This window comes from Streptomyces sp. NBC_00250 (assembly GCF_036192275.1).
Taxonomy (GTDB): Bacteria; Actinomycetota; Actinomycetes; order Streptomycetales; family Streptomycetaceae; genus Streptomyces.
This window is the reverse complement of record NZ_CP108088.1, coordinates 2,454,799-2,512,469: the sequence shown is the minus strand read 5'-3', so window position 1 is coordinate 2,512,469 and position 57,671 is coordinate 2,454,799. Positions and strand designations below refer to the sequence as shown.

The 57,671-nt window shown below is 72.6% G+C and carries 41 protein-coding genes (2 of these 41 only partly in view); 29 read left to right on the top strand and 12 right to left on the bottom strand.

Going from position 1 to position 57,671, the window contains the following annotated elements:
- A protein-coding gene (locus OG259_RS11210; protein WP_328942150.1) for an AfsR/SARP family transcriptional regulator crosses the window boundary here: on the bottom strand, positions 1–120 show its 5' end (the start). The gene continues 2,928 nt to the left of window position 1, outside the view; only the first 120 of its 3,048 coding nucleotides appear in the window; it begins with the start codon at positions 118–120; its stop codon lies off the left edge, out of view.
- 196 nt (positions 121–316) lie between these two features.
- Here OG259_RS11210 and OG259_RS11205 point away from each other — a divergent pair, with 196 nt between their 5' ends.
- Both OG259_RS11205 and OG259_RS11200 read left to right on the top strand, forming a co-directional pair.
- Positions 317–1,690, top strand: a complete 1,374-nt coding sequence (locus OG259_RS11205; protein WP_328942149.1) for a helix-turn-helix domain-containing protein — start codon at positions 317–319, stop codon at positions 1,688–1,690.
- A gap of 55 nt (positions 1,691–1,745) precedes the next feature.
- On the top strand, positions 1,746–2,669 hold the full coding sequence (locus OG259_RS11200; RefSeq protein ID WP_328942148.1) for an ornithine carbamoyltransferase: 924 nt from the start codon (positions 1,746–1,748) through the stop codon (positions 2,667–2,669).
- 90 nt (positions 2,670–2,759) lie between these two features.
- Here OG259_RS11200 and OG259_RS11195 read toward each other — a convergent pair whose 3' ends face one another.
- Both OG259_RS11195 and OG259_RS11190 read right to left on the bottom strand, forming a co-directional pair.
- Positions 2,760–2,972, bottom strand: a complete 213-nt coding sequence (locus tag OG259_RS11195) for an MbtH family protein (protein ID WP_328942147.1) — start codon at positions 2,970–2,972, stop codon at positions 2,760–2,762.
- Between the two features lie 216 nt (positions 2,973–3,188).
- A complete protein-coding gene (locus OG259_RS11190; RefSeq protein ID WP_266897591.1) occupies positions 3,189–3,458 on the bottom strand; it encodes a hypothetical protein in 270 nt (89 codons plus the stop codon).
- 255 nt (positions 3,459–3,713) lie between these two features.
- Here OG259_RS11190 and OG259_RS11185 point away from each other — a divergent pair, with 255 nt between their 5' ends.
- From OG259_RS11185 to OG259_RS11130, 12 genes are all read left to right on the top strand, one after another.
- On the top strand, positions 3,714–4,211 hold the full coding sequence (locus OG259_RS11185) for a cobalamin B12-binding domain-containing protein (protein ID WP_328942146.1): 498 nt from the start codon (positions 3,714–3,716) through the stop codon (positions 4,209–4,211).
- On the top strand, positions 4,208–5,542 hold the full coding sequence (locus OG259_RS11180; RefSeq protein ID WP_328942145.1) for a methylaspartate mutase: 1,335 nt from the start codon (positions 4,208–4,210) through the stop codon (positions 5,540–5,542). The genes OG259_RS11185 and OG259_RS11180 overlap by 4 nt, the downstream gene beginning before the upstream one ends.
- Positions 5,539–6,561 carry an asparagine synthetase A gene (locus OG259_RS11175; RefSeq protein ID WP_328942144.1) on the top strand — a complete coding sequence of 341 codons (1,023 nt, stop codon included), beginning with the start codon at positions 5,539–5,541 and terminating at the stop codon, positions 6,559–6,561. The genes OG259_RS11180 and OG259_RS11175 overlap by 4 nt, the downstream gene beginning before the upstream one ends.
- Positions 6,558–7,853 carry a glutamate synthase-related protein gene (locus OG259_RS11170; RefSeq protein ID WP_328942143.1) on the top strand — a complete coding sequence of 432 codons (1,296 nt, stop codon included), beginning with the start codon at positions 6,558–6,560 and terminating at the stop codon, positions 7,851–7,853. The genes OG259_RS11175 and OG259_RS11170 overlap by 4 nt, the downstream gene beginning before the upstream one ends.
- A 105-nt stretch (positions 7,854–7,958) precedes the next feature.
- Positions 7,959–16,166 (top strand): non-ribosomal peptide synthetase, encoded by an 8,208-nt coding sequence (locus tag OG259_RS11165; RefSeq protein ID WP_328942142.1) that lies wholly within the window; start codon positions 7,959–7,961, stop codon positions 16,164–16,166.
- Positions 16,163–26,467 carry a non-ribosomal peptide synthetase gene (locus OG259_RS11160; RefSeq protein WP_328942141.1) on the top strand — a complete coding sequence of 3,435 codons (10,305 nt, stop codon included), beginning with the start codon at positions 16,163–16,165 and terminating at the stop codon, positions 26,465–26,467. Before OG259_RS11165 ends, OG259_RS11160 begins: the two co-directional genes overlap by 4 nt.
- 280 nt (positions 26,468–26,747) lie before the next feature.
- Complete coding sequence (locus OG259_RS11155) at positions 26,748–27,665, top strand: GHMP family kinase ATP-binding protein (RefSeq protein WP_328942140.1); 918 nt, start codon at positions 26,748–26,750, stop codon at positions 27,663–27,665.
- A 1-nt stretch (position 27,666) separates the two neighbouring features.
- Complete coding sequence (locus OG259_RS11150) at positions 27,667–28,791, top strand: PLP-dependent cysteine synthase family protein (RefSeq protein ID WP_328942139.1); 1,125 nt, start codon at positions 27,667–27,669, stop codon at positions 28,789–28,791.
- Positions 28,788–30,059 carry an ATP-grasp domain-containing protein gene (locus OG259_RS11145; protein ID WP_328942138.1) on the top strand — a complete coding sequence of 424 codons (1,272 nt, stop codon included), beginning with the start codon at positions 28,788–28,790 and terminating at the stop codon, positions 30,057–30,059. The genes OG259_RS11150 and OG259_RS11145 overlap by 4 nt, the downstream gene beginning before the upstream one ends.
- Positions 30,056–31,639, top strand: a complete 1,584-nt coding sequence (gene argH, locus OG259_RS11140) for an argininosuccinate lyase (protein ID WP_328942137.1) — start codon at positions 30,056–30,058, stop codon at positions 31,637–31,639. The genes OG259_RS11145 and argH overlap by 4 nt, the downstream gene beginning before the upstream one ends.
- A complete protein-coding gene (locus OG259_RS11135; RefSeq protein ID WP_328942136.1) occupies positions 31,636–33,048 on the top strand; it encodes an MFS transporter in 1,413 nt (470 codons plus the stop codon). Before argH ends, OG259_RS11135 begins: the two co-directional genes overlap by 4 nt.
- Positions 33,049–33,103: 55 nt before the next feature.
- Positions 33,104–33,904, top strand: a complete 801-nt coding sequence (locus OG259_RS11130) for a 4'-phosphopantetheinyl transferase family protein (RefSeq protein ID WP_328942135.1) — start codon at positions 33,104–33,106, stop codon at positions 33,902–33,904.
- A 94-nt stretch (positions 33,905–33,998) separates the two neighbouring features.
- Here OG259_RS11130 and OG259_RS11125 read toward each other — a convergent pair whose 3' ends face one another.
- From OG259_RS11125 to OG259_RS11115, 3 genes are all read right to left on the bottom strand, one after another.
- Positions 33,999–34,472 carry a hypothetical protein gene (locus tag OG259_RS11125; protein WP_328942134.1) on the bottom strand — a complete coding sequence of 158 codons (474 nt, stop codon included), beginning with the start codon at positions 34,470–34,472 and terminating at the stop codon, positions 33,999–34,001.
- 7 nt (positions 34,473–34,479) lie between these two features.
- On the bottom strand, positions 34,480–34,734 hold the full coding sequence (locus OG259_RS11120; protein WP_328942133.1) for a hypothetical protein: 255 nt from the start codon (positions 34,732–34,734) through the stop codon (positions 34,480–34,482).
- Between the two features lie 152 nt (positions 34,735–34,886).
- A complete protein-coding gene (locus OG259_RS11115; RefSeq protein ID WP_328942132.1) occupies positions 34,887–35,576 on the bottom strand; it encodes a TetR/AcrR family transcriptional regulator in 690 nt (229 codons plus the stop codon).
- 134 nt (positions 35,577–35,710) lie between these two features.
- On the opposite strand from OG259_RS11115, the gene OG259_RS11110 reads away from it, so the two are divergent.
- From OG259_RS11110 to OG259_RS11090, 5 genes are all read left to right on the top strand, one after another.
- Positions 35,711–36,661, top strand: coding sequence for an MBL fold metallo-hydrolase (locus OG259_RS11110; protein ID WP_328942131.1), 951 nt, complete (start codon positions 35,711–35,713; stop codon positions 36,659–36,661).
- Positions 36,662–36,714: 53 nt separating this feature from the next.
- The gene (locus OG259_RS11105) at positions 36,715–37,317 is read left to right on the top strand and encodes an isochorismatase family protein (protein WP_328942130.1); all 603 of its coding nucleotides are present in this window, start codon (positions 36,715–36,717) and stop codon (positions 37,315–37,317) included.
- Positions 37,318–37,465: 148 nt separating this feature from the next.
- Complete coding sequence (locus OG259_RS11100) at positions 37,466–40,126, top strand: YfhO family protein (RefSeq protein ID WP_328942129.1); 2,661 nt, start codon at positions 37,466–37,468, stop codon at positions 40,124–40,126.
- Positions 40,127–40,268: 142 nt separating this feature from the next.
- Positions 40,269–41,234 (top strand): glycosyltransferase family 2 protein, encoded by a 966-nt coding sequence (locus tag OG259_RS11095; protein ID WP_328942128.1) that lies wholly within the window; start codon positions 40,269–40,271, stop codon positions 41,232–41,234.
- A 3-nt stretch (positions 41,235–41,237) separates the two neighbouring features.
- Positions 41,238–42,644 carry a polysialyltransferase family glycosyltransferase gene (locus OG259_RS11090; RefSeq protein ID WP_328942127.1) on the top strand — a complete coding sequence of 469 codons (1,407 nt, stop codon included), beginning with the start codon at positions 41,238–41,240 and terminating at the stop codon, positions 42,642–42,644.
- A 113-nt stretch (positions 42,645–42,757) separates the two neighbouring features.
- Here OG259_RS11090 and OG259_RS11085 read toward each other — a convergent pair whose 3' ends face one another.
- Positions 42,758–43,531 (bottom strand): VOC family protein, encoded by a 774-nt coding sequence (locus tag OG259_RS11085; RefSeq protein WP_328942126.1) that lies wholly within the window; start codon positions 43,529–43,531, stop codon positions 42,758–42,760.
- Positions 43,532–43,702: 171 nt separating this feature from the next.
- Between OG259_RS11085 and OG259_RS11080 the strand changes: the two genes are divergently transcribed.
- Positions 43,703–44,530 carry a sulfurtransferase gene (locus OG259_RS11080; RefSeq protein WP_328942125.1) on the top strand — a complete coding sequence of 276 codons (828 nt, stop codon included), beginning with the start codon at positions 43,703–43,705 and terminating at the stop codon, positions 44,528–44,530.
- 84 nt (positions 44,531–44,614) lie between these two features.
- Here the strand turns inward: OG259_RS11080 and sepH are convergent, their stop codons facing one another.
- Positions 44,615–45,688, bottom strand: a complete 1,074-nt coding sequence (gene sepH / locus OG259_RS11075) for a septation protein SepH (RefSeq protein ID WP_328942124.1) — start codon at positions 45,686–45,688, stop codon at positions 44,615–44,617.
- Positions 45,689–46,120: 432 nt separating this feature from the next.
- On the opposite strand from sepH, the gene OG259_RS11070 reads away from it, so the two are divergent.
- Positions 46,121–47,089 carry a hypothetical protein gene (locus OG259_RS11070; RefSeq protein WP_328942123.1) on the top strand — a complete coding sequence of 323 codons (969 nt, stop codon included), beginning with the start codon at positions 46,121–46,123 and terminating at the stop codon, positions 47,087–47,089.
- A 7-nt stretch (positions 47,090–47,096) separates the two neighbouring features.
- Here OG259_RS11070 and OG259_RS11065 read toward each other — a convergent pair whose 3' ends face one another.
- Both OG259_RS11065 and OG259_RS11060 read right to left on the bottom strand, forming a co-directional pair.
- Complete coding sequence (locus OG259_RS11065) at positions 47,097–48,437, bottom strand: D-arabinono-1,4-lactone oxidase (RefSeq protein ID WP_328942122.1); 1,341 nt, start codon at positions 48,435–48,437, stop codon at positions 47,097–47,099.
- On the bottom strand, positions 48,376–49,638 hold the full coding sequence (locus tag OG259_RS11060; RefSeq protein ID WP_328942121.1) for an MFS transporter: 1,263 nt from the start codon (positions 49,636–49,638) through the stop codon (positions 48,376–48,378). Before OG259_RS11060 ends, OG259_RS11065 begins: the two co-directional genes overlap by 62 nt.
- 213 nt (positions 49,639–49,851) lie before the next feature.
- On the opposite strand from OG259_RS11060, the gene OG259_RS11055 reads away from it, so the two are divergent.
- Positions 49,852–50,979, top strand: a complete 1,128-nt coding sequence (locus tag OG259_RS11055) for a ferrochelatase (protein ID WP_328942120.1) — start codon at positions 49,852–49,854, stop codon at positions 50,977–50,979.
- Between the two features lie 48 nt (positions 50,980–51,027).
- On the top strand, positions 51,028–51,828 hold the full coding sequence (locus OG259_RS11050; protein ID WP_328947050.1) for an inositol monophosphatase family protein: 801 nt from the start codon (positions 51,028–51,030) through the stop codon (positions 51,826–51,828).
- Positions 51,829–51,908: 80 nt separating this feature from the next.
- On the opposite strand, the gene OG259_RS11045 is transcribed toward OG259_RS11050, so the two are convergent.
- Entirely contained in the window at positions 51,909–52,082 is a 174-nt protein-coding gene (locus OG259_RS11045; protein ID WP_328942119.1) for a hypothetical protein, read from the bottom strand.
- A gap of 374 nt (positions 52,083–52,456) precedes the next feature.
- On the opposite strand from OG259_RS11045, the gene OG259_RS11040 reads away from it, so the two are divergent.
- The 4 genes from OG259_RS11040 to OG259_RS11025 all read left to right on the top strand — a co-directional run bounded on the left by OG259_RS11040 (position 52,457) and on the right by OG259_RS11025 (position 56,119).
- A complete protein-coding gene (locus OG259_RS11040; RefSeq protein ID WP_030146958.1) occupies positions 52,457–53,110 on the top strand; it encodes a response regulator transcription factor in 654 nt (217 codons plus the stop codon).
- 4 nt (positions 53,111–53,114) lie between these two features.
- Positions 53,115–54,353 (top strand): sensor histidine kinase, encoded by a 1,239-nt coding sequence (locus OG259_RS11035; protein WP_328942118.1) that lies wholly within the window; start codon positions 53,115–53,117, stop codon positions 54,351–54,353.
- Positions 54,354–54,749: 396 nt separating this feature from the next.
- On the top strand, positions 54,750–55,046 hold the full coding sequence (locus tag OG259_RS11030; protein WP_003955561.1) for a DUF4193 domain-containing protein: 297 nt from the start codon (positions 54,750–54,752) through the stop codon (positions 55,044–55,046).
- Between the two features lie 11 nt (positions 55,047–55,057).
- Positions 55,058–56,119, top strand: a complete 1,062-nt coding sequence (locus tag OG259_RS11025) for a hypothetical protein (protein ID WP_328942117.1) — start codon at positions 55,058–55,060, stop codon at positions 56,117–56,119.
- A gap of 30 nt (positions 56,120–56,149) precedes the next feature.
- Here OG259_RS11025 and OG259_RS11020 read toward each other — a convergent pair whose 3' ends face one another.
- The gene (locus OG259_RS11020) at positions 56,150–56,650 is read right to left on the bottom strand and encodes a DUF3093 domain-containing protein (protein WP_328942116.1); all 501 of its coding nucleotides are present in this window, start codon (positions 56,648–56,650) and stop codon (positions 56,150–56,152) included.
- A gap of 58 nt (positions 56,651–56,708) precedes the next feature.
- On the opposite strand from OG259_RS11020, the gene OG259_RS11015 reads away from it, so the two are divergent.
- Both OG259_RS11015 and dut read left to right on the top strand, forming a co-directional pair.
- Positions 56,709–57,293, top strand: a complete 585-nt coding sequence (locus OG259_RS11015) for a PaaI family thioesterase (protein WP_266897672.1) — start codon at positions 56,709–56,711, stop codon at positions 57,291–57,293.
- A protein-coding gene (dut, locus tag OG259_RS11010) for a dUTP diphosphatase (protein ID WP_266897674.1) crosses the window boundary here: on the top strand, positions 57,293–57,671 show its 5' portion. It continues 134 nt past the right edge of the window; the window shows 379 of its 513 coding nt (coding positions 1–379); it begins with the start codon at positions 57,293–57,295; its stop codon lies beyond the right edge, outside the window. Before OG259_RS11015 ends, dut begins: the two co-directional genes overlap by 1 nt.

The following is a 57,671-nucleotide window of genomic DNA, read 5'->3' as shown; positions in this document are numbered from 1 at the left end:
CAGAGTGCCGAGCACACGTTCCTGGATGAGGCCCCCCAGCCTCAGCCGCGAACCGTCCGCCCAGCCCTCCAGCGGGCCCAGCACGTTGAATCTCAGCGATGGCTCCCCGGCATTGGTCATGTGCCGCGAGCACCCCCCCAGGTCTCCCGCCGACGCCCACGGCGCCGGGTGATTGCGGATCCTAGCCCGTTCCCGTGACCCCCGGGAACGAGGCGGTACGGGATCGGTAAGCGGCCCCGCCACCGTATGACCCACGAGGCCGACTCCTTCACGGCCCTCGCGACTGAGGACCCCCCATGCAGCAAGGAGACTGGTCATGACCGAGCAGGCATCGCCGGACGGGCTCGCCGAACAGCTGCGGGCGGCACGGCAGTGGGCCGGCATCACCCAGGAGCAGCTGGCCGGGCTGTCGACCGTCAGCGTGCGGGCCATCCGCGATCTGGAGCAGGGACGGGTGCGGCACCCGCGCCGGGAGACGCTCCGGCTGCTCGCCGGGGCCATGCGGCTGAGCGATGCCCGCCGCGCCGCCCTCGAACTGGCCGTCGAGGGGGCGGAGGCCGGCACGGTGATGCGCGAGGCGTACGGCGCGGAACTGGCGCCGCCGCCCAAGCCGTTGCGCCGACTGGTCGGCCGCGCCGAGGAACTGCGCTCCCTGACCGGCTTGTTGGCTACCGAGAGCGAACGGCTGCTCAGCGTGGTGGGTCTGGCCGGTGTGGGCAAGACCCGACTGGCCCAGGAAGCGGCCCTGTTGCTCCACGGCCGCGACCGGACCCCCGTCGTCTGGGTGGACATGAACGAAGCCGCTCCGCCGGCGTCCGGGCCCGCCGGTACCCGCAGCCCGCGGTCCGCGCTGACGGGCTGGGCCCGCTCCCTGGCCCTCGGCGGAAGAGGCCTGGACGAACTCGCCTCCGTGATACGCGGCCGGGCCACCCTGCTGGTCCTCGACGGCCACGACACCGCCCCCCACATCACACCCCCGCTCCTCGAACTGCTGCACGTCTGCGAACACCTCAAGGTGCTGATCACCACCCGGGAGCCGCACCGCACCCCGGGCAACCGGATGCTGCCGCTCGGCCCGCTGCCCGTACCCGACCCGGAACCGTCGGACGACACCGGCACACCGCAGCCCGGAGCGTCCCTGACCGCCGGGCAGCCCGCCGTCGAACTCATGCTGTCGTACGTCGGCCACATGCGCCCCGACCTGATGCCCGGCGACTCCCTGGTGCGCACGGTCGCGCACCTCGGCCGGGCCCTCGACGGCGTCCCCCGGGCCATGGAAGCCGCCGCGTCCTGGCTGCTGCTGCGCTCGCCCGCCGAACTGCTGCGGATCGCCCTGACCACACCGCTCGACGTCGTGGACGACGTGACCGCCGGCGACACGGGCGGCGAGGGACTCGCCGCCCTCCTTTCGGCGGCCGTGCACCGGCTGGACGACGGTCCGGCGGCGCTGCTCGGCGACCTGAGCCTGCTCCCCGACGGGTGGAGCGCCGACCAGGCCGCCGCCGGCCTGTCGACGCCCCCGGCCGCCGTGGTGCGCGACGTGCACGCGCTGATGCTGCGCGGTCTCGTCCGGAGGCTGCCCGGCGAGGAGGACGGCGCCCCGCGGTTCGGGGTGCTCAACCTGGTGCGGCAGCTCGCCGCCGAACGCGCCGCCTCGCTCGTCCCGGCGGCGGCCCTCGTCTCCTCCTGAACACACCCCGCTCTCCCACCGGTTTCCCCCTTCCTCGAAGAAAGGCCCGCCCGCCATGCGCAACCTGATCTCGCTCGCCGACCTGAAGCCCGAGCAGCTCGCCCGAATCGTCGCCCGCGCGGTCGAGTTCGGCGCCGGCGGCGTCGACGACAAGCCGTTGACCGGACGTCAGGTCGGTGTCTACTTCCTCAAGTCGTCCACCCGGACCCGGACTTCGTTCTGGGCCGGGGCCACCCGGCTGGGCGCCGACGTCATCACCTTCGGGCCCGACGAACTCCAGCTGACCACCGGCGAGACGGTCGAGGACACCAGCCGGGTCCTCGGCCAGTACCTCGACGCGCTCGTCGTCCGCACCAACGGCGACGTGGCGGAGATGCGCCGCCTCGGAGGCAGCCCCGACCTCGCCGTCGTCAACGCCCTCAGCCTGGACGAGCACCCGACGCAGGCGATCGCCGACCTGACCACGCTCGCCGAGCACTTCGGTGACCTCGCCGGACGCCATGTGCTCGTCGTCGGTGAGGGCAACAGCTCCGGCGCGGCCCTCGCGCTGGCCGGCGCGCTCACCCCCGGGCTGCGGATCACCCTGCTGAGCCCCGAGGGCTACGAGGTGCCGAAGACCACCATGGACCTGGTCGACGAACTCAGCGGCGGCGACCACCTGGTGAGCCGGATCACCGATCCGGCCGCGGTCGAAGGACCCGTCGACGCCGTCTACACGAGCCGCTGGCAGACCATGGGCGTGCCGAAGGCCGACCCCGACTGGCTGACGTCGTTCGAGGGCTTCGCCGTCGACCGGGAGTTCTTCGAGCGGTACAGCGGACCGGACACCGTCTTCCTGCACGACCTGCCCGCCGTGCGCGGCCAGGAGGTCACCGACGAGGTCCTCGACGGGGAGCGCAGCCTCGCCTGGCGGCAGGCCCACCACAAGATGACGGCGGCGATGGCCGTACTGGAGTGGTGCGTCGTCGGCGAGAACTGAGCGGCACAGGTCCGAAACGGACGGGGGCGGCGTCGGTACGGGTTCGGGGAACCCGGTACCGACGCCGCCCCCGCGTGTGAGCGACGGTCGTCAGCCGCCCATCGCGGCGACCACCGAACGAGGCCGCAGATCCGTCCAGTTGGCCTCGACGTACTCGGCGCACTCCTGCTTGCTGCCCTCCTCGCGGACCAGCTGCCAGCCCTCCGGGCGGCGGATCCGGGCGGGCCACAGCGAGTGCTGGCCCTCGTCGTTGGCCAGGACGACGAAACGGCCGTCGGCGTCGTCGAACGGATTGGTTGCCATGGCTTCACCTCTGTGGGTTCCGTGGAACGGGGATCCGGTGCCGCACCGGTGCCTCGACGCTACGAGACCGGGAGCGCCGGTTCGGGCAGCCCGGGCGGCAGTTGGGCGGCAGCCGCCCGGACCTCGTGCCCGGCGGCCGGCCCCGCGCTCGGGGTCCTAGGGGGTGTCTTGCCGATCAGGCCGGGCTCGCGGCCGGGCTGATCGACAAGACACCCCCTAGACGAGGACGCGGGACACCTCGTTGGCGCGCGTCACGGCGATCCCGGTGGCGACCGCGGCGGCACGCACCGAGCCGAGCGCCTCGCGCAGCAGCTCGGTGCGCAGCCGGGGCTGGTCCGCCAGTTCCGGCCGGTCGGCGTCGATCAGCTGCATCGCCGCCTCCAGGACCGCGAACTTGGCCTCGCCCAGGGGCTCGTGACGATCGGCGTCGGACATGACGTCGCGCAGGGCCGCGGCCAGTTCCGCGGCGGGGGCGATCTGGGACATGGGTCCACTCCTCAGGGTTCTCGGACGCGCGTGCTCCCGCGTTCCGCTCCGGCCGACGGGGCTTCGGAGCGGCGGATCTCGACTGTAGGGCGGGCCGTGAAGACGGCGGCGGCCGCGACCGGCAACTGCCGCCCGGCTGCCGCCCGGGGCGCCGGTCGGCGGGGTCCCGCGTTCCTACGATCGATGCCGAAGGGAAGTTCCGAGCGATCCAGGACCTCCTTCTCCCACTTGTCATCCCACGATGTGGACGAAGTGATGATGCAGACTGCGGAATGGGCGTCCCGAGAGCGATCCGGGCCGCTGGACGTCGTTGTCACCGGACTGCCGTCCGATGCGCACACCTGGAATCTCGTATTCATCCAGCTGCTGATCGAAGACCTGGGACACCACGTCATCAACCTGGGCCCGTGCGTGCCCCAGGACGAGATCGTGGAGTCCTGCGGCAAGTACCAGCCCGACCTGCTGGTGGTCAGCAGCGTCAACGGCCACGGGTTCCAGGACGCCGAGCAGCTGATCCGGGCGATCCGCTCGCGCTGGGAGCTGGCCGGCCTGCCCGCCGTCATCGGCGGCAAGCTGGGCGTCCTCGGCGCGGAGGGCCGGGCCGGGCACGGCCGCCGCCTCCTGGAGGCGGGCTTCGACGCGGTCTTCCAGGAGGACCAGGGCCTCGACGCCTTCGCGGCGTTCGTCTCCCGACTGGCCTCCGAGCGCGTCCCGGCCGAGCCGGCCGCCCCGCTGGAAGGGGCGGCACGGTGACGTCCTTCGGACGGTTCGTGGCCGCCGCCCGGGCCCGGGGCGCCCTGGTGGTCCAGCCCCGCATGGGCTTCTCCGCCCCCGCCCGGATGCGGGCCGGTCTCGCCGCCACCAAGGGTGCCGCCGACGCCGTCGCCGGCACCCTCACCATCGACAGCTACACCCGGGTCGGCGACGAGCCGTCGGCCGTCCGTGCCCTGGGCGGCGGTGTCCCGCTCAACGGCTACCCCATCACCTCCTACAGCCCGGACACCTCGCGCTGGGTCCTGGACGGACTGGCCGACGCGAGCTTCCCCGTGCAGGTCCGGCACGGCTCCGCGCACCCGCAGCGGATCGTCGCCGCGCTCGCCCGGCTCGGCCTCACGGCGACCGAGGGCGGCCCGGTCTCGTACTGCCTGCCCTACGGCCGCACCCCGCTCGTCGACTCGGTCCGCAACTGGCAGGAGACCTGCGAGCGGCTGGCCGCCCTGCGCACCGACGGGGCCGAACCGCACCTGGAGAGCTTCGGCGGCTGCATGCTCGGCCAACTCTGCCCGCCGGGACTGCTCGTGGCGATCAGCGCCCTGGAAGGACTGTTCTTCCACCGCGCCGGGTTGCGGTCCGTCTCGCTCAGCTACGCCCAGCAGACCAGCCCCGCACAGGACCGGCAGGCGGTCCGCGCGCTGCGCCGCCTGGCGGCCGAACTCCTCCCGGACACCGACCGGCACATCGTCGTCTACACCTACATGGGCGTGTACCCGAGGACCACGCGCGGCGCCCACGCCCTCCTGGCGGACTCCGCCGAACTCGCCGTCCGCGCGGGCGCGCAGCGGCTCATCGTCAAGACCGCCGCCGAGGCCCACCGCATCCCGACCGTCGCCGAGAACGTCCGGGCCCTGCGCATCGCGGCGGACGCCGCCCGCCGCGCCGCGACCGCGACCTCGGTCCCGGAGGACGCCGACGACGTCGCGGACAACCCCGTCTACGCCGAGGCCCGCGCCCTCGTCGACGCGGTACTCGACCTGGACTCCGACCTCGGCAGCGCGCTGCTGAAGGCCTTCGAGCGCGGATACCTGGACGTCCCCTACTGCCTGCACCCCGACAACGCCGGCCGCTCCCGCAGCCACATCGACGCGACGGGCCGGCTGACCTGGTCGGACATCGGGGCCATGCCCATCGGGCGGGTCACCGGACGGCGCGGCGCCCGGCTCACCGCGACCGGACTCCACGACGCGCTGACGTTCGTACAGCGCCGTTACGACCAGCTCGACGAGCACTCCGTACACCACTCCGCAGCCCACCCCGAGGACGCCGGCCGCACCCCCGCCGACGCCCTTCTCCTTCAGGAGGCATGACCGTGACCGTCATCATCGCCGAGGCCGTGGACGAGGCACTCCTGCCGTTCCCGGCGTCGCCCGACGCGCATCTGACCGATCCGCTCACCCGGGCGACCCTGCGGGTGCAGAGCCACATGCTCACCGCCACCCGCGCCTTCCTGACCGCCCGCGGCTTCCAGGAGCTGCTGCCGCCCATCATCGGTCCGGTGACCGACCCCGGCATCCGGGGCTCCAAGCAGGTGGACGTCGACTTCTACGGCCACAAGTACAAGATGATGACGAGCGCGATCCTCTACAAGCAGGCCTCGCTGCTCGCCTTCGACAAGATCTTCTACATCGCGCCCAACGTCCGGCTCGAACCCCTAGAGACGGCCGTGACCCACCGCCACCTCGCCGAGTTCCACCAGATCGACGTGGAGATCCGCGATGCCCGCCGCGAGGACGCGATGGACCTCGCCGAGCAGCTCGTCAGCCATGTCGTCGGCGAGGTCCTCGCCACCATGCCGGCCGAACTCGACCTGCTCGGCCGCGACGCCGACGCCCTGCGCGAGGTGCTCGTCGGAGCCTTCGGCCGCGTCGGCCACCGGCAGGCCACCGCCGAGCTGATCGGCCTCGGCCACCCCCAGGACCCCGCCGCCGAGATCGACTGGCAGGCCGAGGAGATCGTCTCCGCCCGCGCGGACCGCCCCTTCTTCATCACCGACTACCCCAAGGGCTCCCGCGGCTTCTACGACAAGGAGAACGCCGAACAGCCGGGTGTCCTGCGGAACTTCGACCTCATCGCACCCGAGGGGTACGGCGAGCTGGCCAGCGGCAGCGAGCGGGAGCACGACTACGCCACCCTCGTCACCCGGATGCGGGAGACCGGCGAGAACCCCGCCAAGTACGGCTGGTACCTGGACCTGGCCCGCCGCGGCATCCCCGCCAGCTCCGGTTTCGGCATCGGCCTGGAGCGCTTCACCCGCTACGTCACCGGACGGCAGGCCGCCTGGCAGGCCAGCGCCTACCCGAAGCTCCCCGGGGTGGTGTCGGCGTGAGCACCGCACTCGTCGCGGACGGCTTCCCCGAGGAGCAGGTCCGGCTGCGCGCCCGGCACGGTGCCGGAGCGGTGTTCCCCGCCGAGGCGGGCTACGGCACCGGGCTCCTCGGCGCCGCGTCCCCCGCAGGGGCCGGGCACGACCCGGACGACGTGCTTGAGCGGATCCGGATCGTGCCGCCCGTGTTCATGCCCGAGCGGCTGAAGAAGCTCATCGACCTCGCCCGCGAACCCCTCTACAGCGACGTCGAACTCGACACCGTCATCGGCGGGTTCACCAGCCGACTGCCGCTGTACGTGTCGGCCTTCGGGTCCACCCGGGTCGCCAGCCACGACCTCGGCGAGGCCGCGGGACGCCAGGCCGGAGCGCTCGGCATCCCCCTGGTCATCGGCGAGAACGTCGTCCCTGTCAACGGCTACCGCAGCGCCGGCGAGGCCGGCGCCTCCCCGCTGCTCGGCCGGATCGCCGCCTACGCCGAGGCCGCCGACGACGAGCACGGCGGCGTCGTCGTCCAGCAGTCCACCGAGGACGCCGACGCCGAGGTGTGGAACCTCGTCTACAGCGACCCGGTCACCGAGCCCCTGCTCGCCACCGGCCGTCTCGCCTTCGAGCTCAAGGTCGGCCAGGGCGCCAAGCCCGGTCTCGGCGGGCTCACCCTGCTCGGCCGCGAGGCGGCGGGCCAGGTCGCCGAGCAGTACTCGCTCGACGAGGTGTTCGGCGCCGGCAGCGACCAGGTGCTCCGGGTCGCCAGCCCCGGCACCTTCACCGAGGAGATCCTGCGCCAGCAGATCCGCCTCATGCGCAACAACTTCCCCCGCGCCCGGGTGTGGGTGAAGCTCCACCCCGGCCGGGACGTCGCCCACGCCGCGGCCACCGCCTGGGCGGCCGGCGCGGACTCCGTCACCGTCGACGGTGCGGAGGGCGGCACCGCCTGGGCCCCCACCGGCTTCCTCACCCATGTCGGCCTGCCGCTGGCCGACTGCCTGCGCCGCGTCGGCCGCACCGACCACTGCCTCCTCGCCAGCGGACGCATGTGGGAGGGCACCCGCGCCGTCAAGGCCCTCGCGCTCGGCGCCCGCGCCGTCGGCCTCGGCCGCGCCGCGCTGCTCGCCGTCGACGAGGACCGTGAGGCGGGCCTGACCCGTCTCGTCGAGGCCCTCGCCCTCGAACTGCGGATGCTGACCAGCGCGGTCGGCAAGTACCACGTGAGCGGCCTGCACCCGGAGGACCTGCTCCTGCCGGACCGGTGGGAGCAGGCCCCGGCGCCGCTCGGCGCCGCTCGGCCGGCCTAGCCCGCCTCAGCACCACACACGCGATTCCCAGTCGTGGCCGTACGGGACGTCCGGCACGCCGCGAGACCCGTATCCGCCCGAACCTTCGAGAATGGTGTCGAGAAGATGTCTCACCAGCACTCCGTCCAGGCTCCCGCCGTCGACATCGACGCGTACAACAGCACCGCCGTGCGGCTCCCCGAGGGCGCCCTGCACGAGTTGTTCGCCGCCCAGGCCGCACGGACGCCGGACGCCGTGGCGCTGGTGTGCGGGGATCGCGAACTCAGCTACCGCGCGCTGGACTCGGCCGCCACGGCCCTGGCCCACCGGCTGCGGGACCGGGGCGTACGGCCCGGCGACGGCGTCGGCCTCTTCCAGGACCGCTCCCTCGCCTACGTCGTCGCTGTCCTCGCCGTCCTCAAGGCGGGCGGCGCGTACGTGCCGCTCGACCCGCGCCAGCCGGAGGAGCGCCGGGCGTTCATCCTCGCCGACACCGGAGCCGTACTCCTGCTCACCGACCGCGACGAGCGGGAGGTGGCCTTCGCCGGCGACCTGCCCGTGCTGCGGCTGACGGACGACGTGACGGTTCCGGAGCGGGACGAGGTGGCCGCGCTCGATGTGGCCGTCCATCCGGACCAGTTGGCGTACGTGATGTACACCTCGGGTTCGAGCGGTACGCCGAAGGGTGTGGCGAACACCCACCGGAACGTGGTCGAGCTGGCGCTCGATCCGTGGTGGGGGTCGGGGTCGGGGGAGCGGCACCGCCGGGTGCTCGCGTACTCGCCGCCGGCCTTCGACTCCTCCACCTACGAGCTGTTCGTGCCGCTGCTGAGCGGCGGGACCGCGGTCGTCCTGACCACCCCCAAGATCGACATCGCCGAGCTGGGCGAGGCCCTCGTCGAGCAGGAGATCACCGCGGTGTACTTCACGACGGCCCTCTTCGACGCGATGGCGTCGGAGGCGGTCGAGTCGCTCGCCGGACTCTCGGAGATCTGGACGGGCGGTGACGTCCTGTCACCGGTGGCGCTGCGGCGGGTCCTCGACGCCTGCCCGGGTACGTCGGTGGTGCATGCGTACGGGCCGACGGAGTCGACGGTGTTCTGCAGTTTCCAGGCGTTCGGGCCGGGTGAGCGGACGGTGGAGCGGCTGCATCTGGGTGTGCCGATGGCCAACACCCGGATGTACGTGCTCGACGGGGGTCTGAGGCCGGTGGTTCCCGGGGTGGTGGGGGAGTTGTACGTCGCCGGCAGTCATCTGGCCCGGGGGTATGTGGGCCGGTCCGCGCTCAGTGCCGAGCGGTTCGTCGCGGATCCCTTCGGTCCCGCAGGGGAGCGGATGTACCGGACCGGGGACCTGGCCCGGTGGAACGAGTTCGACGAGATCGTCTTCGAGGGGCGCGCCGACCAGCAGGTGAAGCTCCGCGGTTTCCGCATCGAACTCGGCGAGATCGAGACGGTACTGGTGGAGCACGCCTCCGTGGCGCAGGCCGCCGTGATCGTCCGCGAGGACCGGCCCGGCGACAAGCGACTCGTCGCCTACGTCGTCCCCGCCTCGGACCGACGCGTCGACACCCACGCCCTCCACGGCCACACCGTCGCCCGCCTCGCCGAATACCTGGTCCCCTCCGCCTTCGTCGAACTCGCCGAACTCCCGCTGACCGCCAACGGCAAGCTCGACCGGCGCGCCCTGCCCGCACCGGCCCTCGGCGGCTCCGGCGGAAGGGCACCCCGTACGCCCGCCGAAGAAGTGCTGTGCGGACTGTTCGCCGACGCCCTCGGGGTGCCCGCCGTCTCCATCGACGACGACTTCTTCCTCCTCGGCGGACACTCCCTGCTCGCCACCCGCCTCGTCGGCCGCATCCGCACCGCCCTGGCCACCGGCCTCTCCCTGCCCGACTTCTTCCAGAGCCCGACCGTCGCCGGGCTCGCCCGGCGGATCGCCTCCGGCACCGATCAGGCCCCGCGCCCCGTGCTCACCGTCACCGGCCGGCCCGACGACGACCTCCCGCTCTCGGCCGCCCAGCGCCGACTCTGGTTCCTCGACCAGATGGAGGGCCCGTCCGCCACCTACAACATCCCCCTCGCCGTACACCTCACCGGCACCGTCGACCAGGAGGCCCTGCGGCAGGCACTCGGGGACGTGATCGCCCGCCACGAGGTCCTCCGCACCAGCTACCCGGTGCACGAGGGCGAACCGCACCAGCACATCGCCGACCCCGACGAGGTGACCGTGCCGCTCACCGTCGCCGCCGTCACCGAGGACGAGCTGCCCGCCCGGCTCGCGGAGGAGACCGCCCACCTCTTCGACCTGGCCGCCGAACTCCCCCTGCACGTCGTGCTCCTGGAACTCACGCCGACCCGGAGCGTGCTCGTACTCGTCGTCCACCACATCGCCTCCGACGGCTGGTCGAACACGCCCCTCATGCGGGACCTCGGCGCCGCCTACACGGCCCGCACCCAGGGCGCGGCGCCCGACTGGGAGCCGCTGCCGGCCCAGTACGCCGACTACGCCCTGTGGCAGCGGGACCTGCTCGCCGACCAGGAGGAGAGCCAGCTCGCCCACTGGCGCGAGGCGCTCGCCCAGCTGCCCACCGAGGTCACGCTGCCCACCGTCCGGCCCCGCCCCGTCGTGGCCTCCTACCGCGGCGCCACCCACACCGTGCACTGCCCGGCCGAGACCCACCAGGCGCTCAGCACCCTGGCCAGGGAACACGGCGTGACCCTGTTCATGGTCGCGCAGGCGGCCACCACGGCCCTGCTGTCCCGCTCCGGGGCGGGCACCGACATCCCCCTCGGCTCACTCGTCGCCGGGCGCACCGACGAGGCGGTGGAGGACCTCGTCGGGTTCTTCGTCAACACCCTCGTGCTGCGCACCGACGCCTCGGGCGACCCGACGTTCCGGGAACTCCTCGACCGGGTCCGGGAGACCGACCTGGCCGCCTGGGCCCATCAGGACCTGCCCTTCGACCGGCTCGTCGAGACCCTCAACCCCGAGCGCTCCGCCGCCCGTCACCCCCTCTTCCAGGTCATGCTCACCCTGGCCGAGGCCGCCGAGGCCGCGCCGCGGCTGCCGGGCGTGCGCACCGAGACCCGGCAACTGAGCGCGGGCATCGCCAAGTTCGACCTCACCGTCAACTTCTACGAGCACCGCGACCGGGTCGGCCACCCCAACGGCCTGGACATCGTCCTGGAGTACGCCACCGACCTGTACGACCCCGACACCGTCGAGGCGGCCGGCGAACGGCTCGCGCGGGTCCTGGACGCCGTGATCGCCGACCCGGACGTCAAGATCGCCGACATCGAACTGCTCTCCACGGCGCAGCGCCACGCCCTGCTCGCCGACTACAACGACACCGCCGTACGGCTCCCCGAGGGTGCGCTGCACGAGCTGTTCACCGCCCAGGCCGCACGGACCCCGGACGCCGTGGCGCTGGTGTGCGGGCAGCGGGAGGTGACGTACCGCGAACTCGACCGCGCCTCGGACGCGTTCGCCGTCCGCCTGGCCGAGCGCGGTGTCCGGCCGGGTGCGGCCGTCGGTCTCTTCCTCGACCGGTCGCCGGAGTTCGTGGTCGCGGTCCTCGCCGTCCTCAAGGCGGGCGGCGCGTACGTGCCGCTCGACCCGCGCCAGCCGGAGGAGCGCCTCGCGTTCATCCTCGCCGACACGGGCGCGCCTCTTCTCGTCACCGATCGTCCGTCCCGGGACGTGGGGTTCGCGCGGGAGGTGGACACGCTGCCGGCCCCTGACGTGCGGGCGCTCCTCGACGAGGACGTCGCAGCGACGCCCGAACGGGTGACCCACCCCGATCAGTTGGCGTACGTGATGTACACCTCGGGTTCGAGCGGTGTGCCTAAGGGTGTGGCGAACACCCACCGGAACGTCGTGGAGTTGGCGCTGGATCCCTGGTGGGGGTCGGGGGAGCGGCACCGCCGGGTCCTTGCGTACTCGCCTCTCGCGTTCGACTCGTCGACGTACGAGCTGTGGGTGCCGCTGCTGAGCGGCGGCACGGCGGTGGTGCTGCGGGCGCCGAAGGTCGACATCGGCGAGCTGGCGCGGGCGATCGTCGAGCAGGAGATCACCGCGGTGTACTTCACGACGGCCCTCTTCGACGCGATGGCGTCGGAGGCCGTGGAGTCGCTGTCGGATCTGGAGGAGATCTGGACGGGCGGTGACGTGCTGTCGGCGCCGGCGCTGCGGCGGGTGCTTGAGTCCTGCCCGGGTACGTCGGTGGTGCATGCGTACGGGCCGACGGAGTCGACGGTGTTCTGCAGTTTCCAGGCGTTCGGGCCGGGTGAGCGGACGGTGGAGCGGCTGCATCTGGGTGTGCCGATGGCCAACACCCGGATGTACGTGCTCGACGGGGGTCTGAGGCCGGTGGTTCCCGGGGTGGTGGGGGAGTTGTACGTCGCCGGCAGTCATCTGGCCCGGGGGTACGTGGGCCGGTCCGCGCTCAGTGCCGAGCGGTTCGTCGCGGATCCCTTCGGTCCCGCCGGGGAGCGGATGTACCGGACCGGGGACCTGGCCCGGTGGAACGAGTTCGGCGAGATCGTCTTCGAGGGGCGTGCCGACCAGCAGGTGAAGCTCCGCGGTTTCCGCATCGAACTCGGCGAGATCGAGACCGCGCTTCTCGCCCATGACTCCGTGGCGCGGGCCGCCGTGATCGTCCGCGAGGACCGGCCCGGCGACAAGCGACTCGTCGCCTACGTCGTCCCCGCGCCCGGGACCCGCATCGACACCGACGGTCTCCGTCGGCACTGCGCGCAGCGGCTCGCCGAATACATGGTCCCCTCCGCGTTCGTCGAACTCGACGTCCTCCCGCTGACCGCCAACGGCAAGCTCGACCGCCGCGCCCTGCCCGCACCCCGGCTCGGCACCGGACCCGGCGGCCGGCAGGGTCGTACCCCCGTCGAGGAGGTGCTGTGCGGGCTGTTCGCCGACGCCCTCGGACTGCCCGCGGTCTCCATCGACGACGACTTCTTCCGCCTCGGCGGACACTCCCTGCTCGGTACGCGGCTGGTCAGCCGCATCCGGCACACACTCGGTGCACAGGTGTCCGTACGGGACCTCTTCCGCTGCCCCACCGTCGCCGGACTCGCGGAGTTCCTCGCCGACGTCGATGCCGGTGCCGACGGTCAGGGCCGACGCCCGGCCCTGGCGGCGGGCGTACGGCCCGAGCGGGTGCCGCTGTCCGCCGCCCAGCGGAGGCTCTGGTTCCTCGACCAGCTGGAGGGTGCCTCGGCGACGTACAACATCCCCCTCGCCGTACGCCTCACCGGCACCCTCGACGCCGACGCGCTGCGGCTGGCCCTGACCGACGTCGTCGGGCGGCACGAGGCGCTGCGCACCGTCTTCCCCGCCGAGCAGGGCACACCCCACCAGGTCGTCGTGCCGGCCGCCGAGGTACGGCTAGACCTGCCGGTCATCCCGGCGACGGGCGAGGCGCTGCCCGCGGTGCTGCGCGACCTGTCCGCCACGACCTTCGACCTGGCCCGCGAACTGCCCGTCCGCGCCGACCTGGTGCGGCTCGCGGACGACGAGCACGTCCTGCTCCTCGTGACCCACCACATCGCCTCCGACGGCTGGTCCAACACGCCGCTCATGCGGGACCTCGGCGCCGCCTACACGGCCCGCGTCGAGGGCGCGGCACCCGACTGGGCGCCGCTGCCCGTCCAGTACGCCGACTACGCCCTCTGGCAGCAGGCGCTGCTCGCCGCCGACGAGGAGCGGCAGCTCGACCACTGGCGCGAGGCGCTCGACCGGCTCCCGGAGGAGGCGACGCTGCCCGCCGACCGGGCGCGCCCGGCCACCGCCTCGTACCGCGGCGCCTCCCTCACCGTCCAGTGCCCCGCGGACCTGCACACCGCGCTCACCCGACTGGCCCGCGAGAACGGCACGACCCTCTTCATGGTGGCGCAGGCGGCCACCGCGGTCCTCCTGTCGCGCTCCGGCGCCGGAGCCGACATCCCGCTCGGCTCACCGGTCGCCGGACGGACCGACGAGGCCGTCGAAGACCTGGTCGGCTTCTTCGTGAACACGCTGGTGCTGCGCACCGACGTCAGCGGCAACCCGACCTTCCGGGAACTCCTGGAGCGGGTGCGGGCCACCGACCTGGCTGCCTGGGCGCACCAGGACGTTCCCTTCGACCGGCTCGTGGAGACCCTCAACCCCGAGCGCTCCGCCGCCCGTCACCCCCTCTTCCAGGTCATGCTGTCGGTCACCGACGCGGCCGGTCCCGTGCCGCGACTCCCGGGCCTGCGAGCCGAGTCGGAGTTCACCGCCCTCGACATCGCCAAGTTCGACCTCACGTTCACCTTCCACGAGCACCGGGCGGCCGACGGCGGCCCGGCCGGCCTCGGCGTCACCGTCGAGTACGCCACCGACCTCTACGAGGCGGCCAGTGTCTCGGCCGTCACCGCCCGTCTGGTCCGGCTCCTCGAAGCGGCGGCAGGCGCCCCCGACGTACCGATCGGAGACCTCGACGTCCTGGCCGCCGACGAGCGGACGCGGCTCCTCGACACCTGGCACGGCACCCCGCACTCCCGCCCGGCCGCCTCGCTGCCGCAGCTGTTCGCCGTGCAGGTCGCCCGCACCCCCGAGGCCGTCGCCGTCACTCTGGGCGGGGAGCGGCTGACGTACGCGGAACTCGACCGGCGCGCCAACCGGTTGGCCCACCGGCTGATCGCCGAGGGGGTGCGACCCGGCTCGCGGGTCGTCCTCTTCCTCGAACGTTCCCTGGAAGCCGTCGTGGCGATCCTCGCCGTGGTGAAGGCGGGCGCGGTGTACATACCGCTGGACACCCGCTATCCGGCGGACCGCATCGAGCTCATCGTGCGGATGTCCGGCGGGTCCCTGTTCGTCACCGACCGCGACTCATCGGACATCGAACTCCCGCCGGGCGCACGGGCGATGACGATCCACCAGTCCTCGGCGGACATGCCCGACACCGATCCCGAGGTCGACGTCCACCCCGAGCAGCTCGCCTACGCGATGTTCACCTCCGGATCGACCGGTGTGCCCAAGGGCGTCGCCGTCACCCATCGCAACATCGCCGAACTGGCCGCCGAGACCCGGTTCACCGGCGACGCCCACCGCCGCGTCCTGCTGCACTCGCCGCTCGCCTTCGACGCGACGACGTACGAGCTGTGGACACCCCTGCTGTCCGGCGGCACGGTCGTCGTCGCCCCGCCGGGCCTGCTCGACACGGCGGCGCTCGCCGCGGTCCTCGCGAAGGAATCGGTCACCGGAATGTTCCTGACGGTGGGCCTGTTCCAGCTGGTCGCGGAAGAGGATCCGGGGGCGTTCGCGGGGCTCGGGGAGGTGTGGACGGGCGGGGACGTGGTGCCGCCGAACGCGGTACGCCGAGTGATGGAGGCCTGCCCGGACCTGACCGTGTTCAACGTCTACGGTCCGACGGAGACGACGACGTTCGCGACGTCCCACCCCCTCCACCGGCCCTTCGACTACACGGGAGCGCTGCCCATCGGCCGCCCCCTCGACAACACCCGCCTGTACGTCCTCGACGAACACCTCGGCCTGCTGCCCGCCGGCGTCCAGGGCGAGCTGTACATCGCCGGTACCGGACTCGCCCAGGGCTACCTCGACCGGCCGGCGCTCACCGCCGAGCGGTTCGTCGCCGACCCGTACGGGCCGCCGGGTTCACGGATGTACCGGACCGGGGACCTCGTCCGCTGGTCGCCGGAGGGCGAGATCGAGTACCTGGGGCGGGCGGACCAGCAGGTGAAGCTGCGCGGGTTCCGCATCGAACCCGGGGAGATCGAGTCCGCCCTGGCCGCCCACGACTCCGTGGCGCAGGCCGCCGTGATCGTCCGCGAGGACCGGCCCGGCGACAAGCGCCTCGTCGCCTACCTCGTCGGACACGCCGGTACCGCCCCCGCACCGGACCCCGACCTGCTCCGCACCCACGCCGACGGGCTCCTGCCCGACTACATGGTCCCGTCCGCCTTCCTGGTCCTGGACGCCCTGCCGCTGACCTCCAACGGCAAACTCGACCGCCGCGCCCTGCCCGCACCGCCCGCCGCGACCGTCAGCACCGGCCGGCAGCCGCGCAACCCGCGCGAGGAAGTCCTGTGCGGGCTGTTCGCCGACGTTCTCGGCGTCCCCGCCGTCACCATCGACGACGACTTCTTCCGCCTCGGCGGGCACTCGCTGCTCGCCACCCGGTTGATCAGCCGGATCCGCACCGCCCTCGGGGCGGAACTCCCCGTCCCCGCCCTCTTCGAGAACCCGAACGTGGCCGCCCTGGCCGAGCGACTCGACCGCGCCGAGACCGCGCGACCCAAGCTGCGGCCGATGCGCCGGATGGGAGCCTCCCAGTGATTCCCCTGTCATACGCCCAGCAGCGCCTGTGGTTCCTCGCCCAGCTGGAGGGCCCGTCGGCGACCTACAACATCCCGCTGGCCCTCCGCCTCACCGGCACCCTCGACACCGAGGCACTGACCCTGGCCCTCGGTGACGTCGTCACCCGGCACGAGAGCCTGCGCACCGTCTACCCGGAGCGCGACGGCACCCCCTACCAGGAGATACGCGAGGCCGCGGACGTACGGCCCGACCTGCCCGTCCTCACGGCCACCGAGGAGACCCTCCCGGGGGTCCTCGCGGCCGAGTCGGCCCATGTCTTCGACCTGGCCGCCGACCTGCCGGTGGAGGCGCGCCTGATCCGCCTCGCGAAGGAGGACGGGCAGGCGGACGCCGCCGACGACGAGCACGTCCTGCTCGTCGTCATGCACCACATCGCCTCCGACGGCTGGTCCATCGCCCCGCTGCTGCGCGACCTCGCCCACGCCTACCGTGCCCGCACCGCCGGCCGCGCCCCCGAGCAGGACCCCCTGGAGATCCAGTACGCCGACTACACCCTCTGGCAGCACGAACTGCTGGGCGAGGCGGACGCCGAGGACAGCGTCATGGCCCGGCAGATCGGCTACTGGCGCGAGCGGCTGGCCGGACTTCCCGCCGAGGCCACCCTGCCGACCGACCGGCCGCGCCCCGCCGTCGCCTCCTACCGCGGCGACACCCGCACCCTCCACTGCCCGCCCGCGACCCACGCGGCGCTCGTCGAGCTGGCCCGGGGGAGCGGCGCCACCCTCTTCATGGCGGCGCAGGCGGCGCTCGCGACCGTGCTGGCCGCCTCCGGCGCCGGGAGCGACGTCCCCGTCGGCTCCCCGGTCGCGGGCCGCACCGACGAGGCACTCGACGACCTCGTGGGCTTCTTCGTGAACACCCTCGTACTGCGCACCGACGTGAGCGGCGACCCGACCTTCCGGGAGCTCCTGGAGCGCGTACGGGCCACCGACCTGGCCGCCTGGGCGCACCAGGACCTGCCCTTCGACCGGCTCGTCGAGGCCCTCAACCCCGAGCGCACCGGCGACCGGCACCCCCTCTTCCAGGTGATGCTGACCCTGGTGCAGGCGGGAGCGGAATCGGGTACCTCGTCCGCCGGCGCCGACTTCCCCGGCCTCGTGACGCGCGCCGAGTACTCGCCCACCAGCACCGCCAAGTTCGACCTCACCGTCGGATTCGACGAGCACCTCACCGACGAAGGCCGCCCCGGTGGTCTCGACATCACCGCCGAGTACGCCACCGACCTGTACGACCCCGAGACCGTCGAAGCCCTGCTCGCCCGGCTCGGCCGGCTGCTCACCGAGGCCGTCGCCCACCCCGACACACCGCTGTCCGGACTCGACCTGCTCGACGAGGCCGAGCGCACCCTGCTCCTGGACACCCGGACCGGCCGCGCCACCCCCGTACCGGACGCCTCGCTCGCCGCCCTCTTCGCCGAGCAGACCGCACGCACCCCGGACGCGGTGGCCCTCACCCAGGCCGGCCGCGGCTACACGTACGCCGAGGTCGACGCACTCTCCAACCGGTTCGCGCACCACCTCGCCTCGCTCGGGGTCGGGCCCGAGACCGTCGTCGCCGTCCTGATGGAACGCTCGGTCGACCTGGTCCTGTCCCTCCTCGCCATCACCAAGGCCGGTGGTGTGTACGCCCCGCTCAACTCCGTCGACCCGGCCTCCCGGCTCGCCCGCATCCTCGCCGACACGGCCGCGCCCCTGCTGCTCGTCGACCCGACGCTCGCCGACCACGAGATCCTCACCGAGACGACCGGCGTGCGGACGGTGCTGGTCGACGGCCTCGACCGGGACCCGGCGCTCGCCGCCCACCCGGAGACCGCCCCCGAGGTCACCACTCACCCCGACCAGTGGCTCTACGTGATGTTCACCTCGGGCTCGACGGGGGTGCCGAAGGGCGTCGCCATCACCCACCGCAACGTCGCCGAACTCGCCCTGGACCGGCGCTGGACCCGGCCCGCCCACGCGCGCGTGCTCTTCCACTCCCCGCACACCTTCGACGCCACGACCTACGAACTGTGGGTGCCGTGGCTGACGGGCGGCACCGTGGCGGTCGCCCCGCCCGGCGTCCTCGACACGGCGGCGATGGCGACCGTCCTCGCCGAGGAGTCGATCACCGGCCTGTGGCTGACCGCGGGTCTGTTCCGGCTGGTGGCGGAGGAGGACCCGGCCGCCTTCGCGGGCCTCGGAGAGGTGTGGACGGGCGGTGACGTGGTGCCGCCGGAGGCCGTACGCCGGGTGATGGAGGCCTGCCCGGACCTGACCGTGGTCAACGGCTACGGTCCGACGGAGACCACGACGTTCGCGACCTCGCACCCGGTCCGCCGGCCGTTCGCCCACGACGGCGCGCTGCCCATCGGCCGCCCCCTCGACAACACCCGGCTGTACGTCCTCGACGACCACCTCGGCCTGGTCGCGCCCGGAGTCCCCGGCGAGCTGTACATCGCGGGCGCCGGCCTCGCCCGCGGCTATCTGGGCCGCCCGGCGCAGACCGCCGAACGGTTCGTCGCCGACCCGTACGGCTCCGCCGCCGGATCCCGGATGTACCGGACCGGTGACCTCGTGCGCTGGTCGCGGGAGGGCGAGATCGAGTACCTGGGGCGGGCGGACCAGCAGGTGAAGCTGCGCGGGTTCCGCATCGAGCCGGGCGAGATCGAGTCGGCGCTCGTGGCCCACGCCACGGTGGCGCAGGCCGCGGTGATCGTCCGCGAGGACCGGCCGGGGGACAAGCGACTCGTCGCCTACGTCGTCGGCGACGGAGGCGAAGCGGTCGACACCGGCGCCCTGCGCGGTCACGCCGTCGACGCCCTGCCCGAGTACATGGTGCCGTCCGCGTTCGTCGTCCTCGACGCCCTGCCGCTGACCGGCAACGGCAAGCTCGACCGTCGCGCCCTGCCGCAGCCCGTGCTGAGCGGCGAGAGCGACGGCCGCGCCCCGCGCACTCCCGTCGAGGAGGTGCTGTGCGGCCTGTTCGCCGACGTCCTCGGCCGCGCCTCCGTCACCGTCGACGACCACTTCCTGCGGCTCGGCGGCCACTCCCTGCTCGCCACGCGGCTGGTCAGCCGCATCCGTGCCGCTCTCGGTACGCGGATCACCGTGCGCGACATCTTCCAGCACCCGACCGTGGCCCAGCTCGCCGAACTCGTCGCGGCGGGCAGCGGCGAGCCCGCCCGCCCCGCGCTGACCGTCCAGGAGCGGCCCGAGCGGGTGCCGCTGTCGTCCGCGCAGCAGCGCCTGTGGTTCCTCGACCAGATGGAAGGCCCCTCGGCGACCTACAACATCCCGCTGGCCGTACGGCTCACCGGCACCCTCGACACGGAGGCGCTGCGCCTCGCCCTCGCCGACGTCGTCGTACGCCACGAATCCCTGCGGACGGTCTTCCGGACCGCCGACGGCGAGGCCCACCAGCACATCCTCGCCGCCGACGGGATCGAGGTACCTCTGACGACGGCGCAGGCCACCGAGGAAGACCTCCCCGGACTGCTCGCCGAGGAGAGCGCCCAGGTCTTCGACCTCACCACCGAACTGCCGATCCGCGCGGCCCTGTTCGAGCTGGCGACCGAGGAACACGTCCTCATGGTCGTCACCCACCACATCGCCTCCGACGGCTGGTCGAACGCCCCCTTCTTCGCCGACCTCGGCCGCGCCTACGAGGCCCGCGGTGCGGGCGCCGCGCCGGACTGGGCGCCGCTCCCGGTCCAGTACGCCGACTACACGCTGTGGCAGCGAGACCTCCTCGGCGCGGAACAGCTTCCCCAACTCGACCACTGGCGTCATGCGTTGGCGGACCTCCCCGAGGAGGCCACACTGCCGGCGGACCGGCCCCGGCCCGCCGTCGCCTCCTACCAGGGCGCCACCCTCACCGTGTCCTGCCCCGCCCCGGTCCACCGGGCACTCACCGGGCTCGCACGCGAAACCTGCACCACCGCCTTCATGGTGGCCCAGGCCGCCGTGGCCACCGTGCTCTCACGGTGTGGTGCCGGTACAGATGTCCCGATCGGTTCGCCGGTCGCGGGGCGGACGGATCAGGCTCTCGATGATCTCGTGGGCTTTTTCGTCAATACGTTGGTTCTGCGTACGGATGTGGGTGGTGATCCCACCTTCCGTGAGGTGTTGGGCCGGGTGCGGGAATCGGATCTCGCCGCATGGGCTCATCAGGACCTTCCGTTCGACCGGCTCGTCGAGGTGCTCAATCCGGAGCGGTCGGCGTCTCGGCATCCGTTGTTCCAGGTGATGCTCACCGTGGGTGACACGGCGGTGGGCGCACCTGGGCTCGGGGATCTGCGGGCGGAGTTCGTGGCTCCGGAGTTGCGGATCGCGAAGTTCGACCTGACGTTCGCCTTCGGTGAGCGGCGTGCGGCCGACGGGAGTCCGGACGGGCTCGACATCACCGTCGAGTACGCCACCGACCTCTACGAGCACTCCACGGCCGAGGCCGTCGCGCACCGCCTCACCCGCCTCCTGACGGACGCGGTGTCCGACCCCGACCGGCCGATCTCCCGGCTGGCGCTGCTCAGCGAGGAGGAGGACCGGCACCTGACCGAGTGGTCGGGGCCGGCCACCGACGCGCCCCGTCTGGGCCTCGACGGTCTGTTCGCGGGGCAGGCGGCGCGGTCGCCCGAGGCGACGGCCCTCGTCTTCGAGGATCAGGTGGTGTCGTACGGGGAGTTGGATGTCTGGTCGAACCGGCTGGCGCGTCATCTGACGGGTAGGGGTGTGCGGCCGGGGGATCTGGTGGGTGTGCATGTGGAGCGTTCGCCGCAGATGGTGGCGGCGTTGCTTGCCGTACTGAAGGCGGGTGCGGGGTACACGATGCTGGACCCGCTGTTCCCGGTGGAGCGGCTGAACGGTGTGCTTGGGCAGGTGGCCCCGGCCGCGTTGATCACGCAGACGCATCTGCCGGCGCTGTCCACGGGTGCGGTGGTCGTCGATCTGACGGCGGAGATCGTCGAGGTGAGCGGGCTGTCGGGCGCGGCGGTGGAGACGGGCGGGTCGCCGGAATCGGTGGCGTGCGTGATGTTCACGTCGGGTTCGACGGGTCTGCCGAAGGGGGTCATGGCCTCGCACCGGGCGTTGGCGGCGACGTTCGTCGGTCCGGACTATCTGGCCTTCGGTCCGGAGCAGACCTTCCTGCAGTGCTCGCCGGTGTCGTGGGACGCGTTCGCCCTTGAGGTGTTCGGTCCGCTGCTGCACGGCGGTGTGTGTGTCCTCCAGCCCGGTCAGCACACGGACCCGCTGCTGATCGCCGAGCTGGTGGAACAGCACCAGGTCACCACGCTCCAGATGTCCGCGAGCCTCTTCAACCACATGCTCGACGAGCACCCGGCGGTCTTCAGGGGAATCCGCGAGGCCATGACGGCGGGCGAGGCCGCCTCACCGGCACACGTCACCCGAGCCCTCACCGACCATCCGCAGCTGCATCTCCTGAACGGTTACGGGCCGGCGGAGAGCATGGGGTTCACGACGGCGTTCGTGATCGACCCGGGGGTGGCCGCCGGTGCGGCGAGCATTCCGGTGGGTGGTCCGCTGGCGGGCAAGCACGCGTACGTTCTGGACGCGAATCTGGAGCCGGTGGCTCCGGGTGTGCCGGGGGAGTTGTACGTCGCGGGGCACGGTCTCGCCCACGGGTACATCGGTCAGCCGGCGCTGACGGCGGACCGTTTCGTCGCGAATCCGTACGGTCCTTCCGGCGCGCGGATGTACCGGACCGGTGACCTGGCCCGCTGGAACAAGCAGGGTGCCCTGGAGTATCTGGGCCGTGGCGATGAGCAGATCAAGCTGCGCGGTTTCCGCATCGAACCCGGGGAGATCGAAGCGGCGTTGATGGCGCACGGCTCGGTGGTCCAGACTGCCGCGGTCGTACGGGAGGACCGGCCGGGCGACAAGCGTCTGGTCGCGTACGTGGTCGGGGAAGCGGCACCGGAGGAGCTGCGTCGGCACGTCGCCGCCCGGCTGCCCGAACACCTCGTGCCCTCGGCCTTCGTCGTCCTCGACGCCCTGCCCCGTACGGTCAACGGCAAGCTCGACCGCCGTGCCCTGCCCGCCCCCGACGACGCCTCCGCCTCCGAGGGCGGACGGGCTCCGCGCAATCCGGCCGAGGAGATCCTCTGCGGTCTGTTCGCAGACAACCTCGGCCTCGACTCCGTCGGCATCGACGACAACTTCTTCCACCGCGGCGGACACTCCCTCCGCGCCACCAAACTCACCTCCAGGATCCGCGAAGCCTTCGGCGTGAGGCTCGGAGTGCGGGAGATCTTCCAGCACCCCACCGTGGCGCGGCTCGCCGAGCTGATCGCGGTGAGCGACGGCGGCGAGGAAGAGCGCCCCGCGCTGGTGGCAGGGGAGCGGCCCGAGCGGCTCCCGCTCTCCTCCGCCCAGCAACGCCTGTGGTTCCTCGACCAGATGGAGGGTCCCTCTCCCACGTACAACATTCCCCTGGCCGTACGGCTCACCGGCCGCATCGACGTGGAGGCCCTGCGTCTCGCGCTCGTCGACGTCGTCGTGCGCCACGAATCCCTTCGGACCTCCTTCCCCTCGGAGGGTGGCTCGCCGCACCAGGCGATCCGCTCCCTCGCGGCGACCGACCTCGCGCTCCCGGTGACCCCGGTGACGGAGGAGTCGCTGCCCCAGGTGCTGGCCGGACTGTCCGGCACCACGTTCGACCTCTCCACGGACCTGCCCATCCGCGCGGACCTGCTGGAGCTGTCCCCCGGGAAGCACGTGCTTCTGGTGGTGATGCACCACATCGCCTCCGACGGCTGGTCGAACGGCCCGCTCCTGCGGGACCTCGCCACGGCGTACACGGCCCGCGGCGCGGGCGCCGCCCCCGACTGGGCGCCGCTCCCGGTCCAGTACGCCGACTACACCCTGTGGCAGCGGAGTCTCCTCGCCATCGATGAGGAGCGCCAAGTCGCCTTCTGGCGACAGCAGTTGGCCGATCTGCCCGAGGAGGCGACCCTCCCTGCGGACCGGCCCCGGCCGGCCGTCGCCTCCTATCGCGGGGCCACCCACGAGGTGACCGCCCCCGCACACACGCACGCTGCCCTGACCGGGCTGGCGCGGGAGACCGGAACCACCCTGTTCATGGTGGCCCAGGCCGCCGTGGCCACCGTGCTCTCACGGTGTGGTGCCGGTACAGATGTCCCGATCGGTTCGCCGGTCGCGGGGCGGACGGATCAGGCTCTCGATGATCTCGTGGGCTTTTTCGTCAATACGTTGGTTCTGCGTACGGATGTGGGTGGTGATCCCACCTTCCGTGAGGTGTTGGGCCGGGTGCGGGAATCGGATCTCGCCGCATGGGCTCATCAGGACCTTCCGTTCGACCGGCTCGTCGAGGTGCTCAATCCGGAGCGGTCGGCGTCTCGGCATCCGTTGTTCCAGGTGATGCTCACCGTGGGTGACACGGCGGTGGGCGCACCTGGGCTCGGGGATCTGCGGGCGGAGTTCGTGGCTCCGGAGTTGCGGATCGCGAAGTTCGACCTGACGTTCGCCTTCGGTGAGCGGCGTGCGGCCGACGGGAGTCCGGACGGGCTCGACATCACCGTCGAGTACGCCACCGACCTCTACGGCCCCGAAACGATCGAGCGTCTGCTGGACCGCATGCTGCTCCTCCTGGAGTCCGCCGCGACCGAACCCGACGCCCGGGTCGGCACGATGGCGCTCCTCCAGGAGGACGAGCGGGATCAGCTCACGGCGTGGGCCGGCGCACGGACCGACAGCCCGGAACTCGGTCTCGACGGTCTGTTCGCGGGGCAGGCGGCGCGGTCGCCCGAGGCGACGGCCCTCGTCTTCGAGGATCAGGTCGTCTCCTACGGGGAGTTGGATGTCTGGTCGAACCGGCTGGCACGTCATCTGACGGGTCGGGGTGTGCGGCCCGGGGATCTGGTGGGTGTGCATGTGGAGCGTTCGCCGCAGATGGTGGCGGCGTTGCTTGCCGTACTGAAGGCGGGTGCGGGGTACACGATGCTGGACCCGCTGTTCCCGGTGGAGCGGCTGAACGGTGTGCTTGGGCAGGTGTCCCCGACTGCTCTGATCACGCAGACGCTTCTGCCGGCGCTGTCCACGGGTGCGGTGGTCGTCGATCTGACGGCGGAGATCGTCGAGGTGAGCGGGCTCTCAGGGGCTGCCGTGGAGACCGGCGGATCACCCGAATCCGTCGCGTGCGTGATGTTCACGTCGGGTTCGACGGGTCTGCCGAAGGGGGTCATGGCCTCGCACCGGGCGTTGGCGGCGACGTTCGTCGGTCCGGACTATCTGGCCTTCGGTCCGGAGCAGACCTTCCTGCAGTGCTCGCCGGTGTCGTGGGACGCGTTCGCCCTTGAGGTGTTCGGTCCGCTGCTGCACGGCGGTGTGTGTGTCCTCCAGCCCGGTCAGCACACGGACCCGCTGCTGATCGCCGAGCTGGTGGAACAGCACCAGGTCACCACGCTCCAGATGTCCGCGAGCCTCTTCAACCACATGCTCGACGAGCACCCGGAGACCTTCGCCCACGTCAAGGAGGCCATGACCGCCGGTGAAGCGGCGTCCCCGACGCACACGGCCAGGGCCCTGGCCGACCATCCTCGGCTGCATCTCCTGAACGGTTACGGGCCGGCGGAGAGCATGGGGTTCACGACGGCGTTCGTGATCGAGCCGGGTCTCGCGGGCGCGGCAAGCATCCCGGTCGGCAGTCCCCTCGCCGGTAAGCACGCCTACGTCCTGGACGAGAACCTGGAGCTGGTGGCCCCGGGTGTTCCCGGTGAGTTGTACGTGGCGGGGCACGGTCTCGCGCACGGGTACATCGGTCAGCCGGCGCTGACGGCGGACCGTTTCGTCGGGAACCCCTACGGGCCCGCCGGTGCGCGGATGTATCGCACGGGTGACCTGGCCCGCTGGAACAAGGAGGGCGCCCTGGAGTATCTGGGCCGTGGCGACGAGCAGATCAAGTTGCGCGGCTTCCGGATCGAGCCGGGCGAGATCGAGTCCGCGCTGATGGCACACGCCTCGGTGGTGCAGGCCGCCGCCGTCGTGCGGGAGGACCGGCCGGGCGACAAGCGTCTGGTCGCGTACGTGGTCGGTGAGGCGGCACCGGAGGAGCTGCGTCGGCACGTCGCCGCCCGGCTGCCCGAACACCTCGTGCCCTCGGCCTTCGTCGTCCTCGACGCCCTGCCCCGTACGGTCAACGGCAAGCTCGACCGCCGTGCCCTGCCCGCCCCCGACGACACCACCGGCTCGGAGGGCGGACGAGCCCCCCGTAACCCCGCCGAAGAGATCCTCTGCGGGCTGTTCGCCGACAACCTCGGCCTCGACTCCGTCGGCATCGACGACAACTTCTTCCACCGCGGCGGACACTCCCTCCGCGCCACCCGGCTCATCAGCCGCATCCGTGCCGTCTGGGACACCCGCATCACCATCAGCGATCTGTTCCGGAGTCCCACCCCGGCCCTGCTCGCCGAGCAGATCGCGGCGGGCAGCGGCGAAGACCCCCTCGATACCGTGCTGCCCATCCGGGCCGTCACGGAGACGAACTCCGGTGAGCCGCCGCTGTTCTGCGTCCACGCCGTGTCCGGGATGAGCTGGGGGTACGCCGGTCTGCTGCCCCACCTCGACCAGGACCGACCGGTCATCGCGCTGCAGGCGCGCAGGCTCGGCGGCCCGCACGACGCGCCGACCGCCATCGAGGAGATGGCCGACGACTACCTCGCCGAGATCCGCAGGATCCAGCCGCAGGGCCCGTACCACCTGCTCGGCTGGTCCTTCGGCGGTCTGGTCGCGCACGCCGTCGCGGCCCGTCTCGAAGCGGCGGGGGAGGAGGTCGCCCTGCTTGCGCTCCTCGACTCCTATCCGCTGCCCGACGGATTCCGTGCGCCGGAGATCGACGGCCGGCACGTGCTGACCGCCCTGCTCGGCTCAGCCGGTGAGACGATCGCGGTGCGCTGTGCGGACACGGCGCCGGACATCGGTGAACTCGCCGAGGCGCTGCGCCGGTCGGACCCGGTGCTCGGCGCCCTCGAACACGCGCAGGCGGCGGCCGTCGTGGCGGCCACCCTCGACAACCTGCGGATGCGCTACCGGTACGTGCCGGACGTCCGCTTCGGCGGGGACGCGGTGTTCTTCGACGCCACCGGCACTCCGGCTCCCTCCTCGGGCGCCGAGGCCTGGGCGCCGTATGTGAGCGGCCGTGTCGAGGAGTTCGCCGTCGACTGCGAGCACGCCCGGATGACCGAGGCGGAGCCGCTGCGGGCGATCGGCCGGGTCCTGGCCCGCAGGCTGCGACCTGCCCGTATCTGAACACCTGGACGGTCAGGGGCCCGTACGGCAGCACCACCGCCGTACGGGCCCCGGCGCGTCCGGCTTCGTACGGGCCACAGCCTGCCCGACGCCGGCCCTCCGCGCCCCTGCGCGACGCCCCCGGCGCGTCCCCCGTCGGTCGGCCGCGCACCGAACTGCCCGCATACTGCCGCCCGAGCAGCCGGATCCGGGCCTGCGCGCTGCCTAGCGTGTGGGATGTCCGCACGATCGGCCAGGCCTTGTGAGTGGTGCGGTCCGGCCCCCAGAGGAAGTCAAGGACATGGTGGATCATTCCGGTTGGCGGGTCGGCGTCGCCTCGGCCCCGATACATCACGGCGAAATTCTCCAGGGCGTCTTTCCGCACCAGGGCCAGCTCACCCGGGGGCTGGTCACCTTGCCCTGCACCGTCCACACCACCCGGGCCTCCTTCATCCCCGCGCGGGGCGAGGAGCTGACCGTTCACCCGGCCTGGAAGTCCAAGGCGGCGCGGGCCGCGCAGCTCACCGCCGAGGCCTGCGTCCCGCCCGGGGAGGGGCCGGTGGGCGGGCATCTCGAACTCACCGGCGACGTTCCGCTCTGCCGTGGCTTCGGCTCGTCCACCAGCGACGTCCTCGCCGCGGTCTGGGCCGTGCAGGACGCCCTGGTGTCCCCGCTGCCCCCCGAGGAGATCGCCCGGATCGCGGTGCGGGCCGAGACGGCGTCCGACTCCCTGATGTTCAACGAGAGTTCGGTGCTGTTCGCGCAGCGGGAGGGCAAGGTCATCGAGGACTTCGGGTACCGCATGCCGGTGCTGCGGGTCCTCGGCTTCGGCTCGCGGCCCGAGAACGAGGGCAAGGGCATCGACACGCTGGCCTTCCCGCCCGCCGAGTACGGCAGCGCGGAACTCGAACTCTTCGCCGAACTCCAGGTGATGCTGCGCGAGGCCATCCACACCAAGGACGTCGCCCTCGTCGGGGCGGTCGCCACCGCCAGTACCGACATCAACCAGCGGCACCTGCCCATCCCCCGCCTCGACGGCCTGCGCGCCATCGTCCGGGAGACCGGTGCCCTCGGCATCCAGGCCGCGCACAGCGGGGACATCGCCGGGCTCCTCTTCGACCGCGACGACCCCGAGGTCGAGGCCCGCACCGAGCACGCCCAGCGACTGCTGCACAACATCGGCATCCACGAGCAGTGGATCTTCACGACGGGTGACTGACATGACTACGACCACGATCGCGGGCGCCGGCAGGCTGCACGACTCGGTGGTGGACGCCACCGAGCTGCCCCGCATCATCCAGGTGACCGACAACCTCTACGCGGCGGCGTTCAGCCTGATGAAGCTGCTGCCGGCGCGCTACATCATCGACCGCGCCGAGGCCGCCGGACTGCTGCGCCCCGGCAGCCGGGTCATCGAGACCTCCTCCGGCACCTTCGCGCTCGGCCTGGCGATGGTGTGCCGACTGCGCGGATACGACCTGACCATCGTGGGCGACTCCGCCATCGACCGCGACCTGCGCAACCGCCTCGAAATGCTGGGCGCCACCGTCGAGATCGTCGAGTACGCCGGGCAGAGCGGCGGCATCCAGGGCGCCCGCCTCGCCCGCGTCGAGGAACTGCGCCGGCTCCACCCCGACAGCTTCGTGCCCGGCCAGTACGACAACCCCGACAACCCCGGCGCCTACGCCGCGGTCGCCGACCTCATCGGCGAGACCGTCGGCTCCGTGGACTGCCTGGTCGGACCGGTCGGGTCCGGCGGCTCCACCGGCGGCCTCGCCGCCGCCCTGCGCCCGGCGGACCCGGCGCTGCACCTCGTCGGTGTGGACACCCACGGCTCGATCATCTTCGGCTCGCCCGACGGGCCGCGCACGCTGCGCGGCCTCGGCAGCAGCATCCACCCGGGCAACGTGCGCCACAGCGCCTACGACGAGGTGCACTGGGTCACCGCCCCCGAGGCCTTCCACGCCACCCACGAACTCTTCCGCACCCACGGCCTGTTCATGGGCCCCACCAGCGGTGCCTCCTTCCAGGTCGCCTCCTGGTGGGCCGCGCGCAACCCGGGCAGCAAGGTCGTCATGGTGCTGCCCGACGAGGGCTACCGCTACCAGTCCACCGTCTACCACGCCGAGTGGCTGCGCGAGCAGGGCATCGAGCCGGCGCCGACGGCCGGCGGCCCGGTCACCGTCGACCATCCGCTGGACGCCCCGTCCTCGTGGACCCGTCTGGTGTGGGCACGCCGCGGCTTCGACGACGTCATGACGCCGGAGGCTGCCGACCTCGGTGACGTCATGACGCCGGAGGTCCACGACCTCGGTGCCGTGATGACGCCGGAGGCGCGGTCGTGACCACCCCGCTGCTGCTCCTCGTCGAGTCCAATACCACCGGCACGGGACGCCAGTTCGCCCAGCGGGCCCGCGATCTCGGAGCCGTACCCGTCCTGCTGAGCGCGGATCCCGCCCGCTATCCGTACGCCGCCGAGGACGGTCTGCGCACCGTCGTCGTGGACACCTCCGACGATGACGCCCTGTGGGCCGCCGTGACCGGCCTCGCCGCCGCCGCGCCGGTCGCCGGGGTGCTCTCCAGCTCCGAGTACTACGTCGCCACGGCCGCCGGCCTCGCCCGGCGCCTCGGGCTGCCGGGGCCGTCCGCCGACGCCGTCCGGGCCTGCCGCGACAAGTCCGCGCAGCGCCGCACCCTGGACACGGCCGGAGTGCCCGTACCCCGCTTCTCGGTGGCCGGCGACGTCGCCGAGGCGCTCGCCGCCGCCCAGTGGCTGGGCGGTCCCGTCGTCGTCAAGCCGGTGCAGGGCTCGGGGAGTCTGGGCGTACGCCTGTGCCGTGACCGGGACGAGGTCGCCGAGCACGCGAAGGGCCTGCTGGCCGCCACGGTCAACGAACGCGGGCTGCGCACCCGGGGCGTGGTCCTCGTCGAGCAGTACCTGACCGGGCGCGAGTTCTCGGTGGAGGTCTTCGGCGAGGAGGCCGTCGTCACGGTCACCAAACACGTCGGCGCGCCGCCGGTGTTCGTCGAGACGGGGCACGACGTGCCCGCCGTCCTCCCGGCCGCGCAGGCCGCCGCGCTCGTCGACACGGCCGTGCGCGCCGTCAAGGCCCTCGGCCTCGGCTGGGGCGCGGCCCACGTCGAGCTCCGGCTCGACGGCGACGTCGCCCGCGTCATCGAGGTCAATCCGCGGCTCGCCGGCGGCATGATCCCGGAGCTCGTGCGCCGGGCGCGCGGCGTCGACCTGGTCGGCGCCCAGGTGCGGGCCGCACTCGGCGAACGCGTCGACCTCACCGGTACGCCGGACGCGGCGGGCGCGGCCTCGATCCGTTTCCTCACGGCCGGCACCGACAGCGTCCTCGCGGACGTCGCCGCCGCCGAGTCGGCGGCCCGCGCGGTGCCCGGTGTCGTCGACGCCGTCTTCTACCGCCCGGCCGGAACCCGGGTCGCACCGGCCGAGGACTTCCGCGGACGGGTGGGCCATGTGATCGCGACCGGTACGGCTCCGGGGCAGTCGGCCGAAGCGGCCGGGACCGCCCTCGCGCTGGGACTCGCCGCAGCACTGACGCCCGTGGCGGCCGACGTGCCGGTGAGGGAGGCGGTGCCGGTATGAGCGGCCCGCAGGAGGCGGGAACGCACACCCCGCAGGAGGCGGGCGTCCACACCGGGCGGCTGCGCACCGGGCTCGACCCGCGAGCCCATCGCATCGTCTACGACCAGTACCGGACCGACGACGGCGACCCCGTCGGCGACGAACTGCGGCTGATCAGCGAGGTCGACCGGGCCCATCTGGTGATGCTCGCCGAGCGCGGCATCGTCGACGCGACCCGCGCCGGAGCTCTCCTCGACACGGTCGAAGCCCTGCGCGCCGAGGACTTCGCCCCCGTCCGCGCCCGCCCCATGCCGCGCGGCCTGTACCTGGCGTACGAGGGCTGGCTCGTCGACCGGCTCGGCCAGGAGACCGGCGGGGTGCTGCACACCGGGCGCTCCCGCAACGACCTCAACGCCACCACCGTACGACTCAAGGTGCGCGGCCCGTACGGCCGACTCCTGGACGAAGTCGTCGGGTTGGCGCAGGTCCTGCTCGACAAGGCGGAGGCGTACCGGGACGTCACCATGCCCGCGTACACCCACGGCCAGCCCGCCGTGCCCGTCAGCTACGGACACTATCTGACCGGGGTCGCCGGCGGCGTGCTGCGCTCGCTGGCCGGACTGCTCGACGCCGGGCGGGAGATCGACGTCAACCCGCTCGGCGCGGGAGCCGTCGGCGGCACCTCCGTGCCCGTCGATCCGGACCGCACCGCCGACCTGCTCGGCTTCACCGCCGCCGTGCCGAACTCGGTCGACGCCGTCGCCTCCCGTGACTTCGTGCTGCGCATGCTCTCCGCCGCCGCCGTCCTCGGCGTCCTCATGGCCCGGGTCGCCCGCGACCTGACCTGGTGGACCACCGAGGAGTTCGGACTGCTGCGGATGGCCGACGACCTCGTCGGCTCCAGCTCGATGATGCCGCAGAAGCGCAACCCCTTCCTCCTCGAACACATCCAGGGCCGCTCGACCGCCGCCCTCGCCGGCTTCACCGGCGCCGCGGCGGCCATGTCCACCGCCGGGTACACCAACGCCATCGCCGTCGGCACCGAGGCCGCCCGCCACCTCTGGCCCGGCCTCGCCGACACCACCCAGGCCGTGACCCTGCTCCGGCTCGTCGTCGACGGAGCGGAACCCGACCGCGAGCGGATGCGCGACCGCGCCCGGGAGGGCTTCACCTCGGCGACCTACCTCGCCGAACGCCTCGTCGTCGACGGCACACCCTTCCGTACCGCCCACCACCTGGTCGGCGAGACCGTCCTCGCCGCCCTCGACAGCGGTACGCCCCTGTCCGAGGCGGCCCGCACACAGCCCGACGTGGCCGCGGCCGCCGCCGGGTACCCCGCCGACTGGCTCGACCCGGAGACCGTGGCCGCCGCCTGCGCCCACGGCGGAGGCCCCGGCGGCACCGCACCGACCGAGGCGCTGGCCCGGGCACGTACGGAACTCGCCCTCCTCGCCGACGAGTCGGCCGCCCGGCGGGCGCGCTGGGCCGACGCCGCCGAGCGACTGTCCGCCGAGGCCGCCAAGGTGGTGGCCGCCACGTCGGCCGATGTGCCGGGCGACGCGCCGGGCGACGCGACCACCAAGGTGGTGGCCGCCCGATGAACGCGCGGCGCCGGGACGGGCTGCTGCGGCAGCGTGACTTCCGGCTCCTGTGGGCGGGGGAGACCACGAGCCGCTTCGGCAGCAACATCACCGGTGTCGCCATGCCGCTGGTGGCCGTGGTCACCCTGGACGCGAGCACCTTCTGGGTGAGCGCCCTGGCCGCCGCCGCCTGGCTGCCCTGGCTGCTCGTCGGACTGCCCGCCGGCGCCTGGGTGGACCGGCTGCCGCGCCGCCCGCTGATGGTGGCCTGCAACCTCGGCTCGCTGGTGCTGCTGCTCAGCGTGCCGGCCGCCGCCTGGCTCGACGTACTGACCATGACCCAGCTGGTCGTGGTCTCCCTGCTCACCGGACTCGCCAACGTCTTCTTCTCCATCGCCTACCGGGTCTACGTACCGTTCGTGGTCCCCCGCGAACACCTCACGGAGGCGAACGCCAAACTGCAGGGCAGCGAGTCGGCCGCGCAGCTCGCCGGGCTCGGCGGCGGCGGAGTCCTGGCCGGCGCGTTCGGCGCGGTCAACGGACTCCTCGCCGACGCCGCGACCTTCCTGGTCTCCACCCTGTGCCTGCTCGGCATCCGTGCCAGGGAACCGGAGCCGGAGCGACCCGAGCGGCCCACGGCCCTGCGCAAGGAGGTCGCGGAGGGGTTGCGGCACACCGTGCGCGACCCCTACCTGCGCGTCCTGACCACGTACGGCACCGTCACCAACCTGCTGCTCACCGGCTACCAGGCCATCCTGACCGTGTTCCTCGTCCGCGAACTCCACGTCGGCGAGGCCGCGGTGGGCTGGCTGCTCGCGGGCGGCAGCGTGGGCGGACTGCTCGGCGCCGTCGTCGCCACGCCCATGGCCCGGCGCTTCGGCACCGCCCGCGGCATGCTGCTCTGCAAGTTCGCCACGGCCCCGTTCGGGCTGCTCATCCCGCTGGCCGAACCCGGCTGGCGGGTCGTTCTGCTGCCCGTCGGCGGCGCCGTCCTCGCCCTGGGCGTCGTGTCCGCCAACGTCATCCAGGGGGCGTTCCGCCAGCAGTACTGCCCGCCGCAGCTGCTCGGCCGGATCACCGCCAGCATCTCCGTCGCCAACTTCGGTGCCATTCCCGTCGGTTCGCTGCTCGGCGGAGTACTCGGCGGCCTGCTCGGACTGCGGCCCGCGCTCTGGCTGCTCACCGCCGGCCTCGCCGTCAGCTCCGCACTGCTGCTCGCAGGTCCCCTGCGGGCCCGCAGGGACCTGCCCACCGAACCGCCCGCCCAGCCGCCCACCGAACCGCCCACCGAGTCGCCGACCCGGTCGCCCGTCCCACCGCTCGCCCGCCCGCCCGTCCGACCGCCCGCCGATTCGGCCGAGTCGGGGGGTCCCCCGGGCGCGGCTGTCGCACCGCGGGCCTCCCGGTACGCCGTACCCGAACAAGGCTGATCCGTCCCGACGGCCACCCGCGCCCGCGCATCCGTCATCGAACAGGAGGGGTCCCGTGAGTGATCCCAGAAGCGGTCCCTGGAGTTCCGCGAGCGGCACCCTGCTGCTCGCCCCCCTGCCACCGCCGCGCGACCTGCCGCGGCCCGGGTCCCTCGACCTGTGGCTGCTGAGGGTCTCCGACGCCCGGGGCACCGGCCTCGACACCGGTGTCCTGGACGCCACCGAGCGGCAGCGCGCGGCCGGGCTGGCGCACGCGGAGGACCGGGTCCGTTTCACCGCCGCCCATCTGGCGCTGCGCCGGCTGCTCGGCACGTACCTCGACACGCTGCCGCAGGACATCCGGTACGGCCGTGAGACCTGCCCGTGCTGCGGCGGCCCGCACGGTCGGCCGACGGTCCTGGGGGCCACGCGCGGACTGCACTTCTCGCTCTCCCACCGCGGGGACCTCGTCCTGGTGGGGACGGCGGTGGCGCCCATCGGCGTCGACGTCGACCTGGTCGCCGACCCGGGCGGCGCGGCGGAACTCGCCGCCATGCTGCACCCCGCCGAACAGCGCGAGATCGAGGCCCTGCCACCCCCGCGCCGCCCCAGGGCGCTGGCCCGGCTGTGGACCCGCAAGGAGGCGTACCTCAAGGGCCTCGGCACCGGCCTGGGCCGTGACCCGGCGGCCGACTACGTGGGCTCGGGCAGTCCCGACGGGGCACTGCCTCCGGCCGGTTGGACCCTGCTCGACATCCCCGTCGACCGCGGTTACGCGGCGGCGGTGGCCGTCCACGGCGAACTGACCACGCCGTCGCCCCGGGTGAACCGCCTGTCGGAGCGGGACATCCGGGGGGACCCACCCGGCCGCGAGTGAGCGACCTCGGCGCATACGTGGAAGGTCCCCGGACCGCATGTCCGGGGACCTTCCACGTATGAGGACAGGGATCGTACGGCCGGAGGACCGGAGTTCAGCCGGCCGCCGCGATCCACTCGTCGAGCTGTTCCTTCGTCGTGGCCGGATCGGCCACCAGATCGGCCAGCTCGTCGCCGGCGTGGTGGCGGGTCGAGACCGCGGGGCAGCGCGCGCACGCGGCGACCCCGGTCTGCTTCCACCACTGGCACCGGGCCCGGAGGTGACACCGCGGGACGTGGCCGTCCTGCTGGGCGGGAGGCCGGGACACCATGCGCTCGACGAGCGTGCAGTCGGCGCCCCTGCGATTGACGCAGTCGCTGACACAGTGCGAGGCGAAGCGCAGGACGCGCCGCGGCTCGATGCCCTCCGGCACGTCGCCGAGCACCTCGGCCGCCGGAACGGGATCGGCCAGGTACACCACACGCCCGTCCTGCCCGGACCGTACGCCCAGGACGACGGACTCGGGTGCGTGCGCCGCCCCGCTGGGACACCAGGTCTGCGAGGAGCCGGCCTCGCCCACGGTGGTCACCTCGGCCTCAGCAGGTGCCGGACTGGGTGCCGGCGGCCTTCGTCACCCTGCCGCCGACGCTCTCGCTCAGCCCGTTCGCCCCGGCCTGCTCCTCCTGGGCGACGGCGAGCCGGATGCTGTCCTTGAGCTGGGCGGTCGAGGTGATGCGCTCGGCCCCGCCGGCCTCCGACGCGCTCGCGGCACCGGCACCGGTGACGACGAGCCCCGCGGCGAGCAGAGCGGCGGCACCGGCCGCGGCCACCTTACGAGTCGGGTTCTCCATGGCGTACTCCTCCTCCTGGTGATGGGAGTTGCGAGCGTAGGCCTGTGGAGAGCCGTGGCCGGTTCTTTGCGGCGGCAGCTGACCGGCAGTTTCCCCGGCCCCTCCTCCGTCGCCTTCCGCGGCCCCTCCCCGGTCCCCTTCGGCGTCTTCCGTTACGTCTCCGAGGGCGGCGCCGACGGGAGCAGCGCGTCGGCCAGCCGGTCGAGGGCGGCGCCGCTCGGGGTGGCCGTTCCCGTGAGGGTGCCGACCAGGGCCTGGGCGAGGACGGTCGCGGTACCGATCCGGGTGTCCTCGCGCTCGTCGCCGGTGACCTTCCCGATCACCGCGTCCCGTACGGCCGGAGAGGTGGTGGAGTCCCCGAAGAGGTCCGGGAACGACAGCGCCATCATGCACACGCCCACGTTGGCGGAGAGGATCGAGCGGCCCGCGAGGTCCGGGGTCGTCCTCAGCCGTCCGGCGTCACGGCAGCGCTCCACCGCCTTCAGGAGGATCGCCTGCGCCTCCTTGATGGCCCCCGGCTTGGAGTCGCCGGTCGGCGTGAACATCAGGCGGTAGAGGTGCGGGTTGCGGAGCGCGAACGCGACATGGCTGTCCCAGGCCGTCCGCAGGTCCGCCACCGGATCGTCGGTGAGCGGGTTGCGCCGCTTCTCGGCGAGGAAGCGCTCGAAGCCGATGTCGGCGACCGCCGTGAGAAGCCCCTGCTTGTCGCCGAACTGGCGGTAGATCTCGGGCATGCCGACCTTCGCCCGGTCGCAGATGGCGCGGGTCGAGATCGCCAGTGCGTCCTTGGTGGCGAGAAGTTCCTCGGTGGCTTCCAGGATGCGCTCTCGTGCCGTCGACATGCCTCTCACGATAACAGCGCTAACAGTCCCTTGTAATCGATGATTACGAGCTGTGTTAGCGTTGAAAACGTTCGGGGGTCGGCGCCGCCTCCGGGCTGTCCGACCGTTCGCAACGAGAGAGCTGGTGTTCCCCCATGAACCGTTCGACGTTCCGTCGCATCGCCGCAGGCGTCGTCGCGGCCACCGTCGGCGTGACCCTCCTGGCAGCCTGCGGGGGCGAGGACAAGGACGCGGCCGACGGGGGGAAGGCATCCGCGAAGGCATCTGCGAGGGCGTCCGCGAAGGAACCGGCGAAGGCCTCCGCGAAGGCGTTCACCGCCACGCACGTCGGCGGGCCCACGACGATCCTTGAGGTCGGCGGCCTGCGCATCCTGCTCGACCCGACGTTCGACGCGCCGAAGAAGTACAAGAGCGGCCTGGAGAAGACCCGGGCCCCCGCCTTCGGCATCGACAAGCTCGGCGCGATCGACGCCGTACTGCTCTCGCACGACCAGCACGACGACAACCTCGACGACGCGGGCCGCGCCCTGCTCAAGGACGTGCCCGTGGTGCTCTCCACGCCAGGTGCGCACCAGCGTCTCGGTGACCACGTCACCGGTCTGAAGAGCTGGGAATCGCAGGAGCTGAAGACCGCCGGCGGCGCCGTCGAGGTCACCGCCGTGCCCGCTCTGCACGGCCCCGACGGCGTCGACCGCGGTGCGGACGGCGAGGTCACCGGCTTCGTCCTCAGCGGCCCCGGCGTCCCCACCACCTACATCTCCGGTGACAACGCCTCCGTGAAGGTGGCCAAGGAGGTCGGTGACCGGATCAAGAGGGACATCGGCCCCGTCGACACGGCCGTCCTCTTCGCCGGCGCCGCCCGTACACCCGCGATCCTCGACAACGCCCCGCTGACCTTGACGTCCCGGAACGCGGCCCTGGTGGCGAAGGACCTCGCCCCCCGCAAGGTCGTCCCGGTGCACACCGACAGCTGGAACATCTACTCCGAGAACACGCGGTCCCTCGTGAAGGCGTTCGAGGACGAGGGTGTCGACGCCGCGCTCGTCGACCTCGCGCCGGACGGCACCCCGAAGAACCTCTCGTAGCCCCGCGCCGTCCCCCCGTCCCCTCCCGCTGCCCCACCGTGAAAGGAACCCCCATGACCGCCTCCACCACCCTCCGCGACGTGATCGGCCTTCCCCAGGAGCTGCCCCGGCTGAGCGAGTCGGCCCTGATCATGATCGACTTCCAGAACACCTACCGCACCGGCGTCATGCGGCTCGACGGAGCCGACAAGGCCGTGGCCGCAGGCGCGCGACTGCTCGCCGCCGCCCGCGCCGCGGGTGCCCCCGTCGTCCACGTCGTCAACGACGGCGGCGAGGGCACTCCGTACGACATCCGCGCCGAGATCGGTGCGATCAGCGACGAGGTCGCCCCGATCGAGGGCGAGAAGGTCGTCGTCAAGCAGTTCCCCAACGCCTTCCACGCCACGGACCTCGAAGAGGCCCTGAAGGACCTCGGTGTGAGCGGGGACCTGGTCATCGCCGGGTTCATGACGCACATGTGCGTCCTCTTCACCGCGCAGGGCGCCTTCAACCTCGGCTACCGCCCGACCGTGGTCGCCGAGGCCACCGCGACCCGCCCCCTGGAGTCCCCGGAGGGCACCGTCCTCCCGTCGGAGGCGCTGCAGACCGCGAGCCTGACGACGGTCTCCGACCTGTTCGGCACCGTGGCGCGCACGGTCGACGAGCTCATCGCCTGAGAACGACACCGGGAGTTCACCCGAGGTGTACCGGAACAGCGCCTGATGATCGGTTACGGGTCGCCCGACTCGGCGGTAATGGCGGTCGGCCCGTGCCGCATCACCCGGGCGCTCCCGTTCCGTACGCCCCCTGCCCCCTGGAGGACGTGTGCCCCCCGCCGCCGAGACCGTGCTCGACGAGGTCGACGGCGAGGAGGGGGCGGGCGGCCCGGCGCATCCGACCGGCTCCGTACGGCGCCGCCTGCGCTCCCCGGCCGTCGCCGGTCCGCTCTCCGCGGCCCTGCTCACCGCCGTGCTGCTCTGCCTCGCCACCCGGCTCTCCCGCAGCTACCCCTTCGGGCCGGTGACCAGGAACATCGTCGACCTCGGCCAGCAGTACCTGCCGTTCCACGCGTACTGGCGCTCGTTCCTCCTCGGCGAGACCCACGGGGACGCCTTCCTCAACTGGAACTCCGGCTTCGGCTCCGGCTTCCTCGGCGACGTCGGCACCTATCTGAGCAGCCCCTTCGACCTGCTCGTCGTGCTCTTCCCGGCGGACCGCGTCGAACTCGCCCTGTACGTCGTCACCGCCGCCAAGATCACCGCGGCCGGAGCGGCGATGGCGCTGCTGCTCCTGCGGATGCGCCCCGGCCCCTGGCCGGTCGCCGCCGTGCTCGGCAGCGCGTACGCCCTCTGCGGCTGGACCTTCGACTTCGGCGCCACCGTCCCGATGTGGCTCGACGGGCTCGTCGCCTTCCCGCTGCTCTGCCTGGTCGGCGAGTGGGCCCGCACCGGGCGCCGCCCCGTTCTCGGCCCGCTCGTCGTCGCCCTGGCCTGGACCGCCAACTTCTACACCGCGTACATGGCGACGATCGGCGCCGCCGTCGTCCTCCTGGTACGGCTCCTCACCGCCGAGGAGTCGGCAAGCGCCCGGCAGCGCCTCGCCGGGGCGCTGCGCGCCGCCCGGGGCGTGGTCATCGGCATCGGCCTCGCCGCACCGCTCGTCGTGGTCGTCTTCCTCGGCACCAGGGCCGCCGATCCCACCCCCGAGACCACCTTCGCGCCCGCCGCCTGGGCGGACGTCCTCGCCCGGTTCCTGCCGGCCACCGCGAGCCTGTCGAGCCCCGCCCTCTTCATCGGTACGCCCGCCCTCGCGCTCGCCCTCACCCTGCCCTTCAACCGGGCCGTCGCCCCGCGCGTCCGGGCCGGCTGGTCGGCCGCGGTCGTCCTGGTGACGCTCTCCCTCCAGTGGGAGCCGACGCATCTCCTCTGGCACGCGGGCGCCTCGCCCAACGGCGGCCCGTACCGTCAGACCTTCGTCCTGTGCGGGCTGCTGATCACCGCTGCCTGGCTCTCGACCGCCCGGGGCGTGCCGCGCCCGACGGCGCTCCTCGCGGGCGGCGCGCTGCTCGGGATCCTGGCGTGGGCGGCCCGCGGCAGCATCGACCTCGACCGGTGGACCTATCCGGCCTTCGGCGTGGCAGCGGCCCTGGCGATCGCCGCCGCGCTCGTGGCCCTCCTGGCCGACCACCGGAACACCGCGCGCGTACGGCCCGATTCCGGCACCGCCCGCGTACCGGCCGTGTCCCGCACCGCGCGCCTACTCCCCGTTCTCGCCGTCGTCCTGCTCGTCGCCGCGCAGGCGGGCGAGGCCGTCGTGACCGGGAAGCGGATCGAGGAGCAGCAGCGCGAGAAGGTCGCCTGGTCCCCCCGAGTCGGCCCCTGGCACACCGCCGTGGCCGACGAGGTGGCCCGCGCGGACGCCTGGCCCCGGCACCGTACGGACCCCGGCGAGGTCCCCGGCGGCAACGACGCCCTGATCGTCGGCGGACAGGGGGCCGACTACTACAGCAGCCTCACCGCAGAGGTGACCTCCCGCACCCTCGCCTCCCTGGGTTTCGGTTACTACGCCAAGGGCCGCCACCCGGTCACCCTCGACAACCCGGTGACCGACGCCCTCTTCTCCATCGGCACCCGGATCCGCTCGCAACCCACCGAGCCGGTGCGGCAGGACGTGCTGCCCCGCGCCTCGGTCTCCGCCGTCACCACGCCCGTACCCCCGCTGGTCACCGTCCGTCCGGCGAAGCGGCCGGCCACCCCTCCCGGGGACTCGGCGTTCGCCGTGCAGGAACGCCTGCTCGGCGCCGAGGTGTACGAGCTGCCGGCCGTCTCCCGCGACGGACGGACCGTCACCGCCCGCTGCCCGGCGGGCTCCCAGGTCTGGTTCTGGGCCCCCGAGTACCGCGGCGGGGCGACCCTCGCGGGGGAGCCGGGCGTGGACTTCGAGGGCAAGCCGCCCGCCGTCCGGGCTCCCATGCGGGCCCTCGGCACCGCGCCCGCGTCCGGCGACGTACGGATCGGGCTGAGCCCCGAGGGCAAGGTGCGGCTGCCCCGTCAGCCGGTGGGCTGCCTCGTCCGGGCCGAGCTCGACTCCGCCGTACGGCGGTTGACCGCCACCGGAGCCATCGAGGTACGGGCCACCGGACACACCGTCACGGCCGAACTGCCGCCGGGCAGCACGGGGACCGCCGTGCTCGCCGCGCCCCGCATCTCCGGCTGGCGCTGTGCCGCCGGTGGAGCGGATCTCCGTCCCGCGCGCGCGTACGAGGGCCTCGTCGCCGTCCCGCTCGACGGACGGGCGACCACGGTCCGTTGCTCCTTCCGTCCCCCGGGTCTCACGCTCGGCAGCGCCGTCGCCCTGGCCGCACTGCTCGCCCTGGTCGCGACGGGGGTCCTGAGTCGGCGCGGAGGGGGAATCCCGCGCCTACGGAGCGACCGACGGGCCGACCGACGGAGCGACCGACGGGCCGACCTACGGGCCGGCCGGTGAGGCCGCTTCCGCGTGGACTTTCCGCGGGGGACGACAAGAGTTCACCCGGAGTGCACCCGCGGATCGTTCGCCCGGGAAAGTGGAGCGTTACCGTACCCGCCGTAGCGGCGTTTAATTGTTCGATTCAGTATGGGGATTCCGAGTGCCGAAACTGTCCGTCGTCGTACCGTTCCACAATGTCGGGGCCTATGCGCCCGACACCCTGCGCAGTCTCGCGAACAACGCGGATCCGGAATTCGAGTTCCTGCTGATCGACGACTGCTCGACGGACGACACCCCGGAAATCCTCGACCGCTGGCGCGACCGTCTCCCGAACGCCACCGTCATCCGGCACGAGACGAACAGTGGTGTCGCCCAGGCGCGGAACACCGGAATCGACGCCGCCCGCGGGGACTACATCACCTTCCTCGACGGCGACGACTGGTACGCGCCCGGCCACCTCAGCGCCACCGTGTCCGGAATCGAGCGTCTGGGCTGCGATTTCGCCCGTACCGACCACGTCCTCTCGGAAGGCCGGAAGCGGAACATCCGATACGCCCCGGCCAAGCGCCGTGACACGGTGATGGACCCCCGCGACGGAATTTCGCCCGCCAGCATGGTGACGATGGTGGACTATCCGTTCGTCCCCTTCGGTATTTACAGCTCGCGGCTCTTCGAGAACGGCGCCTCGCGTTTCGAGACCTCCCTGAGAACGGCCGAGGACCGCCTCTGGGTCTGGCGGCTCCATCTCAAGGCCCGGACTTTCGCGGCGCTTTCCCTGCACGGTGTCTTCTACCGGCGAGGCGTCACCACCTCGCTCACCCAGATCACCGACAACCGGCAGCTGGACTTCATTCCGTCGTACGACACCCTGCTCGACGACGTCTCCCGGGACGCGGAAGCGGACCGGTTCCTCCCGAAGGCCGTCCGCACCTACTGCGCGATGATCGCCTTCCACATGGGCAAGGTCGACAAGTACGAGCCCGCCGTCGCCGAGCGGCTCCGCGCCGACGTCCGCGACGCCCTGCACCGCATGCCGCAGCAGGTCCTCGAAGAGACCCTGGCCACCATGGACACCCCCCGCAGCACCCTCCTCCGGAGCCTGCGCGACACCGTAAGGACCGCCTGACCCATGGCCCCCGCTCCCGACAAGGCACCGGCTCCCGACGAGGCACCGGCGCCCGCCCCGGCCGACGACGGCCGACCGGTCCAGATCTTCCAGGTGTCCACCCTCTACGGCGCCGCCACCCTCGCGGCCTCGCTGGACGCCGGCCAGTTCGGCCCCCGCGCGGACGCCCGCAGGCTCCTGCTGATCTCGCACAACGCCGAGATCCCGGAGACCGCGCTGCGCCTGGAGACGATGACCGGCTACGAGCGGCTCGCCGCCCGCTTCGACGGCGTCCTCGACTGGAACGAGACGATCCACCCGTACCACCCCGCCACCTGGGCCCCCCGCCCCGAGGAGGCCCCGCTCTGGCAGCGCGTACTGCGCACCGCGTGGGACCTCGGCAGCGTCCCGGTGGAGCTGATCGTCGAATCCATCCAGGTAAACCCCGCCAAGGCACTGGCCGGCACCTTCCCCGAGAGCTCCCTCCACGTCTACGCCGACGGCCTCATGAGCTACGGCCCGACCCGCAACGACCTCGCCCAGTCGATCGCCTGCCGCATCCGGCGGGTCCTCCACCTCGACCTGGTGCCGGGCCTGCGCCCCCTCCTCCTCAGCGAGTACGGGGTGGAGCCCGAGCTGGTCCCCGACGACGCCTTCCGCGCGGTCCTCGCCGAGATCGCCGAGGAGGCGGCCGACGACCCGGACATCACCCGGGCGGCCGCCGCCGAACCCACGGCCCTGCTGCTCGGCCAGTACCTCGCGGCCCTCAACCTCCTCACCGCGGAGGAGGAGGAAGAGCTGCACGTACGCATGCTGCGCGGGGCGGCGGCCGCCGGACACCGCTCGGTGGTCTTCAAACCGCACCCGACCGCGCCCGCCAGCTACTCCACGGTCCTCCAGGAGGAGGCGGAACGGACCGGGGTACGGCTCACCGTCCTCGACGGACCCCTGCTCGCCGAGACCTTCTACGAGCGCTGCCAGCCCCGGCTCGTCGTCGGCTGCTTCTCGACCGCGATGTTCACCGCCGCCGTCTACTACGGCATCCCCGTCGCGCGCGTGGGCACGGCCGAGGTCCTCGAACGGCTCACCCCCTTCGAGAACAGCAACCGGATCCCGCTCACCGTCGTCGACCACCTGATCGCGGACCTGGAGCAGGGCGAGGAGCCCGCGGTCCCCGGAGCGGCCCCGGACTCGCTCACCCCGCTCGTCCGCGCCGTCGGCTACTGCATGCGGCACAAGAGCCACCCGGGGATGCGGGAGGAGACCACGGTCTACCTGGCCGCGCACCACGCGGACCCCGACATCGCGCACCACTTCGACACCGACCGGCTGACCCAGCTCGGCCTGCCGGGCGGCACGGAGGCACCGGCGCGCGGCGGCACCACGCCGTCCCGGCTCCGCAGGGGTCTCGTACGGTCCCGCCGGGGCTGATCCGGCCCCACCGCGGACGCGAGCCCGCCCTGCCGGCGGCACCGATCGGAGTCGTGGCGGGGGTCGTGGTGGGAGCCCTCCCCGTCAGCCGTGCCGGCGTCGGCTCCTCCGGGTCACGGGGCGGGGGACCTGACGAGGGTGAAGACCGCGCCCTCCGGGTCCGCCACCACGGTGAGCCGCCCCGCCGTGGCATCGCGCGGCGGGCGCAGCACATGGCCGCCGAGCTGCAGGACGAGCCGGGCGGCCGCGTCCGTGTCGGCGACCTCGAAGTACGTCATCCAGTGCGGGCCCCGGTCCCGGGGCAGCGCGTTGCCGACGCCGTGCAGCGAGGCCACCGGCAGCCCGTCCACATGGAGCGTGGCGTAGTCGTGGTCGGCGGACACGACCGGTTCCACCTCGTAGCCGAAGACCGTCCGGTAGAACTTGCCGACCGAGGACGTCTCGTACGTGAGGAGCTCGTTCCACACGGGCGTCCCGGGCGGTCCCGCCGTCGCCGTGCCGTGGTGCGCCTCCGCCTGCCAGACGCCGAAGACCGCGCCCACCGGGTCGGAGCAGACGGCCATCCGGCCGGCCTCGCCCGCGTCCAGCGGGCCCACGGCCACGGTGCCGCCGCAGCAGCGGATGCTCTCGGCGGTCTCGTCGGCGTCCTCGGTGGCCAGATAGGGGGTCCAGGCGATCGGCAGATGCCGGTCGGGCGGCAGCTGGCCGATGCCGGCCACCTCCTTGCCGCCGAGCAGCGCGCGCACGTACGGGCCCAGCTGCTCCGGACCGGGGATGAACTCCCAGTCGAAGAGCGCGTTGTAGAACTCCTGCGTCGCGTCAAGCCCGTGCACCATCAAGCTCACCCAACAGGGTGTGCCGGGTGTGCGCCGAGTCGCCTCGGTCATCGTGACTCTCTCCTCGGACCATCGTCGTGGCCGTACCCCCTCCGATGGTGTCACCGACGGGGCCGCGGCGCGCCCCGGTCGCACCAAAGAGTGGCGCGATCCCGCAGGGGTGACGCGGGAGGACGCCGGGTTCGTCCCCCGCGGCCGTGCGGCTGCGCGAGGATGGCACCCATGAAGCCCATCATCGCCGTAAGCGAACTGCTGAGCGAGTCGGCCGGGGCCCGGCCGCCGGTCCTCCTGGACGTCCGCTGGACGCTGGGCGGCCCGCCCGGACGGCCCGCGTACGAGGCCGGACACCTCCCGGGAGCGGTCTACGTCGACCTGGACACGGAACTCGCGGGTTCTCCCGGCAGCGGCGGACGCCACCCGCTGCCCGACCCGGAGGCTTTCGGGGCCGTGATGCGCCGCGCGGGTGTCTCGGCGGACACCCCGGTCGTCGTCTACGACGGCGGCCTCGGCTGGGGCGCGGCCCGCGCCTGGTGGCTGCTCCGCTGGGCCGGCCATCCGAATGTCCGGGTCCTGGACGGCGGTCTCGCAGCCTGGACGGGGGAGCTGACCGAGAAGGCCCCCACGCCGGAGCCGGGCGATTTCCGGCCGGAGCCGGGCGCGCTCGGGCTGCTCGACGCCGACGCGGCGGCGGCGTTCGCCGATTCGGGGCTGCTCCTGGACGCGCGGGCGGCCGAGCGCTACCGCGGGGACGTGGAGCCGATCGACCGGGTCGGCGGGCACATCCCGGGCGCGGTCTCGGCGCCGACGACCGAGAACGTGGACGCGGAGGGGCGTTTCCTGGCGGCCGACACCTTGCGGGACCGTTTCTCCACTCTCGGCGCCGCCGAGGGGCCCCCGGTCGCGGTCTACTGCGGCTCGGGTGTCTCCGGAGCCCACGAGGTCCTGGCCCTGGAGATCGCCGGCATCCCGGCCGCGCTCTACGCGGGCTCGTGGTCGGAGTGGTCCGCCGACCCCGACCGTCCGGTGGCCACGGGCCCGGACCCGCGGTAGTCCCTCGCACGGAGGAGGCCCGCGCCGATCCGGCGCGGGCCTCCTGCGTACAGCTCGCGGACCTTTCCCGTACACCTACGGGCGTCAGTCCTGCTTCTTCCTTCGCGTGCCGAAGACGATCTCGTCCCAGCTGGGCACCGCCGCGCGGCGGCCCGGACGGACACCGTCCGCCTCGGCCTGGCGGTCCGTGGTGCCGGTGAGGCGGTCCCGGTGGCCCGAGACCGCGCGCGGCATCAGGACATCGGCGTACGCGGAACCGGCACCCGCCGAAGCGGCCGGGGCCGGCGGCTCCTCCGCCTCGGCCTCCTCCGACGGCTCCGTGTCCGGGGGATCGGGCACGACCATGTCGCCGCGGAAGCTCGGCACAGCCTCCAGGAGGCTCGTCAGGGAGTCCCGCTCCTCCTCCGGCTCGGCGGGTGCGGACGCGGACGCCCGCTCCAGCTGGCGGTGGTCGAGCTGACGGTCCAGGGCGCGGTCCAGCGGCCGGTCCCGGGGCAGCCGGGCGATGCGCGGCACGAACGGGAAGCTCGGCTCCGGCGCGGCGGCGATCGTGTCGTCCGTCTCGCCGATCAGGGCACGAGCCTCGTCGTCCACGGCCTGGACGAGCCGCCGGGGCGGGTCGTACGTCCAGCTGGCCGTGTGGACCTCGCCGGCGACGCGGTAGACGAGCAGCACCTCCCAGGTGCCGTCGTCACGCCGCCAGGAGTCCCACTGCACGGTGTCCTTCTCGGCGCCGCGCAGCAGCAGCCGCTCCTGCACCGCCTCGCCGAGCTGGGGGCCGCTGTTCTCGCCGGGCCTGCGGACCGGGGTCTTGCGGGCCCGCTCCGCCATGAAGGCGCGCTCGGCGAGCACCGGGCCCTCGAAGCGGCGCACGCGGTCGACGGGGATGCCGGCGAGCTGGGCGACCTCCTCCGCGGAGGCACCGGCTCGTATCCGTGCCTGGATGTCGCGGGGGCGGAGGTGGCTCTCCACCTCGATCTCGATCTGACCGAGGCGCGCGCGGTCGTTGCGCACGGCGGCGCGGAGGCGCTCGTCGATCGGAAGTGTGTACTCCGTGCTGTCAGCAGCCTTCAGCACCAGTCGTGTGCCGTCGTTGGAGACGGCCACGACACGCAGTTCGGGCATGGGGACCTCCCGGGTGGTGCCTGCCGACGTCACGTGCGTCGCTGCTTCCGCTAGTCGAGTGTGGCCTGCCCGGGTGCAGCCTGCCACTACCTTGCCGAGTTGCCCGGCGTGTCGGGCGTGGACCCTGGAACGCCGTTATGACACGGTTACCTGTTCACTACCCGGAGTGACGGGCGGTCACTCTGTGCAGTCGGTTTCCGTGCGATGCCGCGGCGCCGCCGGTTCGAGCGCCGTGTCCGGCCCCCTCCCCTTGATCCCGGGCACCCGTGAAGGCGTCCGGACCCAGGGTTCGTCAATGTACTCCATTCGGGCCACCTGGGTGGACCGGCGCGCCGCCCAACTTCTCGGGCGGTACGGGAGTTGAGTGTCCGCGATCTTCCCCCGTACGTGTCGCTCTTCACAGAAACAGCAGAAACGGAACTATTCCCTTCGCCCATTTGTCCCTTCTGGGTGCAAGGCGAACGGATGAGCCGTCAGGGGCTGGAGCAGGGGTCGGAGATGCGTCACAGGCCGGATATCGACACGGACGAGCCGGAGGAGAGGGGTGAGACGGCGGAGAAGGAGGAGGGCGGCAAGAGGCGGATCGACCTGAGCGTGGCTCAGGTCTCGGGCAGCGCCCTGGCCGCGGTCATCGCCGCCAAACTCGCCTCCACCCTCGGCGTGTACGGCACGATCCTGGGCGCCGGTGTGATCAGTGTCATCGCCACCTGCGGCGGCCCGCTCTTCCAGCACCTCTTCCGGCGCACCGGCGAGCAGGTCCGCGACGCGACCGTCGCCGCCAAGCCGAAGGCCCGTCAGGTGCCGCTCGCGCCCGGGTCGCAGGACGACCGCACCCTGATGCCGGGCACCGTCCGGGCGCCCGCCCCGTACGGCGAGGTGCTCGACGAGGAGTTCGGCGCGGCGACCACCCACGGCACCCGGGTCCGGGGCTGGAAGCGCCCGGCGATCGCCGCCGCCCTCGTCTTCGGCGTCACCATGGGCGGCATCACCACCTACGAACTGGTCTCCGGACAGGACTTCAGCGGAACCCAGGGCACCACCACCTTCGGATCCGTCGTCCGCGGCGGGGGAAGCCCGGGGCAGGACGCGCCGCCGGCCGGGGACAAGGACCCCTCGCCCGCGCCTTCCGGGTCCGCCGACGGCACCGGGCGGCCGGACGACGGCGCCGGCAGCCCCTCCACGGGCGGCACCCCGACCCCGGGCGAGCAGGGCACCGGGCAGGACGGCACCGCGACCCCCTCGCCGGAGCCGACGCCCTCCGGCTCGACCGACGGCGAGGCCACCCCGACGCCCACCCCGACCCCGACCGCTCCGACGACGGAGCCGACCGCCCCCACCGAGGAGCCGACGACCGGCACGGGGCAGCCGGAGACCCCGTCGGCCCCGACACCGGCGGGAGCCGGAGCCGGAGCCGACGCGGGGACCGAGCAGTGACCGTCGGTCAGTCGCCCAGGACGCGGCGCAGATAGTCGTTGGCGAACAGCCGGTCCGGGTCGAGCCGGTCGCGCAGCGCCGTGAACTCGGCGAACCGCGGGTAGACCTCGGAGAAGTAGGCGGCGTCACGGGTGTGGACCTTGCCCCAGTGGGGGCGCCCCCCGTGCGCCGTCATGATGCGCTCCACCGCGGTGAAGTACGCGCGGTGGGGCGTTCCCTTGTAGAGGTGGACGGCGATGTACGCGGTCTCCCGGCCCGAGGCCGTGGACAGCGCGATGTCGTCCGCCGGGGCCGTCCGCACCTCCACCGGGAAGCTCACCTTGAGCGGCGAGCGCTCGACCATCGCCTTGACCTCGCGCAGCGCGGCGACCGCCGCCTCACGCGGAAGCGCGTACTCCATCTCCAGGAAGCGCACCCGGCGCGGCGAGGTGAAGACCTTGTACGGGATGTCGGTGTAGGTACGGGCCGACAGGGCCCGGCTGGAGAGCCTGGCGATCGAGGGGATGGCCGGCGGCACCGCGCGGCCCAGCGAGCACGCCACCTGGAAGAGCCCGTTGGAGAGCAGCTCGTCCTCGACCCAGCCGCTGACCCGGCCGGGGGGAGCGGCGGGACCCGCGCTGCGGTTGTTGCGCTTGGTGTTGCAGTTGTCCGTGTGGGGGAACCAGTAGAACTCGAAGTGCTCGTTCTCCGCGTGCAGCGCGTCGAACTCCGAGGCGACCCGGTCGAAGGCCATCGGCTCCTCGCGCGCGGTGAGCAGGAAGACCGGCTCCACCGCGAAGGTGATCGCCGTGACCACACCGAGGGCGCCGAGCCCGATCCGGGCGGCCGCGAAGACCTCCGGATTCTCCTTCTCCGAGCAGGTGAGCAGCTCGCCCGAGGCCGTCACCAGCTCCAGCTCGCGGATCTGCGCGGCTATCGAGGCCGAGTCGCGGCCCGTGCCGTGCGTACCGGTCGAGGTGGCCCCGGCGACCGTCTGCTCCATGATGTCGCCCATGTTCGTGAGCGACAGGCCCTCCCGGGCCAGCGCCACGTTGAGCCGCTTGAGCGGGGTGCCCGACTCGACCGTCACGGTCATCGACTCACGGTCGATCCGCCGGATCCCGGTCAGCAGCCCGGGCCGGATCAGGACGCCGTCGGTGGCCGCGATCGAGGTGAAGGAGTGGCCGGTACCGACCGTCTTCACCCGCAGCCCGTCCTCGGCCGCCCGGCGCACCGCCTCGGCGAGCTCCTCGGCCGAGGCCGGGCTCACCTCCCGCACGGGGCGGGAGGTGACGTTCCCCGCCCAGTTACGCCACGGGCTGTTCGCCGTCCTGGCGCTCCCCGACCCCACTGTTGTCGTCCCGCTCACGCTGCCCCTCCCGGTTCGGCGCCGGCCTGCGCAGCCGGCGGTGTCCGAGGAGACCCACCGCGACCGCGAGCGCACCCGAGACGACGGGCACCACGTACCCCGCCTCGGCCCCCGACGCGTCGACCACCCAGCCGGCGGCCGAGGAGCCGAGCGCCACACCGATCGCGAGCCCGGTACCCGTCCAGGTCATGCCCTCGGTCAGCTTGGTGCGCGGTACGTGCGCTTCGACGAGGGCCATGGTCGTGACCATCGTCGGTGCGATGGACAGGCCCGCGACAAAGAGCGCCACGGCCAGCAACGGCAAGTTCCCGGCCAGTAGGAGGGGGATCATACTCACGGCCATCGCGCAGATGCCCAGGAGCCAGCGGCGGGACGGCTCGCTCTTGAGGTGGAGCAGTCCGAAGACGGCGCCGGCCAGACCGGAACCCAGCGCGTAGACGGCCAGAACGAGACTGGCGGCGGCCTTGTGGCCCTGCTCCTCGGCGAAGGCCACCGTCACCACGTCGACCGAGCCGAAGATCGCGCCGGTGGCCACGAAGGCGAGGGCGAGGACCTGGAGGCCGGGGGAGCGGAGCGCGGAACCGCCGCTGTCGCCCTGCTGGGGGTGCGGGACCGGCTCGGTGGCGCGCTGCGAGGTCAGCCAGAAGACGCCGATGGTCAGGAACATCCCGGCGAACAGCGGACCGGCCTCGGGGAACCAGGTCGTCGACAGACCGATCGAGAGGATCGGGCCGAAGATGAAGCACACCTCGTCGACGATCGACTCCCAGGAGTACGCCGTGTGCAGGCGCCGTTCGTCGCCCCGGTAGATCTCCGCCCAGCGGGCGCGGGTCATGGCGCCGACGCTCGGCACACAGCCGATGACGGCCGTGAAGACGAAGAGCGTCCAGTCCGGAGCCTTCTGCTGCACACAGACCAGGAGCCCGGCGGCGGCCACGAGCGAGACCAGGGTCACCGGGCGCAGCACCCGGCGCTGCCCGTGCCGGTCGACCAGGCGGGAGACCAGGGGGCCGAGGACCGCGGCGGACATCGCGAGGGTCGCGGACAGGGCTCCGGCAAGGCCGTACCGGCCGGTGACCTGCGAAATCATGGTCACGATGCCGATGCCCATCATGGACAGGGGCATCCGGCCGAAGAATCCGGCGACGGAGAACGCGGTGGTGCCGGGCGCCTTGAAGATCGCGCGGTAGGGACTGGGCAAGAGGCTCTCCGGATCTCCGTGCTTCGGAGCGGGCTCCGCGCGACGACTCAACACGTGTAATTAATAGCTAAAGCCTACGGTGTTGAAGTCGTTGGGTCATCCCCTATTTTCCGGACGAGTGCCGAGGTGACGGATTCCGGCGCCGATTCCGGACCCGGGGCTTCGGACGGGCCGCGCCGTTCCCCTTCGGAGGCGGGTGGGAGGATCGGTGCCATGTCCGATCAGCACGATCCCGCCCCGTACGACGCCCTGCTGCTGCTCTCGTTCGGCGGCCCCGAGGGCCCGGACGACGTGGTCCCGTTCCTGGAGAACGTGACGCGCGGCCGAGGCATCCCGAAGGAACGGCTCAAGGAAGTGGGGCAGCACTACTTCCTCTTCGGCGGCGTCTCTCCGATCAACGACCAGAACCGCGCGCTCCTCGACGCGCTGCGGGCGGACTTCGCCGGGGCCGGCCTGAAGGTGCCCGTCTACTGGGGAAACCGGAACTGGGCCCCGTACCTCACCGACACCCTCCGCGAGATGATCACCGACGGCCGACGCCATATCGCCGTCCTCACCACCAGCGCGTACGCCTCCTACTCCGGCTGCCGCCAGTACCGCGAGAACCTCGCCGACGCGCTCGCGACCCTGGAGGCGGAAGGGCTCCCGCTGCCCCGGGTCGACAAGCTCCGGCACTACTTCAACCACCCCGGCTTCGTCGAGCCCATGGTCGAGGGCGTCCTCGCCTCCCTCGCCGAGCTCGACCCGGCCGTCCGCGAGGGCGCCCACCTCGCCTTCACCACCCACTCCATCCCGGACTCCGCCGCGGACTCCTCGGGACCCGTCACCGAGCACGGCGAGGGCGGGGCCTACGTCCGGCAGCACCTCGACGTGGCGCGGGTGATCGTCGACGCGGTCCGCGAGCGGACCGGGATCGACCACCCCTGGCAGCTCGTCTACCAGTCCCGCAGCGGCGCCCCCCACCTCCCGTGGCTGGAGCCCGACATCTGCGACCACCTGGAGGAGCTGCACGGCGCCGGGGTCCCCGCGGCCGTCATGGTCCCGATCGGCTTCGTCTCCGACCACATGGAGGTCCTCTACGACCTCGACACCGAGGCCACGGCCAAGGCCGCCGAACTCGGACTGCCCGTCCGGCGCTCCGCCACCGTCGGCGCCGACCCGCGCTTCGCCGCCGCCGTCCGCGAACTCGTCCTGGAGCGGGCCGCGTACGAGCGGGGGACCCGGGCCGAGCGGTGCGCCCTGGGCGCCCTCGGGCCCTCCCACGACCTGTGCCCGATCGGCTGCTGCCCGGCCAGGGCGGAGCGCCCGGCGGCGGCCGGCGCCGACAGCCCGTACGCGTAAGGAACCCGCGTGACCGACATGGCCGACGACGTGACCGAAGGGACCGACGTGACCGACCCGCTGCTCACCGAACTGCTCGACCTCGCCCTGGAGGCCGCACGGCGGGCCGGAGCGCTGCTGCGCGACGGCAGGCCGGACGACCTGACGGTGGCGAAGACCAAGTCGAGCCCCATCGACGTGGTCACCGAGATGGACATCGCCGCCGAGAAGCTGATCACCGGCTTCCTCGCCGAGCACCGCCCGCAGGACGGTTTCCTCGGCGAGGAGGGCGCGTCCAGCCCTGGCACCAGCGGCATCCGCTGGGTGATCGACCCCCTCGACGGCACCGTGAACTACCTGTACGGCCTGCCCACCTGGGCGGTCTCGATCGCCGCCGAACGGGACGGCGTGACGGTGGCCGGCGTCGTCGAGGCCCCGATGCGCGGCGAGACGTACCGGGCCGTCCTCGGCGGCGGCGCGTACACGGGCGACCGGCGCCTCGCCGTCCGCCCCTCGCCCCCGCTCGACCAGGCACTCCTCGGCACGGGCTTCGGGTACGTCCAGTCCCGGCGCGCCCACCAGGCGGACGTCGCCCAGCGCGTGATCCCGCGCGTCCGCGACATCCGGCGCGGCGGCTCGGCCGCCATCGACCTCTGCGACGTCGCCGCCGGGCGTCTGGACGCCTACTACGAGCGGGGCCTCAACCCCTGGGACCTCGCCGCGGGCGCCCTGATCGCCCGTGAGGCGGGCGCGCTGACCGGGGGGCGCCCGGGAGAGCCGGAGTCGGGCGAACTGACCCTGGCGGCCTCTCCGGGCCTCTTCGGACCCCTCCAGGAGCTCCTGGAGGAGCTGGGCGCCTGGCACGACTGACGCCCGGCACCACCGGCACACGTGTGAGGGCCCCGGCGCCGTTCCCGGCACCGGGGCCCTCACACGTGGGTGGGGACGGGTCAGACACCCGGCACGGCAACCTCCACGCCGTGCTCGGCGGCCAGTCGGTGCAGGTCGTCCAGCTCCGCCTGCTCGACCTCCGCCAGGTAGTCGTCGCCCGTCTCACGAGCCCGCGTGAGGTCGGTCTGCGTGGTCCTGATGCGGTGCAGCAGGCCTGCGGTGAAAGCGTCCATCGTGCGCCCCCTCGTCATGGGTCCGGTGGCACGGGGGTGTGCCGAGGGTGGGTGGATCACACACTGCGGTCTCTGGGGGACAGAGAGCGGTAGGTGGCGCGCCACATACAGGGCGTGATCACGGGGTGTGCAGTCGTCCTCCCCAGCCCTTTCCTCAGAGAAACCTCAACTGGCCCGCGAATCCGGTGAATTCTTCGTTCCCGGCCAAGCGCCCCGTCGCGCGCCCCCCGTTCACCCCCCGCCCGCCCAGGGCCCCGCACGGCCGTCTTACAGCCGGTTTACGCGCGTACGGGGCAGGATGGACACGCACAGTCAGTGCTCAGGTTTCAGCCGGTCCGGCTCCGGACCGCAACTCCACGGGAAGGATGTACGACGTGCGCGTACTCGTCGTCGAGGACGAGCAGCTGCTCGCCGATGCGGTGGCCACCGGACTGCGCCGGGAGGCCATGGCCGTCGACGTCGTGTACGACGGCGCCGCGGCCCTGGAGCGTGTCGGGGTGAACGACTACGACGTCGTCGTCCTCGACCGCGACCTTCCCCTCGTCCACGGTGACGACGTCTGCCGCAAGATCGTGGAGCTGGGCATGCCCACCCGCGTCCTGATGCTCACCGCGTCCGGCGACGTCAGCGACCGGGTCGAGGGCCTGGAGCTGGGGGCGGACGACTACCTGCCCAAGCCCTTCGCCTTCACCGAGCTCACCGCGCGCGTGCGGGCCCTCGGCCGGCGCACCAGCGTGCCCCTGCCGCCCGTCCTGGAGCGCGCCGGCATCAAGCTCGACCCGAACCGCCGCGAGGTCTTCCGCGAGGGCAAGGAGGTGCAGCTCGCGCCGAAGGAGTTCGCCGTCCTGGAGGTCCTCATGCGCAGCGAGGGTGCCGTCGTCTCGGCGGAGCAGCTCCTTGAGAAGGCCTGGGACGAGAACACCGACCCGTTCACCAACGTCGTCCGCGTCACCGTCATGACCCTGCGCCGCAAGCTCGGTGAGCCGCCCGTCATCGTGACGGTCCCCGGTTCCGGGTACCGGATCTGACTCGATGCCCACGACCTCAGCGCCGCACCCCGAGGCGCCTCCGAAACCGACCTGGGACCCCAGGGACCCGGTCCGGCCCCTGTTGCGGCCGACCATCCGGATACGGCTCACGCTGCTGTACGGCGGGATGTTCCTGATCGCGGGCATCCTGCTGCTCTCGATCATCTACCTGTTCACCGCGCAGGCGCTCACCGACAGCGTGGCCCAGCTGCCGTTCAAGATCGTCAAGGGTGAGGTCCAGCCCACCACCTCGTCGTGCCACCTGCCCGCCACAGGCACCGGCGAGCAGTTCAACGACGCCGTGTCGGTCTGCCTCCGGCACCAGAGCGACATGGCTCTGGACGACCTCCTGCGGCGCTCGCTGTTCGCCCTGCTCGGCATGAGCATCATCGCCTTCGCCTTCGGCTACGCCATGGCGGGCCGGGTGCTCTCCCCGCTCGGCCGGATCACCCGGACCGCCCGCCAGGTGGCCGGTTCCGACCTGTCCCGGCGGATCGAGCTGGACGGTCCCGACGACGAGCTCAAGGAGCTCGCCGACACCTTCGACGAGATGCTGGACCGCCTGGAGCGGGCCTTCACCGCACAGCAGCGGTTCGTCGCGAACGCCTCGCACGAGCTGCGGACCCCGCTCGCGATCAACCGCACCCTCCTGGAGGTGCACCTCTCGGACCCCGGGGCGCCGATGGAGCTCCAACAGCTGGGCAAGACGCTGCTCGCGACCAACGAGCGCAGCGAACAGCTCGTCGAGGGTCTGCTGCTGCTCGCCCGGAGCGACAACCAGATCATCGAGCGCAAACCCGTCGACCTCGCCGAGGTCGCCTCGCGGGGCGTGGACCAGGTCCACGCCGAGGCGGAGGCCAAGGGCGTCGAGATCCGGGGCGAGCGCAAGCCGGCGGTCGTCCAGGGCAACGGCGTCCTGCTCGAACGGATCGCGCTGAATCTGGTCCAGAACGCCGTCAGGTACAACGTGGCGGAGGGAGGATGGGTGGAGGTGACGACCGCGACCGAGCACGGTCAGGCGGTCCTGGTCGTCTCGAACACGGGTCCCGTGGTCCCGGCGTACGAGATCGACAACCTCTTCGAACCGTTCCGGCGGCTCCGGCAGGAGCGGACCGGCAGTGACAAGGGCGTCGGTCTCGGCCTGTCGATCGCCCGGTCCGTGGCCCGCGCGCACGGCGGCCGTATCATCGCGGAGCCCCGCGAGGGCGGCGGTCTCGTGATGCGCGTCACTCTGCCGATCTGACACACTGCACGAGCCGACCCGGTTCCGTTCGCTTTGCGCGGAATTCCAGGGGCCCGATTCTGAGACGCTCATGTGTGATCGATCACAGGAGAGGGTGTCCGGACCTCCACTCTCCGTGACGGAGAAACCCCCAGAAAAACCAGGAAAAGTCCGGGTTTCCGGGGCCCGGAATGACGGGAAGTACACGGGGTGGCGCCTGTGAAGGGCGCCCGTAGGACCGTGTACGGTCCGGTTCGCCACCCGAAGCCGATCACTCGCGAGAGGACGGAACGGGTGTCGATTGAGTAACAGACCTTGATGTGAGGCAAAATCTCCGCCTCAGGTCGGGCACAAGTCCGACCTCTCACGCGTTACGTGCGCTGGAGACACCGCAACCACCCAGAGGGGGAGAGCGACATGGCAACGGATTACGACACCCCACGCAAGACCGACGACGACGTCGATTCGGACAGCCTTGAAGAACTGAAGGCCCGCCGGAACGACAAGTCGACCTCGACCGTCGACGTCGACGAGTTCGAGGCCGCCGAAGGCCTGGAGCTTCCCGGCGCCGACCTCTCGAACGAGGAGCTGGCCGTCCGGGTCCTGCCCAAGCAGGCCGATGAGTTCACCTGCATGAGCTGCTTCCTCGTGCACCACCGCAGCCAGCTGGCCAGGGAGAAGAACGGCCAGCCCATCTGCCGCGACTGCGACTGAGACCCTCGGTCGTGGCTGGCGACACACCGTCCCGGAAGCGGCGTCTGAGGCTCCCTGGGAGCATGAAGACGTACAAGGGCGGCTCAGGCCCGGCAGAGGGTGCCCAGGAGGCCCCTGAAGCCGAGCACACCCCCTCCCCGCCCTCCCTCGGCGTACGTGACGACGAGCGAGGCCTCCCGGCCTCGCTCGAGGCAGTCATCGAGCCGGACCCGGCGCACCTGCCGGTGGAGCGGGGGACGGGGCGGAACGACCCGCTGGACGAAGCGGGGAACGACGAGACACAGCGGGACGGGCGCTTCGGCGCCGTCAAGCGGCTCGCCAATCCCGCGCGCGCCCAGCTCGACAAGATCAAGATCGATTCCGACCGGATCGACGCCGTCCGGCGCGGCGTCGCGCAGGGCGTCCGTCAGGGCGTGAAGCGCGGCGGAGACAGCGCCAGGGCCGGCATCGGTCATCTGGCCGACCGGCTGATCGACCTCGCCCCGCGGATCCCCGTCCGCGATCTGGCGACCCTGCGCAAACAGTTCCCCGGGCTCGGGCCCGAGGCGCTCGCCGACAAGCTCGTCGCGGGCGCGGCGAACGCGAGTTCGACCGTGGGTGCGAGCATCGGCGCCGCCGCCATGCTCCCCGTGCCCCCGGCCATGCCTGCGGAGCTCGCGGCGGAGATCACCGGCGTCGCCGCCGTGGAACTCAAACTCGTCGCCGAACTGCACGAGGTCTACGGGCTGCGGCCGCCCGGCCGGCTCCCTCAGCGCTCGACGGCCTATCTGACCTCCTGGGCCGAGGAGCGGGGCATCGACCCCACCAAGCCCACCACGGTCAACGCCGCGCTCGGCGGACAGCTCAAGCGCGAGCTGCGCCAGCAGATCATGAAACGCATGGTGCGCAACCTGCCGAACCTGATGCCCTTCATGGTGGGCGCGGCCGTCGGCGCGGTCATGAACCGCCGCGACACCAAGAAGCTCGCCGCGCACATCCGCAAGGACCTGCGCCGCCGCCAGATCCCCTGGGACGCCCTCCGGGAGCTGCCCCCGCTGGAACAGCCGGAGAACCCGAAGGAGCTCGGGTTCTAGGGGCTGTCCTGTCGGCCTCTTCGGCCCCGCTCAGTCCCGGGCACCCGCGCGGACGGCGTCCAGGGCGGCCGCCAGAGCCTCCGGCTCACGGCTGGAGAGGTACACGTACGGCGTCGGGTCCGACGGGTCCGTCACCTCGATCCGCACCGCCCGGGGCACATAGCTGCGCATCAGCATGAACGCGCGGGGGTCCGCCTTGTGCATGCGCCACGCGCGCGCCTCCTCCGCGTCGAGCACCTCGGCCGCGCCGAGGGCCGCGACCGGAATCCGCGCGTCGCCCGCCACGAGCGAACCGGCCACCACCCGGATCCGGGCGGAGCCGTACGAGGAGACCGCCGCACCGGCGAGCACCGCCGCCACGATCAGACCGCCGAGCAGCGGGACCGTACCCAGCGGGAACATGACCAGGCCGCCGGAGAGACCCAGCAGGCCCGCGATGACCCACCACGAGCGCGGCGCCGTCAGCCGCTCGTCGAAGTGCGGCGCGACGGAGGGCACGGGGGAGACGGGGGACGATGCGGAAGGCTCCATACGTCCAAGCTTGGCACGGCGCGACCAGGGCACTGTCGCGCGGGTAAGGTCTGCGCCTGTGACAGCATCATCTGCCCCCCTCACCCCGCCGGCCGACGCCATACCGCCGGTACGCCACCCCGACGCGCCGGCCCCCGGCGAGCTGCTCGGTTCGCACTACGAGTACTGCTTCGGGTGCGGCGGCGGGCAGCCGCACGGCCTCCACCTGGAGGCGCGCGCGGGCGAGGGCGTGACCGTCACCGCCGAGTTCACGGTGACCCCCGACCACCAGGGCGCCCCCGGCCTCGCGCACGGCGGCGTGCTCGCCACCGCGCTCGACGAGACCCTCGGCTCCCTGAACTGGCTGCTGCGGGTCATCGCCGTGACCGGACGGCTGGAGACCGACTTCGTCCGGCCCGTCCCGGTGGGCACCGTGCTCCACCTTGAGGCCGCGGTCACCGCCGTGCGCGGCCGCAAGATCTACTCGACCGCCGTCGGCCGGATCGGCGGGCCCGAGGGTCCCGTCGCCGTCCGCGCCGAGGCACTCTTCATAGAGGTCAAGGTCGACCACTTCATCGACAACGGCCGCCCGGAGGAGATCCAGGCAGCCATGTCCGACCCCGACCAGGTCCGGCGCGCCCGCGCCTTCGAGGTGAACCCCTGATGCGCAACCCTGTCGACGTACTCATCCGGCGTGTGGACCCGGAGGTGCCGATCCCGGCCTACGGGCATCCCGGCGACGCCGGGGCCGACCTCGTCACCACCGAGGCCGCCGTGCTCGCCCCCGGGGAGCGGGCCGTACTGCCCACCGGGGTCTCCATCGCCCTCCCGGACGGGTACGCGGCCTTCGTGCACCCGCGCTCCGGACTCGCCGCCCGCTGTGGAGTGGCGCTCGTGAATGCCCCGGGGACGGTGGATGCCGGGTACCGTGGAGAGATCAAGGTGATCGTGGTCAATCTCGACCCGCGCGAGACCGTGCGGTTCGAACGATTCGACCGGATCGCCCAACTTGTCGTCCAACAGGTCGAGAAGGTGCGCTTCC

Coding starts and splice junctions, on each gene's coding strand:
- OG259_RS11205 (WP_328942149.1), top strand. CDS start 317: ATGACCGAGCAGGCATCGCCGGACGGGCTCGCCGAACAGCTGCGGGCG.
- OG259_RS11200 (WP_328942148.1), top strand. CDS start 1,746: ATGCGCAACCTGATCTCGCTCGCCGACCTGAAGCCCGAGCAGCTCGCC.
- OG259_RS11195 (WP_328942147.1), bottom strand. CDS start 2,972: ATGGCAACCAATCCGTTCGACGACGCCGACGGCCGTTTCGTCGTCCTG.
- OG259_RS11190 (WP_266897591.1), bottom strand. CDS start 3,458: ATGTCCCAGATCGCCCCCGCCGCGGAACTGGCCGCGGCCCTGCGCGAC.
- OG259_RS11185 (WP_328942146.1), top strand. CDS start 3,714: ATGATGCAGACTGCGGAATGGGCGTCCCGAGAGCGATCCGGGCCGCTG.
- OG259_RS11175 (WP_328942144.1), top strand. CDS start 5,539: ATGACCGTGACCGTCATCATCGCCGAGGCCGTGGACGAGGCACTCCTG.
- OG259_RS11165 (WP_328942142.1), top strand. CDS start 7,959: ATGTCTCACCAGCACTCCGTCCAGGCTCCCGCCGTCGACATCGACGCG.
- OG259_RS11155 (WP_328942140.1), top strand. CDS start 26,748: ATGGTGGATCATTCCGGTTGGCGGGTCGGCGTCGCCTCGGCCCCGATA.
- OG259_RS11150 (WP_328942139.1), top strand. CDS start 27,667: ATGACTACGACCACGATCGCGGGCGCCGGCAGGCTGCACGACTCGGTG.
- argH (WP_328942137.1), top strand. CDS start 30,056: ATGAGCGGCCCGCAGGAGGCGGGAACGCACACCCCGCAGGAGGCGGGC.
- OG259_RS11135 (WP_328942136.1), top strand. CDS start 31,636: ATGAACGCGCGGCGCCGGGACGGGCTGCTGCGGCAGCGTGACTTCCGG.
- OG259_RS11120 (WP_328942133.1), bottom strand. CDS start 34,734: ATGGAGAACCCGACTCGTAAGGTGGCCGCGGCCGGTGCCGCCGCTCTG.
- OG259_RS11115 (WP_328942132.1), bottom strand. CDS start 35,576: ATGTCGACGGCACGAGAGCGCATCCTGGAAGCCACCGAGGAACTTCTC.
- OG259_RS11110 (WP_328942131.1), top strand. CDS start 35,711: ATGAACCGTTCGACGTTCCGTCGCATCGCCGCAGGCGTCGTCGCGGCC.
- OG259_RS11105 (WP_328942130.1), top strand. CDS start 36,715: ATGACCGCCTCCACCACCCTCCGCGACGTGATCGGCCTTCCCCAGGAG.
- OG259_RS11090 (WP_328942127.1), top strand. CDS start 41,238: ATGGCCCCCGCTCCCGACAAGGCACCGGCTCCCGACGAGGCACCGGCG.
- OG259_RS11085 (WP_328942126.1), bottom strand. CDS start 43,531: ATGACCGAGGCGACTCGGCGCACACCCGGCACACCCTGTTGGGTGAGC.
- OG259_RS11080 (WP_328942125.1), top strand. CDS start 43,703: ATGAAGCCCATCATCGCCGTAAGCGAACTGCTGAGCGAGTCGGCCGGG.
- OG259_RS11070 (WP_328942123.1), top strand. CDS start 46,121: ATGAGCCGTCAGGGGCTGGAGCAGGGGTCGGAGATGCGTCACAGGCCG.
- OG259_RS11055 (WP_328942120.1), top strand. CDS start 49,852: ATGTCCGATCAGCACGATCCCGCCCCGTACGACGCCCTGCTGCTGCTC.
- OG259_RS11045 (WP_328942119.1), bottom strand. CDS start 52,082: ATGGACGCTTTCACCGCAGGCCTGCTGCACCGCATCAGGACCACGCAG.
- OG259_RS11035 (WP_328942118.1), top strand. CDS start 53,115: ATGCCCACGACCTCAGCGCCGCACCCCGAGGCGCCTCCGAAACCGACC.
- OG259_RS11030 (WP_003955561.1), top strand. CDS start 54,750: ATGGCAACGGATTACGACACCCCACGCAAGACCGACGACGACGTCGAT.
- OG259_RS11020 (WP_328942116.1), bottom strand. CDS start 56,650: ATGGAGCCTTCCGCATCGTCCCCCGTCTCCCCCGTGCCCTCCGTCGCG.